Origin of the sequence: Acinetobacter sp. SK-43, from assembly GCF_015351505.1 — a bacterium.
Taxonomy (GTDB): Bacteria; Pseudomonadota; Gammaproteobacteria; order Pseudomonadales; family Moraxellaceae; genus Acinetobacter; species Acinetobacter junii.
Window position 1 is genome coordinate 1 of sequence record NZ_JADKPY010000068.1, and the last position, 56087, is coordinate 56087.

Genomic DNA, 56087 nt, shown 5'->3' on the forward strand with positions numbered 1-56087 from the left:
TATTTAACTAAAAGGTGTCTACAAAATTAGTGGCTATTCAATTTTTACCTTTAAAGTTGGCTCACTCATACTAGGTAAAATTGAAGGAATAGTTGTATTTGCATCGATTGTTTTGATCGGAGATGACATTAATACCCAGTGCGCACGATCACTTACGTACATAAATTCATACTGATCCTCTTTTTTCAAAGTTAAGGTAGCTGCAGTATTTACATGAGTATTTGCGATTTTTGCTGACCAAGTCGCTGAGGACTTAATGACTACACGATCTCGATCATTTGCAGTTGATGGTAGCGTGAAGTTTGGAACCCTATTTGCATCACCAAAACTTACTTCAGTTAATGGTGCGGTTACACTACTAAGCGAACTACCAATATTCTTCACATTTAATTTCAATGATTTAATATATTCAGGCACCCACTTTTGTAATGCTGAATTGTACTTAAACCAATATTCAGTGCCTTTATTTAAGTTAAAACTGCTCGGGAAAAGTAAATTATCTTTTGCTAACTGTGATGGATAGCCTGCAGTTAAAGTAATTTGGACCAAAGTGCCATTATTTACGTTCGAAGGTAATGCAACTGTGCCTGCCCACTTACCATCAGCAATAAGCACATGCTGAATTTTTGCTGTTGAGAGTGCAACTTGCTCATATCGTGAACCACTCACTGGGCTAACTGTGGTGAGCTGGACTAACCACTTCTTTAAGTTTGCATCGTATGCAAATTGAAAACTATCACCACTTTGGATTTCTAATACTTCAATCGGCAAATTGGTATTCGATGTATCTAAATAACTTTTATAAGCTGCACTTGATTGAATCGTCACTTTATCAAGATGGTTAGCAGTCGTCGGCAAATAAACATTTTTTACCCAATTTCCATTCGACAATACAAAAGTTAAGTCACTGTATCCGCTTGGGATATTACCTGTATTGTTAATCTGATTTGGAGATAAAATTGTTGATGCATACACGGCAGAAGCAGCTATCATCCCAGCAAAACAGATGGCTTTTAATCCAAATTTCATATAATAATCCTTTTTGTGTTTTTTCTGCACGATTAACAATATCAAAAACCAACCACATCAATTAAGTTTATTTTTCACCATATAAATATATATATCATAAACTTATTTTGAATATATTTTTTTATATTTTTTGCATATACGTTCAAATTTACTTCAAAAACCTACAATTAATGCAAGCTTAACTTGATTAATTAGGACTAAATCTAAAATCATAAAAATAATGTCTAATAGCGCACACGATGCAGTTATTTATTAAGTTTTATTTAACAATTATTAATTATAAGCAGCCATACTTTATGATTGAAAATGAGTTGTTTTCTAAGAGAAACTAGAAGCAGCTTAATGTTCTAATAATAAAAAAAGGTAGTTAAAACCACCCTTTTCTTCCTTTAATCACTGCATCTGCACAGCGTAAAGCTTCTTGGCTTAGCCCCCACAAACGATAATCTCCAGTTGCGGAGGTAATATTAAAATTATGCGTATAAGCAAAACTAAGCTCTCGATCTGAATCACACCAAGCACCAGAACCATTAAAGCCGACATGTCCAAAGCCATGTGGTGCGCGTTTACCCATCGTCAAAATACGATGATAACCTAAACGCCAGTGCATCGGAATTGGCATAACACGATCTCGTGAAGTGGTTTGAACTGAACTTAACTGCTCAAATACACCTGGGCGAATCAGTTGCTGATTTTTCCATTGTCCTTTATTTGCAAGCATTGCATAGACTCTAGCAAGGCTATTCGCTGTGAATACGCCATTTGCTGCTGGAATAACAGCTTGCAATCCTTCATCACTATAAAAACTAAAATTCCGCATACCTTTTGGAATCATGGCATCCTGAAAATCTTGCGGGCTTTGACCAGATAATTCTAATAATTTTTCAGACAATGAGACTTTACGTGGTTGCTTGTCTTTTTTGGAATGAGGTTTAGCTGATGTTGCAGGTTTCGGTCTTTCCAATAAGCGAGCCACTCGACTTAATTCACTAGTCGGAGTTCCAAAATAAGCACCATCTAATTCAAGAGGTTGGACTAGATAACGTTGCATCAACCAACTTAAAGGTTGCTTGGCTGCTTTCTCTATTACACCACCAAGAATCCATCCATAGGTTAATGGTTGATAAGCATAACTTTGTCCTGCTGCAAATCTCGGTGTCGCAGCAGCTACAACATCTAACATATGTTGCCAATCGAGCATTTCTGTTGCGGTCTCGATGAGATTACGAATATCAAATAAACCAGTTTGATGTGAAAGGACATGACGTAAGGTAATATTTTCTTTATTGTTTTGAGCAAACTCAGGCCAATATTTTGCAATTGGCTTATCATAGTCTAATAGACCTTCACTGACCAAAATATGTGCAAGAGTCGCTAGAATTCCTTTGCCCGTTGAATAACACATTGCTAAAGTATCAGCTTGCCAAGCTTCATTTTGTGATTTCTTACCAGTAAAAATATCAACAACTTTTTGACCTTGGAAATACACAACCAAAGCAGCTCCACCTTCATGGCTTCGAGCATCTTGGAATCGGCTAAATTGAGTCACTAAATCTTTGAATCGTTCATCAACAGTGCCATGGTAGTTTTCAGTATTGGCAAAAAGAAATTCTTTAATCAAAGCACACATCCTTATAATATTATTTTTAAGAAAATCTCTCCTGCGAACAGAAGAGATAGATCTCAATGAAAATTACATCTTAAATTGCTTTTACAGTCCCAGCGACATGAGGTTTTTTAGATTTCACATTACGGATCAAGAAATCAGTTTGCTTAGCATCTGTCGCAGTTAAAAATTCAACTGTAGATGGTAAGAACATAGGCAATTTAAACCATACATCAGCTTCATAAGCATCTGGAAGTTGAACGTTCGCCAAAGCTTTTGCTTTACTCCACATCCCGTGTGCAATCGCTTGTTTAAAACCAAATGCTTTTGCTGTAACAGCATGGATATGGATCAAGTTAAAATCGCCAGAAATCATCGCATAACGACGACCAGTATTCTCAGAGATATTCCATTCAGCTTGAGGTTGATATGAAGGTTCTTGAGCTTCTTTAGATTTTTCAGCAGCTTTTTTCTCAACCTTTTGACGAGATAAATAAGTCGTTAAGCTTTCCATCACCACTTCGCCACCTACTTTTGCAGTCGTGATAAAATCAAACTGCAAACCTTTATCATGTGGTTTAAGCTCACCAAATTTGCAAGAAAGCGTAATTTGCTCATTCACACCGATTTTACGAGTTTGTTTAATTTGGTTACGGATATGCACTAAACCCAAAATTGCAAATGGAAATGCTTCACTGGTCATCATATGCATTTGTAAACTTTGAGATAAAACAGCTAAGTAAATTGCTGGCACGAAACCATCATTTTTGAAACCACAAATTTCGTTATAGCTTTCTAAATGTTTCGTATCAATTTTAAGAGTATCAACCACGTATTCAACTTGTGGTAATACTTTTTCGCCTTTTGGCTTTTTAAAGATAAGACCTTGAATAACTTTTGGATAAGCTAAGTAAGGCTTTGGTAATTCACTAAAATGACGAGTATTCATAGTTAACCTTTTGATATTTTTCTATAAAAAAGGGATGCTATCGCACCCCTCTTCAAAACCCTAATGCTTAAGCACCCAGTAAGCTTTGACCACATACACGCACAACATTACCCGTTACGCCTGTTGAACCCGTTGAAGCAAACCATGCAATCGCTTCAGCTACATCGACTGGTTGACCACCTTGGTTCATTGAGTTCATACGACGACCCGCTTCACGAATCGCAAATGGAATCGCAGCTGTCATTTGAGTTTCAATGAAGCCTGGTGCTACAGCATTGATCGTAATACCGTTCTTCAAAGTTGGTGCAGTAAATTTAACCAAGCCAATTACACCTGCTTTAGAAACAGCATAGTTCGTTTGACCTAGGTTACCAGCGATACCACTGATAGATGATACACAAACGATACGACCATTAGCATTTAAACCATCATTAGATAGTAAGTAATCATTAACACGCTCGATAGCAGATAAGTTAATGTTAATCACTAAATCCCAAAGCTCAGGCTTCATATTCGCCAAAGTTTTGTCACGTGTAATACCAGCATTGTGAACAATCACGTCCAAACCGCCCTGCTTCGCAGCAGCAGTTTTGATTTTTTCACCTGCATCAGCAGCAGTAATATCGATTGCTAATACTGAACCACCAATAGAACCAGCAACACGCTCTAAGTCAGCTTGTTGTTGTGGAACATCTAAACAAATTACATGCGCGCCGTCACGTGCCAATACATTTGCAATCGCTTCACCGATACCACGGCTTGCACCAGTAACTAAAGCAGTTTTACCCGCTAAAGGTTTAGCCCAATCTAGGTCAACATTATCTGCTTTAGATACACGAATCACTTGACCAGAAACGTATGCAGAACGAGGTGAAATTAAGAAACGCAAAGTTGACTCAAGATTTGCTTCAGCGCCTTGATCAACATAAACCACTTGAGCAGTGATACCTTTTTTGAATTCTTTACCTACAGACTTGATAAAACCTTCAAGTGCACGTTGCGCAATTGCTTGTTTTACAGTCTTAGCTGTTTCAGGCGTTGTACCAATTACAATCACACGGCCAGAATTTGAGATTTGACGAGCGATTGGATTAAAGAAGTTGTACAACTCTTTTAATTGTTCTGAATTTTGGATACCAGAAGCGTCGAATACAACTGCTTTGAATTTAGACTCTTTATCATCTACATTTAAAGGGCGAAGATTTAAACCAACTTTTGCAGCAGTTTGTTGTAATTCAACATTATTACCTACATAGCTGTCTGCATGGATATTGCTAAGAATTTGAGCAATAGAAGCAGAAATCGTGCTTGAAGGTGCTGCGCCAAGCAATACTGCACCATTTACAACTGGTTGCGCACTTTCAAAACGATCTAGAGCAGCTGGCGATGGCAAACCTAAATTTTTTACAACAAATTTACCCAAAGGAGATTGTGTAAATGCTTGGTATTGATCAGTCATGATTATTATCTCTCATACAAATGAATTTTTTTCAAACATTTATGACGTGTTGACCTTAGAACACAAAATCAATGTCTGATTGACTCGTAGCAAATCATACTTGAGTTCATGTCATGATGTCTTGACCTGAATGTGGTCTAAAGCGTCATTCTAGTCAATACAGCAGTATTTGAAATATGCTAATGTTATAGTGAGAATATCGCAATTATGCTTGGAAAAGCCTTATGAGCAAAACAACTCAAGAAAATCCAGCAGTCGAAAATTCTGCTCAAGAGAATGTGTCAAATACATCAAAAGCAACTTCTACTACACGTAAAGCTGCTAACACAACTCCTAAAGCAGCTAATACGACAACTAAAACGACTCGTACTCGTTCTACCAGTCGTAGTTCTAAAAGCACTGCTTCTTCTACATCTACTAAAGCAGCTTCAGCTAAAACAACCAAACCTTCTGTTCAACAGGATAAAACCATGAGCCAAAACACCGTTCGTCGTGTAGCCATTATCGGCGGTAACCGTATTCCTTTCGCTCGCTCTAACGGCGCATATTTCACAGCTTCAAACATCGATATGTTTACAGCTGCGTTAAACGGTTTGGTTGAGCGTTTCAACCTACAAGGCCAACGCTTAGGTGAAGTTGTTGCAGGTGCAGTATTAAAGCACAGCCGTGACTTCAACATGACACGTGAGTGTGTGTTAAATACTCAACTTGCTCCTGAAACTCCAGCTTGTGATCTTCAACAAGCTTGTGGTACTGGTTTGCAAGCAGCATTCCAAGTAGCAAACAAAATTGCTTTAGGTCAAATCGAAGTAGGTATCGCTGGTGGTGTTGATACAACATCTGACGCTCCAATCGCTTTCGGTGATGGTTTACGTAAAGCATTGCTTGAACTTAACATTGCTAAAACTGGTAAAGATCGTTTAAAAGCTTTATCTAAAATCAACGTTAAAGATCTTATGGATGCGCCTAAAAATGGTGAACCACGTACTGGTTTATCTATGGGTGATCACCAAGCAATTACTGCTCTTGAGTGGGGTATTGCTCGTGAAGATCAAGATGCTTTAGCTGCAGCTTCTCACCAAAAAATGGCAAAAGCATACGAAGAAGGTTTCTTCGATGATTTAATTACTCCATTCTTAGGTTTAAGCCGTGACAACAACTTACGTGCTGACTCTACTGCTGAGAAATTAGCAAAATTAAAACCAGTATTTGGTAAAGGCGAAGCTGCAACGATGACAGCGGGTAACTCTACCCCACTTACTGATGGTGCTTCATGTGTACTTTTAGCTTCTGAAGAATGGGCTAAAGCAAATGGTCACGAAGTTCTAGCTTACTTAACTTTCTCTGAAACAGCTGCAGTTGATTTCGTTGGTAAGAAAGAAGGCTTATTGATGGCGCCTGCTTATGCAGTTCCACGTATGCTTGAGCGTGCTGGTCTTAAACTTCAAGATTTCGATTACTATGAAATTCACGAAGCATTTGCATCACAAGTTCTTTCTACTTTGAAAGCTTGGGAAGATGAGAAATTCTGTAAAGAGCGTTTAGGTTTAGATGCACCTTTAGGTTCAATTGATCGTAGCAAGTTAAACGTTAAAGGTTCTTCTTTAGCTGCTGGTCACCCATTCGCTGCTACTGGTGGTCGTATCATCGCGACTGCTGCGAAAATCTTAAACCAAAAAGGTTCAGGTCGTATCTTAGTTTCGATCTGTGCTGCTGGTGGTCAAGGTGTAACTGCTATTATTGAAAAATAATTGCTAGCCTGACACAAAAAGGGATTAAATCTTTGGATTTAATCCCTTTTTTATATTCTGAGCTACAAAAAATTCACCCATCTAAATTTAAACTTTCATTTACTATCGTGGTTGGCGGCATGGATGCCGCCTCGTTGGACTGCGGTAACAAGGATGTACCGTCAGTCCAACAAAAGATTTTTGTTACTTTTCATCTCTGAAAAGTAAAGGTAAAGACAGCCTATCTAGTTATCGTAAATATGAAAATATATTGATTAATTCAGGCTTAAAACCAAGCTATTTTGCTCTTTTAAACTTCACATAATAATCATTCAAAATTTTGATCATTTCTTTGAACTCTTTGAGATTTTCTTCTGTATTCCCCAAGCGTTCTACAAAACGTTGCGAATAAATTTCTAAATCAATTTTTTCATTTATCTGTGGACTGATTTCAAACAACTTTGCCAAATCATCAAAGTGATCTAATTTTCGATTTGAAAAATACTCCAGACGAAAACCCAATTCATTCAGTTTTATACCCTTCAATATAGCACCATGCTCCTTATCAAAGGCTAAAGCATGCTCTTTCAAAAACAATTGTTCTGGTGTCTCTTTTAAGCTTTTGAATAAACTAGATAACTGACTGAACATTAGTTGATCACATCACAATATTAACTAAAGTATTTAACCTGCAAAACAATCATGAGTGCAACAACCAAATGATAAAAAAAGCACCTTCTTGAAGGTGCTTTTTCAATATTTATTGTCCGTACTGTTTCTTTAGATACTCAACAATTTTAGCTGATTCAAACATTTTCACACCCGTGTTCGGATCAACCAAATATGGAACCTGAATATCACGCCCCATGATTTCAACAGTCTTTTCACGCTTACCATTTGGTAGTGGAATATATTTTCCTGGTTTTAAACGTAAAATCGCAGGACCCATATCTTGCCAACGCTCTTTCGGCACATTGTGCAACACATAAGGTAATTCTAACTCACATAATACTTCACGGACTAAACGCGTATACGGACTAGCCTCAAAACTCCATAGCTCTAAAAGCTCCGTTGGCGCTGGGCGATTAATAATTTTCTTATTAATCCAAACACCACGAGCTGCATTTGCAACAGTAGCCAAAGTGGATACATACGGCAATTTAGGATAATGACTATATTTTTTTGGAGTTTGTCCCGTTTTTCCATAATGCTTAAATAAATGATGAATAATGTCTTGTGATTCGTATAACTGATCACCTGTATTTTCATCAATTAAAAATGGAAACTGCTTTTTCCCACCTTTTTGCTTTACGATTTGACGGTATTTTTCACCACCTTTCGGACATGGATAGATTTCAACATCCAAATTCAGAAGCGTAATAACTTCACGAACACGTCGGCAAAATGGTGAACCTTCAAATTCATATAGCTTGATTGGTTTTTCAGGCTGATTCGGAAATGGTGTTCCTGACACACCACGTCCACCTTCGATAAGTGTTGCAGCTACTGATTGTAAAACTTTAAACTGATGGCTTACCATTTTAAGCATACTGTTATCCTTTTAGCAGTCGACTAGTTTTTCTTTGGCAATCACAATTCCGTTATTATCTGCATAGATATAATCGCCAGAATTAATGGTCACACCACCAAAATACAATGTGATGTCTACTTCACCTATGCCCTTACGATTACTTTTTTGCGGTATTGCAGCCAATGCATGCACACCCAAGTCTAATTCCGCAATTGCATCGACATCACGTACACAACCGTAAATTACCACCCCATTCCAATGGTTTTTTACAGCCGAATCAGCAATTAAGTCCCCCATCAAAGCACAACGCATTGATGCACCACCATCAACTACTAATACTTTACCTGTGCCATCAGTCGCTAAAAGCTCTTTAACACGAGAGTTATCTTCATAACATTTAACGGTAACGATCTGACCACCAAACGTCTTACGTGCACCATAGCTCTTAAAAAATTTTCCATCCATGCAAGGTGTTACAACTTGCAACTCTTTATCTGGATTATCATCTAATAGGTCACAGGTAACGAAAGGTACTGTTGTCACAAAAGTTCTCCTTTATTGGGTCTGCTGAATCGCTAAATTATCATATAGTTTAAATGCTGCTGTTTGTGTTTGAGCCGCAATCACCATAGTATGCGCCAATTGTTCTGCACTGATAGGCTTATATTTAAACGGCTTAGTCCACGTTTTTTCTACAAGCTTAAACAGTGTTTGCGCTGTATCTTCCAATAAACGAACTTCGCTGCGTTTTCCAATCAACAAAGAAGGCTGAAAGATCGATAACTTATAAATTGACAATTTTTTCAAATAATCTTCTAACTGACCTTTTACCTTATTGTAAAAAATCGGCGAATTAGCATTCGCTCCAAGCGCACTAACAATTAACAGATGAATGTTTTTATCTTGAATTAAATCTGCAAAATGCGCATTAATTTCATAATCAATTGCATAAAATTTATCTTTAGAACCAGCCTGTTTGATCGTACTTCCCAAACAGCTAAAAGCATGGGTAAAACCATTTACATCTTCGTCATTAAGTAATAAAAAATCTTCAAGAACGAACTGCGTCACTTTAGTATAAGCATCTAATTTATCAGTTTTTTTACGAACAACCACCGTGATTGATTCAAAGTCATCAGACGATTGTAATTGTTCAATCAAAGCCAAACCGACTAAACCTGTCGCACCAATAATAATTGCCTTCTTCGCACCTATTTTCATTTTTATTTCGCTCAAGTTATCACTTGGACTAATGTAACGTTTTCTTGCAAGATAATCACCTGTTAAATGTACTTAAAAGTATCACAAGGCTTGACTTCGGGGCTTAGTTTCCTCAAAATATGGCACTTGTTTACGGGCTGGTGAATGTTGCTAATATTTTATTGGTTTTAACTTCAGCCCGCCCAGACCAACTTATTTTCAAGGAGTGCACGAGTGGCAAACTCTGCTCAAGCTAAAAAACGTGCTCGTCAAAACGTTAAAGCACGTAAACACAACGCAAGCTTGCGTTCTATGGTTCGTACTTACATCAAGCGTACTGTAAATGCGATCGCTGCTGGTGATTATGCTGTAGCTTCTGAAGCTTACAAAACAGCTGTACCTGTAATCGACCGTATGGCTGACAAAGGCATCATCCACAAAAATAAAGCTGCTCGTCACAAGAGCCGCTTAAACGCTCAAATTAAAGCATTAGCTAACTAATTTGTTGCACATAAAAAAGCCCGATTTTCGGGCTTTTTTATTGTCTCTTGATTTTCAAATTTTATCAAAACAGAAAGAGGCAGATCTACCCACCCCTTTCTTTTGTATAAGCTATTCGTTTAATCCAAATACCTTAGTCGTTAATGCTAAATTCTTAGCCGTTAGACCTGAAAGAATCAAACTATTATTAGCAGTTGGAATCGTCCATTTCTGGTTAGCTCCTCCTGTGCAACGATAGCGAATTAAACGTGCGCGATTATTCGTCAGATAGCCACCTTCCAAATCGAAGCATTGATTAGCCTGCTTAATCGCTTGAGCACTCATATCAGTAGTCCAAACTTGATTAGCTTGGTTGTTACTGCAAGGCTGTAAATTAATTACATTGCCCGAAGTAGTTGCTAAGCATTGATCTATATATTTTTTGCTGTGAATTTTTCCTAATGCATCGTAAACCCATTTTTCTGAGTCATCGCCTACACAACCCGAAGCACCACTAATAAATGTATTGAATTGACCATTTTCAAGTTTTTCAGCTTTTAAACAATTTGTTCGATTCATTAAACTCATCGCAGAGCCTAAATTAAAATCACTTTTCAGTTCGAGCTTATCTAAGAAAGCATGAAAAGCGTTAACTACATCAGAATTTAGATTCACTAAATCAGAGCGATATACATTCATCCAACGATTCAAACGATACAGCGTGTTTTGCTGTTGGGTATAACGATTCATTTCGTTCTGCGCTGCAATCGAAAGCTGATCTTTGAATTTTTGATATGAATCGAACAACAATTTATTATCAGCTGACAAATTCACCACGGGTCTTGTAGCATTTTCCAAAAGAGCTTGCTCAAGTACTGGAAGTTCAATTTGTTTTAATGCTGAATACCCAACATTTTTACCAATTTCTGCATAAGGTGAAATTTGTACATTGTTTGCTGGAATCATTATTGTTGAAAGTAAAACTGCTTTTTGATTGGCTTTTCTACAATACAAATTTACTTGCTGTGGTGATTCACTTTGAGCCACATTGATATGGAACTTATTGGCATTACTATTCGTATTCATACGTTGAGGTGCTAGAGCAATATTTTGCTCATTTGAAGCAAATCGAATATTTAACCAACAACTTGCCGTAGAATCATTTGGATTGATTTGAGGCAAGTTAAACACATTACCCCAATTCCCTCTTGCTGCTGGATAAATTAAACCCACTTGATTCACAGGATCATATCCACCCAAAATCGTATAAACAGGAACACCGAATAATCTTGGCTTTAAGTAATTCCCATCAGCTGTGTTGTACCAAACATTTCCTGAGTTCGGCACTTTGGGCTGTGCAACTTCCATAGCTCGCGTTGTAGCATTCCACTTTTTATAACCAGTTGGTGAGTTTTTATCCCACACATAACGATCAAAGGCAGGTTGAATCTTGAGATACGTACTATAGCCTGTGTAATGTGTATATTTCGAAATCGAACTCGCAGTCGAACCGCCAGACATCGCATCCCAACCATAAGCATACTTATTTAAAAAGTTTAGAACGCCATTACTACCATCTCCAAGATTTGTCGATGTCCAATTGAGATTACCACGCATTTTATTTCTAAAGGAGATATATCCCCAGCCACTATCTGCATGATGTGCAGCCCAAAACATATTATTATTCACGGAACCGGGATAATGCCCCAAACCATAGTGATGTCCAATCTCATGACTAAACTCATTACCTACAGAGTCAATCAGTGTTAGCATTCCATTACCACCACTCAAACCATGCGTGACGTCACCATTACTGTATTTACCGCGAGCATGATGTGTAACTACACTTTGTGTCAGTTGAGGCTGTTCTTGACTCGCCATAGAGGCACTGGTAATTCCCCAATTTGCTAGATTAATACCTACCCCAAAAGTTGACTTTGCCGTGTTTTCTCGCATATCACCACTATAGACATCACCAGTCGTTACACTGGCAGCATCATAAATTACCCCACTAGCAACCATGACTTTATCGAGTTTTAAATCGTCATATTTGGTGACAATCATTCGAGCAGCTGGAATAGTCTGAAAATAATCTGTTCCTGCTTTTGCTGGTTCTAACAGCATATAGTGACCGTTAGACTGAGGTGGATCGGTAAGTAATCCCAAACGAATATTTTGCACAACTAACTCACCTGGAGCGGCAAAATCAATATCTATCTCTGCTAAGTCACCACTACGATTAGTTAAGGGATCAATAATTCGAATATGCAAACCAGCTTTAACTTCATTCCAATTCAAAGCAGTGCTCCAAGCACGTTTTGAATAGTTCACCTGTGGTCGTCCATCATTATTTGATTGATCAGATGCAGCCAAACGAGATGGATCATCTAAATCTACCGTTCTCAGCAATTGATTGCCCTGATAAATTTCGGCTTTTAAAGATTGAATATTCCCCATCTCGATTAATGGTGTCACCAATAAAAGAGCCTCTTTCTCAGAGGTTAAACGAGGCATGTAATCTTTTTCATTATTTTTTGGATTAACCACATGACTTTGAGCAAATTGAATCATAGCTGAAAAGCTTTCATTCAAATCATTCCTCAAAGTACGAGCTAACCCTAATTTATCATAATCATAAAAACCAAGAACCGTATCATCGATAACATCTTTTGTTGGCTCAGGGTATTTTTCAGAAAAAGATGGATGAGAATTACCCGAACTTCCTGACCCCATATTACTTTCTGTTGATGAAGTACCACCACCTCCGCCGCCACAAGCACTTAACATTGCTGCAAGAACAGATAATGACAAATATTTAAGTTTTAAATACATCACATTTCCCCCAATAAACCGTAATAAATTATCAATAAAGATAAGTTTATAATTATTAGTTAATATTAATAAAATCATGCATTTAAAAATAATATCATCTTTACTAAAAGATAAAAAATATGAATTTAGAATATCGTAAAATATCTAAAAGATTTAGTTATCGTGATCTAGTCAGCTCTAAGGGTTAGTTATTTTTCTTTAAAATCTTTAATTAATAATTCTTGTTTTTGACCACGCCAAATCCACTTTAACTTGCTATTTGCAAAATCCTCACCCTCAAACCAAACAAATAATCCCTCCATCATATCTGGCCAGTCTGATTGTTGAATTTCTGTTTGACCTGAAATGACAGCTACAATTGCAGCCAAAATAGTGTCATGACTAACAGCAATACTTAAACCATTTTGATGTGTTGGATGTGTATGATAAAGCAACTCAAGTACATCAAATACACCTGTAATAGGGTGCTTCATGCCAGGCAAAGCATTATTCACAAAACTGTTGATAAACCCCAATGCACCCTGTTTACGAAAATATGGTGCAGCTTGTTGAATGTCTAATACAAAACTACCTGGCTCAACCAATAATCGCTGTTCAACAATCTCTATCGTATGAGTGTTTTCACCCTTACGTAACTGATCAGCACCTTCAATCATTAAGGCTGCCGTATCAACACATCGTTGGATAGGACTAGAAATACAGTGATGTATAGCTCGATCTGTATTTTGTATGAGATATTGCCCCCAAGCATATGCAAGCTCTCGCCCTTGCTCAGTCAACTGCAAATCATAACCAGCAAATCCCTGTCCATTGACAAGTTCTCGTAATGAATGACGTGTAAATAAGGTGACTGGCGTTGAAGTGTCTGGCAATAAATCCACAGCTTCAAACATACTTTTAGGCAATAAATGTAGCGCCATAATATTTATGTAATATAAAAATTTAACCCACTATAACATGGGTAATATAACTCTCAATCTAAAATCCCAGAATGCTGTAATGCTTCATATGCAATTTTTTTGCAGTACTGATCTTTAAATGCGATAAAGCCACCATTAAGAATAGTATCTCGCTGATTATACAAAAATGGCTTAGCTTCTAGAGTCAGTAGACCACCACCAATGCTTTCTAATAACGATTGACCTGAACTCGTATCCCATTCCGATGTTGGATGAAACCGTGGATAAATATCAATATCACCTTCAAGCATCATACAAAACTTATAGGCACTACCAGCTTCACGTCGCTCAACAGCACGATGTTTAAGTAATGGTTGAATAAAATTTTGATATTTAGGATTTTTACTGTTGTGACTTAATCCAATTTGGAGAGGCGTACTTAAGTCATGTTCTTCTATTTTGTATTGAAACCATTCATTACGGCTAAAACTGTATTTATAAGGAAGTTGATTGCGATAACCGATATACATGACCTGTTCACAAGGCACTGCAATAATCGCAAAAGTTGTCTGATGGTCTTCGATCAAACTTAAATTAGTCGTAAATTCATCACGCTCATGTATAAACTCTTTCGTTCCATCTAGTGGATCAAGCATCCAACATTTTTTCCATGACTTACGCTCAGAATAATCACTCTCTTCAGATAAGACAGGTAATTGCGGTGTTATCGTTGCCAAATGCTTGAGTAGAAAATGATTTACCTTTAGATCAGCTTGAGTCACAGGAGAATCATCACTTTTTTCCTGAATATTAAACTCGCAACCAGCACAATAACTTTGGTATTCTTCCAACAATATTTGACTAGCCTGCGCCATAATTGGAACAAGTTGCATAATCAAGTCATCTTGTGGAGCGAGCGTTTTTATAAACATAGACCAACCTTATGTCATATTCAGATTTACAGCAAAAGCCTATTGCCATGTTTGACATGGATGGCACATTACTCGATTTAGCCTTTGATGATTTTATTTGGAATGAGTGTCTACCTGAACGCCATGCTCAAGTACATCAATGCACTCTAGAACAGAGTAAACAGACACTATTTCAATTTTACCAACAACATAAGCATACACTATCTTGGTATTCTTCTGCGTACTGGACTACAAAAGTTGGAGTCGATGTTTTGCAACTCCAATACGAGTATGGAGAAAAAATCAAAGCGCGTGCCGGTTGCTTTGAATTATTAGAACAACTCAAACAAAAAGGCTATCGTTGTTGGTTACTGACTAACGCGGATAAAGCAGGATTACAGCTAAAACTTGAAAATGTTGCACTGAGCCCTTACTTTGAACTTATGATTAGTAGTGAAGAATTAGGATACGCAAAAGAAGATGTTTCTTTTTGGCGTGAACTTCAGCAACTGCATCCATTTGATCCAACGAAAGCAATTTTTATTGATGATACAGTTGCCGTATTGAAAGGAGCAGAAAGTTTTGGAATTTCAAAACTATTTAGCATAGTACAACCATCAAGTAGCAAAGCTGCAAGGAATTCCAATGAACTTCCTTACCCCGCACTTGATGAACTCACTGATTTATTTGATTGTCTAGAAACCCATTTACAGGTAACAGATGCCAAAACAGCATGAACCAGAAAGCATGGAAGCCATGCGAATTGATAAATGGCTTTGGGCTGCTCGTTTCTTCAAAACACGCTCCATCGCAAAAGCAGCCATTGAAGGTGGTAAAGTTCATCACAATAATGAACGCGTCAAAGTATCCAAAGATGTTCGGGTTGGAATGGAACTGACCATTCAACAAGGATTTGACAAGAAAACTGTCATCGTCAAAGCCCTATCGTCTATACGTGGCGGTGCTCCTATGGCTCAGTTACTCTATGAAGAAACAACTGAAAGTATTGAGCGTAGAGAGTTGCATGCATCGCAACGAAAATTGCATAATCTAGCCCGACCTGATCATCGACCAAGCAAAAAAGATCGTCGTGATATCAATCGTTTTAAACAAGAAAATGTTCAATCATGGTCTTATCATGATGAGTAATTTTTTCTAATTTAAGGTGCGTCATCTTGTGTCGTATTGACGCAGGTCAGATGTAGAATAAACAACTAGAATCTGCCACTATACTCAAGTCCCAACAAGTTGAGATTCAATACATCCACTTGGGTTAGTCGTTAAGAATATAAAGTTTTGAGGTTTTGAGATGGATGATAATAAAAGTAAAGCGTTACAAGCTGCGTTAAGCCAGATTGAAAAACAATTTGGCAAAAACACTGTGATGCGCTTAGGTGACAATACTGTACAAGCAGTTGAAGCTGTATCTACAGGGTCATTAACACTAGATATCGCTTTAGGTATTGGTGGATTACCGAAAGGTCGTATTATTGAGATTTATGGTCCTGAATCATCTGGTAAAACAACAATGACATTGCAAGCAATTGCTCAATGTCAAAAAAATGGTGGTACTTGTGCATTCATCGATGCTGAACATGCGCTTGACCCACAATATGCACGCAAATTAGGCGTTGATATTGACAACCTGCTAGTCTCTCAACCTGACAATGGTGAACAAGCGCTTGAAATCGCAGATATGCTCGTTCGTTCAGGTGCAATTGATTTAATCGTTGTCGACTCAGTTGCAGCATTAACACCAAAAGCTGAAATTGAAGGCGAAATGGGTGACTCTCATATGGGCTTACAAGCTCGTTTGATGAGCCAAGCATTGCGTAAAATCACTGGTAACGCAAAACGCTCTAACTGTATGGTGATCTTCATCAACCAAATTCGTATGAAAATTGGTGTGATGTTTGGTAGTCCAGAAACAACCACAGGTGGTAATGCACTTAAATTCTATGCGTCAGTGCGCTTAGATATCCGTCGTATTGGACAAGTTAAAGAAGGCGATGAAATCGTTGGTTCTGAAACTAAAGTCAAAGTTGTAAAAAACAAAATGGCACCTCCTTTCCGCGAAGCAGTATTCCAAATCATGTACGGTAAAGGAACTAATCAACTAGGTGAATTAGTTGACCTCGCCGTACAACAAGATATTGTTCAAAAAGCGGGTGCATGGTACTCATACCAAGGCAACAAAATCGGACAAGGTAAAAACAACGTAATTCGTTATTTTGAAGAGAATTCGAAAATCGCTGCTGAAATTGAGAAGGTTGTTCGCGAGCAATTACTCACTAAAAACAATCCTGAAGCAGCCCCTACAGAAGATGTAGAAGAACCAGATTTTTTAGAAAGTTAAACTGAAACGCCCTTCGGGGCGTTTTTCTTTCATGAGGATATAAAACTTGTTTAATTCTGAGAAAACAGAAAAACCTAAAACACTCACAGGTCAAAGACTTCGCTCTTATGCATTTGCCTTACTGACTCGTCGCGATTATTCGCAAGCTGAACTTATAGCAAAACTAAATCAATATGCGATTAATCCTAATGAAGTTGCAAAACTCGTCGAAGAGCTAGCAGCAAATAACTATCAAAGCGATCAACGTGTTGCTGAGCAAACCTTAGCAAGTCAAATACGCAAAGGAAAAGGTCTACAACGCATAAAACAAGCTTTGAAAGCAAAACAATTAGATGAAGAGCTTATTACAGAAGAGTTAAAAGATGTTGATTGGTTAGAACAAGCATATCAACTAAAAGTCAAAAAATTTGGTACTGAGGTTTCAAAAGATCAGAAGATCAAGGCAAAACAAATTCGATTTTTGCAGTATAGAGGATTTGATATGAGTGTAATTATGAAAGCGATTGCTCGAACGAGCGATGAAGAATAATTGGTGGCAACCCTACCAGCAAGACTCCGGCACATCATAGATCTACTACCGTTGCTACCTTCCGGTCCTGGCGGAGTTCATAGAGTACAATTGCGAAGCTACCAGCAGGGCTACCATTGCCTGACAAAGTATAGAGATTTTTATTGGAGTTGCAAGGCTTGTCTCAATTTTTAATTCAGTTTTTGATTCAACTGCTTAAATCAACACCAACTATGTTTTTTGGCTCGTTGAGAACATTATAATTTGTTTAATGTTTATACAAAACAAAACGTATTTTCTCCAAAAGTGCTTGAAGATTGTAAACACGTATTGCATTTAAATGTGTTGCTGTTTTAATGGCTAAATCTAAAAATGTTTGTTTGGTGTGTCTCAAGTAAAAAACAAAGCTTATTCACCCCACAGCTTTATTTTCAACTTTATGGATGAATTTTCATGCTAAAAAAGCATTCTGCAATTTTTATTGCACTACTTAGCATTACACATTTGTATGCAAATATTCCTATTGAATCTCGTGCATTAAGCCAACAATTTAATGACAACACAACTTCAACACCCGTAAGTACAAATCTAAACTGGGATTTGATTCAGAAAAATCAGAAGCTCGAAGAAGAAGTTCGTAGATTACGTGGTCAATTGGAAGAGCATGAAAACTCTATTGAACTATTAAAGAAAGAATTAGCTAATCGATATACAGACTTAGATCAACGCTTAGAACTTTTATCACAAAAAATTGATCCACCTGAAGAAACAACGGAAGCTACAACAGAGTCAACAGCAGAAGCTGCAGCAGCACCAAAATCAGAACCTCCTTCTCCAGCCAATACAATACAACCAGAATCCCCTAAAAATACCTCTAATTCAACATCTACACCTGTGGTACAAGCAACACAAAATACTGCAACCACGAATACGACAAACGCTCAAATCGAATTAGAAAAAGCCGCATATACCGTTGCTTTAGATGCTTACAAACAAGGTGGAGCAAAAAAAGCGATCCAACCGATGCAAAACTTTATTAAAAATCATCCGAATGGTATTTATGTTGGAAATGCATATTTTTGGTTAGCTGAATTTTATCTAGCTGTAGAGCCTGTTGACTATAAAGCTGCAAAACAGAATTACAATATCGTGGCGACACGTTACCCAAACTCGGCTAAGGCACCAAGAGCGATTTACCAACTGTATAGCATTGCTAAAGAAGTGGACAAAAACACAGCTCTAGCAAATCAGTATAAAAACAAGCTGATAAGCCAATACCCTCAAACAGAAGAAGCAAAATTTATTCAGAAAAAGTAATTCAAAACTTTTACCTATAAAAAAAACCAGTTCATTTGAACTGGTTTTTTTTGCTTAAGTCTTACTTAATCTTTGCTTGTGATTTTAGATACTCAGTATAGTCCTCTAAAATCTGCTGACCACGGAACTGCTGATATAACTTGGTTAACTCATTCAACTGTTCTGGTTGTAAAGCACTTGCGGCATTTGTATTCACCGTAGAGACCGCCACAATTACCAACTCATTAGGTAGTTGAGTCGTTGTAACTGACCACATACCTTCTTTAGTTGGCGCAGGGATACTAAACGCTGCACGTTCGATAGCACGCTTTAAACCTTGTGAACGAGCAAAAGTACCTGCATCCTCAAAAATAATTTTTGACTTTGCAACAACTTGTGCAGCAGGTTGAGTCTTAAATTCAGCTAAAGTTGATGCGATTTTCGCTTGGGCAGCCTTATATGCTTTTTCCTCAATCACCTTAGCTTTGACTTCAGCAGTTGCTTGAGCAAGTGTCTTGACTCCAGCAGCACGATAATCACGCACCTTGATCCAGATCGTATCACCATTTGCTAATTGAATACTTGATGATGCATTGCGATCACCATTTTTTACATCATCATTAAACAATTTTGCTTTTACATTTAAATCGCTTAAATAAGGATTTTGAGTTGTTAAAGTAACACCTTTAGCAGATTCAACACGAACGCCTTTAACTTCTTGAGCCACGGCATCTAATGAATCATTCCCCACAACCATTTCATTTAGACTATTCACTGTATCGCTAAATAAATTGGCTTGTTTTGTTTTCTGCACTTCAGCAATTAAGCGCGGTTTTTCAGCTTCATACGATGGGATATCAATTGCAGGAGCGTTTGCAGCGATAATATGATAACCGTACTGTGTCTTAACTGGTTTAGAAATCTGACCATTCTTCAAAGAATTAACAGCGTTATCAAAGTCTGCTGAAAACACACCAGGAGCATAAGCTTCAACTAAACCACCTTGTGTTTTAGAAGAAGGGTCTTCTGAAAATTGCGCTGCAGCATCAGCAAATGACATGCCTGACTGAATTTTAGCGTATACATCATTTGCCAATTTCTGAGCTGTCGCTGCATCTCTTGAATCCGTTGTAATCAGAATATGTTTAACTTCTCGCTTCACATCTTTCTGTTGTTTATCAACGAATGCTTTATATGCCTGCTGTAACTCAGCTTCAGAAGGAGCTACATTTGCTTGTGGCAATAATGCTGGTGTTAAAACCACATAATCCACATCAACATTAGCAACCTGTTTAAATTGGTTTTTATGTTTGTTGTAATAATCTGCAATTTCTTGATTAGAAACAGTAATACCCTTTTTGTAATCATCTAACTTAATGCTAGCTAAATGCAAAGTACGCTGTTCTGTTTGTAAATTAGCAAGTTGCTGTAAATCAGATTTGCTTACCAAAGCATAATCCATCAATGTCGATGAAATCATTTTTAAAGCATGGTCTTGACGCAGACTAGCAATCAAGCCTTGATTGGTCATACCAACAGAGCGTAGATAATTTTCATAGAGCTTTTGTGAAAATTGTCCGTTTTCTTGAAAGCTAGGTTGTTGAGCCAACATTTGCTCAAGTTGCGTATCACTTAGGGAAATCCCTAGTTTTTCTGCTTGTTGTTGTAACAAGCTACGAGCAATCAGTGCATCTAATGCTTTTTCTTGAATAAGAGAGAGGTTCAAAAGAGACTCATCACCCTTTACTAAGGATAAATATTGATCTTTGTAATTTTTAGTTGCTGTTTCTAATTCTTTATTAGAAATATCTTGGCCATTTACAGATTTTGCAACATCTGCTTTATTGCCTCCACTAAAATATCCTTCAATACCTACAAGCGCTAAAGGGGTCAAAAACAAAACTAGAAGGACTTTGCCAAGCCAACCCTTAATGAGTGTACGAAAAGATTCCATGAGAATTCCAATATTTTATTTCGGGGCAATTTTAACTGAAAAATAAAAGCGAATGAATGCAGAATAAAGCTCAAATCAACTTTTTCATTCGATAAATAAAAAACGCACCCGAGATGGTGCGTTTATTGATTTAAAAAGATTACGCAACTGAATCTTTCAAACCTTTACCTGGTTTAAAACTTGGTACTTTGCTAGCTTTAATTTGTAGCTCTTCACCAGTTTTAGGATTACGACCAGTACGAGCAGCACGCTCTTTAACACTAAAAGTACCAAAACCGACTAAAGTAACCGTATCACCCTTTTTTAGTGCTTCAGTGATCGATGCAATTGTTGCGTCAAGTGCCTTACCAGCATCCGACTTAGATACTCCCCCTTTTTCAGCAATCGCATCAATTAATTCTGATTTATTCATGATAAAAAATATCCTCTTAATATCGTTTGTTAAGATCCAAGGCTATAGTTTAAAAGGCCATGCCGCCTTTATAGCAATGCTTTAGGGGAGAACGCAATACTAGAAAGGCGTTTTAACCAAAATAAATACTGAAATACGACATAAACGGACGAGCGTCAGGAGTTTTTTTTACTTTTTATTCAATTTGGCCTTTAATTGGTTATTTTCTTCAATTAAAGCATCAACTTTGATATGAAGCTGCACCAAAAGCTGTTCAATATGCTGTAGATCTTTAGGAGTAACCAAACCGATTCGATTTAAAGAGTGATTTACACCTGTGTCTAAAATTTTTTCTACTTTGTCTTTAGTGTCAGTCACAGACTCTTTTGCCTTCTCAGTGACTTTCCCAACGGTGTTATCTGCAAAATCAACAGTTTTTGACTCAAGCTCTTCACCAACTTTTACAAGCGAGTCAAATAATTTATTTCCTTCTTCTTCAGCTCGTGAAAATGCACCTAAACCTGCCAGCCAAATTTGTTGTGTATATTTTTTGAAATCCAAAGCAGATTTTTTAGAACTCTTTGATTTTAATTTGGTTTTCACCTCGGCTTCTTCACCTGAATTTTCAAGGTTAGTGTTATCCATAGACCAATGCTCCTAAGCACTTTACAAACAGTATGTCGTATTTAACCATAAAAATGTTTTTATAATATCAAAGTTAAGACTTGATCGTTTTAAAAAACTGTTCTACAAAGCTACAAAGTCATGTAAATTAATATTAATCATTGAGCAAGGATGCTCAAGTTTATATGCTTTATGGTTGTATCTATTGACTGGTAAGGAAAAAGAGACTCATGAGTGAAACGCAACAAAGACATAGACATCCTCATTTGTTGCTAAACTTTGTTATCATTGTTTTAGAAACTTTTTTCTCATTTATCCTGACTCATGATTCAGCACTTCGTCTACAGGCGAAACGATTTATTGACCAGCGTGTAACTTTACGCATCAATAGCTATATCCCTTTCTTTGATTTTTATATTCAGTTCACAGACAAAGGATTGCTATTTGATATGCAGTCTTTAGATCGAAAAATTGACCTTGAAATCAATAGTACGCTGATCGATCTTACTAAAATATTTGTGTTTAATAATCAGCGCAGCATTCACAACATGCGACTTTTAGGTGAAACCTCACTTGCCGAAGAGTTTTTAGATTTAGCACCGCATTTGACACTCCCAAGCATATTTGCTAACTGGAAACAGTGGTTTAGTGCATTCGATGATGATGCTGAAACCTTAGCTTCTCAGCAAAGAATTGCACCCTTGCTAGATAAAATTGATCAACAACGCTCTGAAATAAACTCATTACTCGTGGAAGTTAAACAATATCAAAATCGAATCCATAGACTCCAAAAGCGCCAACGCTTGATCAATATCAGCTTTGCTGTATTTAGCTTTATTTTGATTGGTTTTTTTGTATATAATATGTGGATACAATAAAAACTTTATATTTCACTTTTCACACACATATTGGCAATTAAAAAACTTGACTATTTTAGTCGGAATTCATAAAATTTAGACATCTAGTCTAACCATGTGTACCGAATCATGCGTCTTACAACTCGCGGTCGTTACGCAGTGACTGCTCTACTTGATTTAGCTTTGCAGCCAACTGAACAAACGATCACGCTTGCGGAAATAGCAGCACGCCAATCCATCTCTGTCGCTTATCTCGAACAATTATTCGCAAAGCTTAAGCGCCATGGGTTAGTTTCAAGCGTTCGTGGTGCAAATGGCGGATATCATCTTGCGCGTATTGCAAGTGAGATCACAGTGCTAGAAATCATCGAAGCTGTAAATGAAACTGTTGATGCGACTCGTTGCGACCATAAAGGAAACTGCCAAAATGGTGCAATGTGTTTAACGCATGACTTATGGCAAGAACTCTCCCACCATATTGCCGATTATCTCGCCAAAATCACACTTGCAGATTTAATTGCACGCGACAATGTACAAACTGTCGCTCTGCGCCAAAACTCTACAAGCTTTGACTCAGCTCTTTTATCGGTTACAGGTATTTGACATGAAACGTCCAATTTATCTTGATTACGCAGCAACCACTCCTGTCCTTCCTGAAGTTGCAGAACGTATGATGGAATGCTTAACCTTCGAAGGGACTTTTGGTAATCCTGCATCCCGCTCGCATGCTTATGGTTGGCAAGCCGAAGAAAAAGTTGAATACGCGCGTGAACAAGTCGCTAATCTTATCAAAGCTGATCCACGTGAAATTGTGTGGACTTCTGGTGCGACTGAATCTGATAACTTAGCACTCAAAGGTATCGCTCAGTTTTATGGTTCAAAAGGCAAGCACATTATTACAAGTAAAATTGAACATAAAGCTGTTTTAGACCCATGTCGTGAGCTTGAAGAAGAAGGCTTTGAAATCACCTATCTCGAGCCAGAACCACGTTCAGGTCTAATTACACCTGAAATGGTAAAAGCTGCTTTACGTCCAGATACGATCCTTGTTTCACTTATGATGGTGAATAATGAGATTGGTACAATTACTGACGTTGCTGCAATCGGTGAATTAACACGTGCGAATAAAACATTCTTCCACGTAGATGCCGCTCAAGCTGCTGGAAAAGTAGATATCGATCTTTCAACTATGAAAATCGATTTAATGAGTTTCTCTGGTCATAAAATTTATGGTCCTAAAGGTATCGGTGCATTATATGTTCGTCGTAATCCACGCGTTCGCTTAAAAGCGCAAATGCATGGTGGTGGTCATGAACGTGGTATGCGCTCTGGTACTTTACCAACACATCAAATCGTTGGTTTAGGTGAAGCGTTCGAAATTGCTGGTAAAACCATGCATGCTGAACAAGAACGTCTACGCCAATTACGCGACAAACTTTGGAATGGCTTACAAGACTTAGAACAAGTTTTCTTAAATGGCCACCCTACTCAAAACGTTGCAAATTATTTAAATGTCAGCTTCAACTTTGTTGAAGGTGAATCTTTAATGATGGCATTGAAAGATGCAGCCGTTTCAAGTGGTTCTGCATGTACTTCTGCAACACTTGAACCATCATATGTATTACGTGCTCTAGGTTTATCTGATGAATTGGCACATAGTTCAATTCGCTTTAGCTTTGGTAAGTACACCACTGAAGCTGATATCGATCACGTATTGACAATTACCAAAGCTGCTGTTGAGAAACTTCGTGAACTTTCTCCGCTTTGGGATATGTACAAAGAAGGTATCGACCTTTCAACAGTTGAATGGGCTGAACACTAATTCATTGAACTTGAATTGAAAAACGTGTTTTAACCCTCATATTAATATTAGGCTGACCCCGAGGTTTGGAGAAGCGAAATGGCTTATAGTGAAAAGGTAATTGATCATTACGAAAATCCTCGTAATGTGGGTGTTTTGGATAAAAATGCTGAAAACGTTGGCACAGGTATGGTCGGTGCACCAGCTTGTGGTGATGTAATGCGCTTACAAATCCAAGTCGATGATAATGGCGTAATTGAAGAAGCTCGCTTCAAAACTTATGGTTGCGGTTCTGCAATCGCATCAAGTTCCCTTGTAACTGAATGGTTAAAAGGTAAAACTCTTGATGAAGCTCAAGCAATCAAAAACATTGATATTGCAACAGAGCTTGCTCTTCCACCAGTAAAAGTACACTGCTCTGTATTGGCTGAAGATGCGATTAAAGCTGCGATTGAAGATTATCGTGGCAAAAAAGCGAAAGCTTAATAGTTTAACGACGTAACACATTGGAGTTTTCATGATCCATTTAACTGAAAATGCTGCGACTCACATCAGCAATTACCTACAGAATCGTGGTAAGGGTGAAGGCATTCGTGTTGGTGTGAAAACTTCGGGTTGCTCTGGATTAGCTTATGTACTTGAGTTTGTTGATGATGTTGACACACATGATCAAGTATTTGAGCAGTTCGGTGTTAAAGTTTTTGTGGATCCTAAAAGCTTAGTTTATCTCGAAGGTTTAGAGATGGACTATGTTAAAAATGGTCTCAATGAAGGCTTTGAGTTCAACAACCCAAATCAAAAAGGTGAATGTGGCTGTGGTGAATCATTTACAGTCTAAAACTACATCACTCTCTTTTTTATTCATTAAAACAGTGTGTTCCGCACTGTTTTAATGTATTTATCAATAGCGGAATTCATCTCCCATGAATCATTTTGAGTTGTTCCAATTACCCGAAGCACTCGATATAGATTTGGCAGCTTTAAAAAAACAGTTTTTGAATTTGCAACAGCAATATCATCCAGATAAAGCTGCTTACAAAGATCAGGCGTTAATTAAGTCAAGTGAAATCAATCAAGCGTTTAAAGTACTTTCACAAGTTGATAGTCGTGCTGCATATTTACTTGCCTTAAAAAAGCAAGATCACCATCTTGATCAATCCATCAGTGATTTTGAATTTCTACAATCAGCACTTGAGATGCGCGAGCAACTTGATGAGGCTAGATCAACAGATCAATTACGTACATTAAAAGTAGACGTTCAACAATGGCTTGATGGATTAGTTCGCGAATTCAAAATTGATTATGCTGACGAAGATTGGGCTGAAGCTCGTGATACGGTACGTAAATTACGCTTTTTCCAACGCGTAATGAACGATATTGATAAAGCCGAAGATCGCATGTTAGACGAAGAAGATAGCTTCGACTTAGATGATGATTTTTAGTCTGCCGTTACCAATTATTTTCAAGGGATACCTCACGCATGGCACTTTTGCAAATTGCTGAACCTGGTCAATCTACTGCGCCACACGAACATCGAATTGCGATCGGTATAGACTTAGGAACAACCCACTCTTTAGTGGCGACAGTGCTATCGGGAAAACCGAAAGTTCTACAAGACGATAAAGACCGAGTTTTACTCCCTTCTATCGTTCATTATGCAAAGGATACAACTACATTCGGCTATGAAGCTAAGCCGTTCATGTTGACTGATCCTAAAAATACAATTGTTTCCGTTAAGCGTTTCATGGGACGTTCTCAAGCAGATATTAAATTCCAACATCCTTATGTGCTTGTTGGTGCTGAAAATGAAATGCCAGCATTTGAAACTGCTGCAGGTCGAAAAACACCTGTTGAGATTTCCGCTGAGATTTTAAAAGAATTAAAAGAACGTGCAGAGGCAAGCTTAAAAAATCCAGTTAATGGTGCAGTTATTACCGTTCCTGCATATTTTGATGAAGCACAACGTCAAGCGACTCGTGATGCTGCTCAATTAGCTGGTTTAAATGTACTGCGCTTACTCAATGAACCAACAGCTGCTGCTGTAGCTTATGGTTTAGATCAGGATACCAATCTCAGTACAGATCGTAATTATGTAATTTATGATCTAGGTGGTGGTACGTTTGACGTATCTATCTTGCGCTTCTCACATGGTGTGTTTGAAGTATTAGCCACAGGTGGTCATACTGCATTAGGTGGTGATGACCTCGACCGCTTAATCGTGAAGTGGGCAAAAAAACAGCTTAGCATTGAAACTCTAAGTGATGAAGAGTACGCAGTTTTTGTCGTTGCTGCACGCCAAGCTAAAGAACAACTCACTGATCATGAATCTGCTGAATTAAAATTATTCGATGATCGTCTAGTTTTGGATCGTCCAACATTTGAATCAATCATTCAGGTCGCACTCGATAAAACAATCAGTGTATGTAAACGCGTATTACGCGATGCAAAACTTGAATTAGATGAAATTGAACATGTTGTTTTAGTTGGTGGTTCTACTCGTTCTTATGCAGTACAAAAAGCAGTTCGCGATATATTTAAACGTGAACCTTTATGTACAATTAATCCAGATGAAGTAGTTGCAATTGGTGCATCAATCACAGCAAATCAGCTCATCGGTAACAGCCAAGATGGCTCTTTATTGCTTGATGTTACTCCACTCTCATTAGGTTTAGAAACTATGGGCGGTCTGGTAGAGCGTTTGATTTCGCGCAATACAGCAATTCCTGTAGCTCGCCGTCAAGAATTCACGACTTATCAAGATGGACAAACTGCCATGCTGATTCATGTCGTACAAGGTGAACGAGATTTAGTTGAACATTGTCGTTCACTAGGTCGCTTTGTTTTGCATGGCATTCCACCGATGACAGCTGGTCAAGCGCGTATTGAAGTTACATTCCAAGTTGATGCTGATGGTTTACTAACAGTATCTGCAAAAGAAACAACTTCTGGTGTTCAAGCACAAATTGATATCAAACCTTCTTATGGTTTATCAGCTGCAGATACGGAACGTCTATTAATTGAAGGTTTCCAGCATGCTGAAGAAGATAAACAACTTCGCCATTTGCAAGAAACAAAAGTTGAAGCAGAACGTGAATTAGAAGCTCTAGAACAAGCTTTAAAAGCTGATAAAGATTTACTTTCTCAGCAACAAGCTCGTGATTTAATTCTTGCTGCTGAAGCACTTAAAGCTCGCTTAAAAACTAATGAGTTAGAAGCAATTGAAAATGCTGTTCAACAACTTAAAACTCACAGCGATGCGTTTGCAGCACTTCGTATGAATCGACATATTGACCATGCCTTAAAGGGTACAAAACTCGAAGATTGGTCAAACTCAAACTAAAGGTATAGGTGATCAATATGCCACGTATTAAAGTTCTCCCTCATGCTCAATTCTGTCCTGAAGGTGCAGAATTCGAAGTGGAAAAAAATGCAAATTTATGCCAAAGCTTACTGAAGCAAGGCATTAAAATTGAACATGCATGCGATATGTCATGCGCATGTACCACATGTCACGTCATTGTCCGTAAAGGTTTTGACAGCCTCGAAGAAATGAATGACGTGGAAGCCGATTTACTTGACCGTGCATGGGGTTTGGAGCCAGACTCTCGCCTTTCGTGTCAAGTTGAAATTGTTGATGAAGATTTAGAAATTGAAATTCCTAAATACACGATCAACCATGCTTCAGAAAATCACTAAATTTTTCAAAATTAGTGACATAAAAAACTCCTCTATAAATGAGGAGTTTTTTATGTGGTAGAGTTTTGCAATACAGCAGAAAAAATAATCTATTGTTTAACCTCATCATCGAGATTTAAACGTGGAATACCTTGTGCATTGGTAATTTTTTGCTGTGTTTTGATTCTCTGAATCATTTTCTCTAGAATTTCTACCAGCTCAGGGTATTCATAATTTTGTACTTCTTCAAAATTCAGCACCAAATGAAAACCCTTATATTCAAAATCAAACCATTTTTGTGTATCTGATTTTTTGCCTGTGAATTTCTCCATGACTTGCCATGTTTTCACAGGACCTTGAATCCCTTTCAAATAGATCGGCACTTTAGGAACACACAGAAATTCATTTTTAATTAACTGATGTGTATCATCTGCAATCAAAATTTCATCAACTTCAGCAGCTGATTGCAAACGGGCTGCCAGATTTACATCACGACCTACAATCGTATATGCCATACGATGTGAAGCACCATAATTTCCAACGTGACAATATCCCGTACTTATTCCCATGCGAATATGTAATGCTGGATAACCCATTTTTTTCCAGCGTTCGCGTAGCAATTTCATCTGTTGGCGCATTGCGATAGCCATTTCAACACAAGACTTCGCATCTTGTTCTACGCCTTGAGAGTTTGGATCACCAAAGAAAATCAGGATCGCATCACCCATAAACTTATCGACGGTTGCTTCATACTGTTTTGCAATTTCCGTCATATGACTCAAATAATCATTTAATAAGAAAGCTAAATCATCTGGAATTAAACTTTCAGAAAGCTCTGTAAAACCCTGGATATCAGAGAAGAAGATCGTTAATTTTTTACGTTTATATTCGATTTTCGCTTCAGCCTCGCCACGCATAATCGACTGCCACAACTGCAATGGAGCATAACGACTTAGTTGATTTGCAAAGGCAATATAACGAGTCATCTGATTATGATAATGCTGACGTTGCTGACCTAAAATATTCAAACGACGATGTTGATAGTAGTTACCAATTACAATGAACATCATCAATCCAAGTAAACTCACCACTGTAAGTTCAGGATTCGTCGGTTCAAAATATTCTTCCGCACCAAATATAAAAAATGTTGAAAAATAAAAGGTCAGCACACCAATCAAAATAATTAATGATGCTACTGGTAAAGTAATTTTATTGTTTAAACCTACATAAAGTAGTGCAAATAGGATTGTAAATGTAGGTACTAGGCTTAAATGTAATCCAGCTAAAACAATGGCAACGATAACAGCTTCTATGCCAAATAAAACGTTCTTCTCTGTATCACGATCAAATTTGTATTGAAGCCATTTTTCAAGCTTAGGAGACAGTAAAAAGAAAACTAATAAAATTGGAAGAATATAGAGTTGGTGATTAGCGCTAGAAGAAGTAAAAGTATAAATAACCAAAATTAATGACAAAATCGAATATCCCATCAAACGATGGAAATAAGCGAACTGTCTAGGTTCTTTATCGATTAACCTATCTAGTGGCACCCTCTACTCCTTCCTTATCTAAGAAGACCTACAATCCTCTTGACTAAATCAGTCCATGCGCCAATCAAATGGCATATCACCCTGACCACGTAATGCAAGCATAAGGGTTTGACGCATATGAGCAAGAACATCGCTGCTGTATGGTACAGCTGGAGTACCCCAAACTGGTTTAGGCCACGCAACATCATTTTGATAACGTACAACATGATGAAAATGAAGCTGTGGTACAACATTACCAAGTGCCGCTACATTCATCTTGTCAGCACGGAATACACGAGAAAGCTGACTAGACAACCAACTCGATTCACGTAAAAATTGTTCCTGATCGGCTTGACTGAGTTCATATAACTCAGTGATTCCAGGAACACGTGGTATAAGAATTAGCCAAGGAAATTGCATATCATTCATTAAACGACATGTTGAAAGCGGAAAGTCGCCTACAAAAAATGTATCTTGAGCAAGTTGTGGATGCAAACTAAACATATCTTTATAAATGATGCAAAATAATAATGGTCAATACTATCACATCAGTTGTGATGTGAATATTATTAGTAACCTGTTTGATTACAAATAACAATGATTTTCCTCAGTTATTGACGCATCATCCGACCAAAAAATGATTCTGTATCGAATGATACTTCTCCCCTCAAATCTGATTTTCTAATTAGCCATTCAACTCACTTAATAACTTGTTTAACAAGGTCACAATAAACTGGATACGCTCTTCGTATTCTGACAAGTGAACTGTCAATTTCAATCGCTGACCACCTTCCATACGATAGTGAGTTGGGTTCTTCTGCATCAACTGAATGATACTGATTGCTTGTACAGGTGTATCAGGAGAAAACTCGATATACCCACCGTTTGTATTCACATCGACTTTTGTAATTCCAAGTTGTTCCGCTTTAAGACGCACTTGATGAACGCTGAACAACTGTTTAACTGCTTGAGGTGGAATACCAAAACGGTCAATCAACTCCATTCGGATATTATCCAGTTTCTCTTGTGTGTCTGTATTACTAATACGCTTGTAGAACAATAAGCGTTGATGAACATCGCCCAAATAATCATCTGGAATCAATGCTGGCATATGTAAGTTAATTTCAGCAGTAAGTGAAAGCGGAGCATCGAAATTAGGAGTTTTACCTTTTTGAATCGCCTTGGTTGCCTTTTCAAGCATCTCCATATACAAGCTGTAGCCAATTGCTTGCATTGAACCACTTTGCTGCTCACCTAAGAGCTCACCAGCACCGCGAATCTCTAAATCTTCTGTCGCCAGCATAAAACCAGCACCAAGTGTTGAAGCTCTTTGAATTGCATCTAAACGTTTTTCAGCGTCACCTTTCAAATGTTTAAGTGATGGTACGAGCAAATAAGCATAGGCTTGGTGATGTGAACGCCCAACACGACCGCGAAGTTGATGCAACTGGGCCAAACCTAGTTTATCGGCACGTTCTATAATGATTGTATTGGCATTCGGTACATCAATACCCGTTTCTATAATCGTAGAGCAAACCAGTACGTTGTATTCTTTGTGGTAGAACTGCTGCATGACTTGTTCAAGTTCACGCTCACGCATTTGTCCATGAGCAACTGCTACACGAGCTTCTGGAACCAAGGTTCGAATACTTTCTGCAGCTCGTTCGATTGTATCGACTTCATTATGTAAGAAGTAGACTTGTCCACCACGCAATAATTCACGCAGAATTGCCTCTTTCACAGAGTCATCCGTATGCTCTTGAACAAAAGTTTTTACGGCTAAACGGCGTGCTGGTGGCGTCGCAATAATAGATAAATCACGCATTCCAGAGAATGCCATATTTAAGGTACGAGGAATTGGAGTTGCTGTCAGCGTAAGCATATCCACATCGGCACGAAGTGCTTTGATACGCTCTTTATCGCGCACACCAAAACGATGTTCTTCATCGACGATCATTAAACCTAAATTTTTAAACTGTACATTTTCTTGCAGAATTTTATGGGTTCCGACCACGATATCAACTTTGCCATCAGCCAAATCTTCAATGATTTTTAGATGCGTTTTGTTGCTTCCGAAACGTGATAAAACCTCGATACGAACTGCTGTATCCGCAAAGCGATCTTTGAACGACTCATAATGCTGTTGTGCAAGTAAAGTCGTCGGCACCAAAACTGCGACTTGTTTATTGTTTTGTACTGCTACAAAGGCTGCTCGCATCGCAACTTCAGTTTTTCCAAAACCAACATCACCACAAACCAAACGATCCATAGGTTTCGCAAGTTGCATATCATGAAGAGTTGATTCAATCGCATTGGCTTGGTCTAGTGTCTCCTCATAAGCGAAGCCACTTGCGAATTGCATATATGCCGTGTGATCTAGCTCAAACGCAAATCCTGGTTTTGATTGTCGACGAGCTTGTATATGCAATAACTCAGCCGCTACATCGTGAATTTGCTCTAAAGCTTTGCGCTTAGCTTTACTCCATGTATCTGTACCTAATTTGTGCAAAGGCGCAAGATCAGGATCTCCACCACTATAGCGACTGATCAAATGTAAATTGGTGACAGGAACATAGACCTTAGCCCCATCAGCATAATCAAGTTGTAAAAACTCATGATCTTGCTGATCAATCTCTAAGGTGACTAATCCAGCATAACGTCCAACACCATGATCAATATGTACGACAGGCGCACCTATACTCAGTTCGGTTAAACTCCGAATTAAAAACTCTTCGGAAACTTCTTGCTGACGTTTTCGTCTACGTTGAACAACTCTGTGTTCGTAAAGTTGATTTTCAGATATAACTGATAATTGATCTGTGAGAAGTAAACCACGGTCTAAAGGAGCACTGGTAATCGCAACTTTTAGCTTATCTTTTTGGAATTGAGCAAAGCTATCGACTGTTTGAATTTCTCCTAAAACTGAGCGCAGCGCATCTTTTAAAGTTTCGCGTCGTCCTGCACTTTCAGCGACTAAAAGCACAGGAAATTTAATTTGATCGATATAATTTTTAACAGCTTGAAAAGGCTGCTCTTTTTTAGGATCTACAGCGAGTTTTGGAGGTTGCTCTGCTGATAAATTTAGAACACCAGCTTTCTCGTCGAAAGTATCTGCCGAAGCAAGAATTCTTGGAAATTGATTTAATGCCTGTAAAACATGATTAGGCATTAAAAATAGATCTTCAGGAGGAAGGATCGGTTGATCAATATTGTGACGACGATCTTCGTAACGATGAACAACTTCCTTCCAAAAACTAATTAATTCATCTTCAACTTCACTATTTGTAATGACAACGCAATTCTTTGGTAAGTATGTCATTAACATACTTTGCGCTTCCATTAACTTTTTATCAAAAAATAAAGGAAAATAAAACTCTAACCCTGGTGTTGCTATACCTTCGAGTACATCTTGATAGATAGGATTTTTCTTGGGATTTGCGGTAGGGAAACTTTCCGCATAGCGATCTCGGAATGTTGATCTACCTTCTTTGAGAGGAAACTCTTTAGCAGGTAATACAGTAAAATTTTTTAATGATTCAGTTGTTCTTTGCGTTTCAGGATCGAAGAACTTCAGGCTTTCAATTTCATCATCAAATAAGTCGATACGAATAGGTTGATCTTGTCCTGATGCATATATGTCCATAATGCTGCCACGAACTGCAAACTCACCATGATCATAAACAGTATCAACTAAGCGATAACCTGCTTGGACTAATTGTTTTTTCTGTGCTTCTAAATCAAGTTTTTGACCAACTTTAATATCAAAATGCTCACCAACAACCCATGAGTAAGGTGCAACACGTTGAGCCAAAGTACTAGCAGAAATTAATAAAATCCCCTTTTGTGGCATATTAGATAAAATAGCCAAACGCTCGGAGACGATATCTTGGTGCGGAGATAAGCGATCATATGGCAATATTTCCCAGTCAGGAAAGATTGTTGGTTTTATGCCATAAAATTCAAGCTCACTTTCAAGCTGTGCAAGATGTTGATTATTTCGTGCAACAATTACATATAAATTAGAATTCTGAGTGGCAATTTCTTTGAATAGTAGTGCAGCAGATGACCCAAGTAGCGAACCAATCCAGCGTTTTTCGCCAGCTTTGAATTGTTGTAAGTTTAATTGAGAGATTTCTTGTTGAAACATAGAGAAAATCGTGCAATTTAAAGGACAAGTGGCTTAGTTTAGCATGATGTTTTTAGATAAATAAGAAATTCTATATTTGATAATTATCATTGAATTTTACTTAGGCTATTTTTGAAGATTAATAAAAAGATCGCATTTTGATAGTTCAATTTTAAAATCTAAATTTATAATCCAAGCTTTATGCTCACTAAATTGAATCTCTTTGCATAAAAAAAGCACTCTTCAACTCACTCAGAAAAGTGCTTTTTATAAACTCATTTACTTTTAAGATGCAAATTTTGCATTTGGAAAGAAACGGTTTTCAATCGTGTCATAGCACCATTGGAAAATGAATGTATAAACCAGAATACACATGGTCAAACCAAAATCTAGAATCAATGCTTCGATAAATGACATATTCATCATATAAGCAATAATTGGAATAGTTGCGAGCATCAAACCGCCCTCAAACCCAATAGCATGCATAATACGAACAGGTATCGTTCTTTCCCACTGATATTTAAACTCAATTTGCTCGAAATAGTGATTAAATATCATATTCCAGATCACTGAAATAACAGCCATGATCACACCTAAAACACCTGTGACTTCAAGTGGCATACTAAAAATAAAACTTAACGTGATAGCGATGATGACCAATAAAATCACTTCATAACTGATCGCATGAATGAGCCTTCTTTTGGAAATCAACATTTTTAAAACACTCTTTTGTTTGGATATGGCTCATTTTATTTTTATAATTTTGATCAATCCAATCAGATTCTTTCAGTTTTATTGACAGATGAATATAAATCAAGAACAACTACTCATGTTCCAAACCGTCATGGAAACAGGTTCATTTTCAGCAGCAGCACGAAAGTTAGGTAAAGTCCCTTCTGCGGTAAGCATGTCGATTGCAAACTTAGAAATTGATTTAAACCTCAATTTATTTGACCGTATCGGACGTGAACCTACTCCTACTGATGCGGCAAAAGTGCTGTATGAAAAAACTCAATTGCTTTTGATTGAAATGAATCAATGGAAACAGCATGCTCACGCGTTGAGTAACGGTCTGGAATCCACATTAAATATTGTCGTGGTGTCAGAACTATTGCACACCAATTGGACAGATTACATCACATTGCTCGAACAAAACTTTCCGAGTTTAGCAATCAATATCGTCTCTGCTCCTCAGGAAGACGCTTTACAAATGTTGCTCGATCAATCTGCTCAGCTGGCTTTAATGTTTGAACGTGAACAATTGGATAGCCGCGAACAATTTGTTGAGTTAAAAAGAGAAGCTTTAATACCTGTCATCTCAATAAATCATCCCATCGCACAGTTGAATAAAGTTTCATTTGAGCAAATGGTGCAAACACGCCAAATTGTTGTCGCAAGTCGGGACAATACCATCAAGCCAGAACTCCTATTTTCTAAAGAGTACTGGCGTACTGATAACCATCATTCAGCATGTATGATGATTGTGAGAAATCTGGGTTGGGGTGTATTGCCATTGGAAATGTTCAATGAGAACCCAGAACTGAAGAAAAAATTAAAGGTTTTAGAGATCTACGACTTCACACCTAAATTCGAATATTATGTTGATTTGGTATGGAGCAGAGAAAGTAATTTAGGCGCCGCTGCCCAATTTTTAATTGAGCACATACGTAAACAACGTAAAGATCAAATATAAAATAGTAATTCGGTATTTAAATCCAGTGAACGGTGCTTTGCTTTCTTTTAGTTTGTGCTATAAAGAAGTTACCTATAATTTTGTTTATTAAGAACGTTATATCAATGACTCAAAATGCATTAGTCCAATTAAAGAATCTAACAACCGTTGTAGCTGATAGTAGTGATTTAGAAGCAATTGAAAAATTCCGTCCTCTTGATGCAACAACAAATCCATCATTGATTACTGCTGCAGCAGAACAGCCTGAAAGCAAAGAACTAATCGAAGATGCTTATTATCAAGCAAAAGAAGAAGGCTATCAAAGTGATGCATTAATTGAGCGTACGATTGATATTTTGACCGTCAAATTTGGTGTTGAAATTTTAAAATTGATTGATGGTCGTGTTTCAACTGAAGTGGATGCATCTCTTTCTTATGATACTGAAGCAACGATTGCTAAGGCGCGTGAACTTTCACAACTGTATAAAGGATATGGTATTGATCAATCACGTATCTTGATCAAGATTGCATCGACATGGGAAGGTATTCAAGCTGCAAAAGTTTTAGAAGCTGAAGGTATTCCATGTAATCTCACCTTACTGTTTGGTTTGCATCAAGCTCAGGCATGCGCAGATGCGAAAATTACGCTGATCTCTCCGTTTGTTGGTCGTATCCTAGACTGGTATAAAAAAGCTGAAGGTGTAGACCAATACCCGATTGAAAAAGATCCTGGGGTATTATCAGTGAAAAAGATTTATAACTACTACAAGCAACACGGCATTCCAACTCAAGTGATGGGTGCAAGTTTCCGCAGTACAGCACAAGTACTTGGTTTAGCAGGTTGTGATTTACTAACGATTGCTCCAAATCTTTTGGCTCAACTAGAGCAAGACCAGCAAATTGTTGAACCACAATTAAGCGAAGCAACAGCAAAACTAGCTGAGAAAATCGAACGTAATACACAATCCAAAGAAAGCTTTAAGACTGAATTAGAGCAAGATTTGATGGCGTTTCAATTACTACAAGGTGGTATTGATGGCTTTATCAAAGCACGTGATCAGTTAAGTTTACTGCTACGCCAGTCTTTTGGTATTGATGCTGAAATCAAAGCCTAATTAGTCGATTTTTCACCTATAAAAACTGATTTTTGTTATATTAACGAAAGTCAGTTTTTTTATGAGTTCATTGTGTTTGGTATAACAGATTTAACCACTTATATTATTGGTACAATCTTAATTGTGTTATTACCTGGTCCGAACTCTCTATACGTAATGTCCGTTGCTTCTCGCTATGGTATTCGAACTGGCTATTTAGCCGCATGCGGCGTTTTTACAGGTGATTTCGTATTAATTCTTTGCACGGTACTTGGTGCAGCATCTTTACTTAAAGCATTTCCAATCCTATTTATTATTTTAAAATTAACAGGTGCATGTTATCTCGCATACTTAGGTTTTAAATTACTACAAGGTGCTTATCAAACTTGGAAAAAACCACCAATCAATGCTGAACTGGCTGATTTACCTCAACTTGATAAGGTACATCCCTATCGTACTGCATTGAGCATTAGCCTCCTAAATCCTAAAGCCATCCTTTTTTTCTTATCATTTTTCGTGCAATTTGTAGAACCCAATTATGCATATCCTGCATTAAGTTTTTTGATCTTAGCGATCATTTTGCAAATCATTAGTTTTAGTTATTTAACAGCACTCATTTTTTCAGGTGTAAAATTGGCAGGCTTTTTTAAAGATAATTATAAACTAGCGGCAAGCGGGATATTTATTGTCGGCATTTTATTCTTTGGTTTCGGTTTGCGTTTGGCTACTTCTACTATTTCTTAATACATATTTGAATAACTAATCAATTTATTCAATCATCTTTTAGCTACGATTTAGAGAATATTAACGCTATACTTTTCAATAAATTTTAATCAATTAAAGATGCATAGATGCAACGTGTAATCCAAGATTTTTCTATCCCAGCCATTTTTGCGGGTTTTATTACCTTTCTGATTGGTATCAGTGTATCTGCAATATTAGTTATTCAAGGCGCTCAATCTCTAGGTGCAAATACAGCACAAATTAGCTCTTGGTTCTGGGCACTTGGGCTTGCAATTGGTTTATCTGGATTAATCCTCTCTTGGAAGTATAAATATCCCGTTGCTACTGCATGGTCTACACCCGGCATTGCATTGATTATTGCCTCTACAGGACATTACGATTTATATGAGGCAATTGGTGCTTTCCTTGTCTGCGGTATTGCAATCGCACTAGTTGGATTTTCAGGTATTTTCCAAAAGTTATTAGCACATATTCCTCAAAGTCTAACTTGTGCCATGTTGGCAGGAATTTTATTAAAATTTGGAATTCAGATATTTAGTAGCTTAGAAACTCACTTTGGTTTCATTCTTAGCATGCTCATTACTTATCTGGTTTCAAAACGCTTATTTCCTCGATATAGCATCGTACTTACCGTAATCTTAGGTGCAGCAATTTGCCCACTGTTTATTGATTTTAAAATTCAAGCAATTTCTTGGTCACTCACTCAACCGATTTGGATGCAGCCGTCATTTTCTTGGTCCGCAATTCTTGGTTTAGCATTACCCTTGTTTGTGATTAATATGACTTCACAAAACTTGCCTGGGATTGCAATGATTAAAAGTTATGGTTATCACCCTCATGTCAATCAACTTGTAGGTTGGACAGGTGTTGCCCATACAATTTTTGCACCATTTGGCTGCTTTTCAGTAAATCTTGCTGCGATCAGCGCTGCTGTAAGTTTAGATGACCAAGTTCATCCTGATCCGAGTAAACGTTATATTGCAGGGATCAGTTGCGGTATTTTTTATATTTTAATGGGACTTTTTGCTGCAACTCTCGTCAGTTTGCTGATATCATTTCCGCAGATCTTTATTGTCGCACTCGCAGGTATCGCACTGTTTGCAACAATTAGCCATAATATTGCAGTTGCATTCTCAAATGTAGAAGAACGTGAAGCTGCTTTATTAACTTTTTTGTGCAGTGCTTCAGGTATTCAATTTTGGGGTATAGGTTCAGCATTTTGGGGATTAATTTTAGGTATTTTCATTTTAATTTTGTTCAAATTTAAGTTAAAAAATAAGCCTTAGAATGACTAAGGCTTTATTTCTAGCTAATAAAATAATGAAAACTTACTTTTCATCTAAATCCTTTAAAGCCTCTTCGTCATTTAAAAATCGAGCAGCTTTTTTAGGTTGAATCAATGGAGCTGTTGGTCTCGGATGGCGATGTGAATATTGCAATCCTACGCCTGCATACACATCATCTGCCGCGATTTCAGTTTCAAAACGCTCTTCATCACGCTCACGTATTTCATGCGTAATGCGTTTTACTTCTTCCTGTTCAACGCCCAACTGCTGCAAAATAACGCCACCAAATTTGATTGCAGATTCAAAAGTTTCACGAATCATATAATCAACATTATGTTTCACCAAATGTAATGAATGCTCTCGGTCATAAGAACGGACTAAAAGCTTAGCAAGAGGAAACTGGTGCTTCACCAGTTCTACAATTTTGTTGGTGGTTTCTTTACTATCTACACAGACCACAACCGCTTGCGCTGTTGCGGCACCAGATGCATGTAAAATATCGAGTCGTGATCCATCACCATAATAGATTTTGAAGCCAAACTTTTCTGCATTTTGAATCATGTCAATATCAGTATCGATAATCGTGACATCAACACCTCTGGCTAATAACAATTGACTGGTAACCTGACCGAATCGACCGAATCCAATCATCAAAACACTTCCTGTTAATCCATCAGCAATACTTACATTTTCAAGAGATCGCTTTTGTTTCGATACGGTGTAGCGTTTAAAAATAATCCCAAGAATTGGCGTTAGCACCATAGATAAAACGACGATAGCAGTAAGATTTGATTTAACAGTATTATCGATGACTTGCGCACTCACTGCGGCTGCGAATAACACAAATGCAAACTCGCCACCTTGAGCCATGAGTAAAGCCCGATCTAAAGCTTCGGTGTGCGAACTTTTAGTTATGCGAGCAACAATATAAATCATCAATGCCTTTGCAAACATCATTGCAATCACACCACTGACGATCAATTGCCAATTCTGTTTCACTACGGATAAGTCTAGAGACATCCCTACACCTAAGAAAAACAGCCCAAGTAAAATTCCTCTAAATGGTTCGATATCTGCTTCAATTTGATGTCTAAATGTGGATTCAGATAATAAGACCCCTGCGAGAAAAGCTCCCATTGCCATCGATAAACCACTAACTTGCATTAACAGTGCTGCACCTAACACAACGAGTAATGCAGCAGCCGTCATCACTTCTCTAGCCTTAGCTGCCGCTAATAATCTAAACAATGGATTCAGTAACCAATATCCCGCTGCAATCAAACCTGCAATTGCAATTAATCCAAGACCAATACTTTCTAAACGAGTTGAGGTACTTTCCACGACGTGGTTCGGCGCCATGAAGGCTACAATGGCAAGTAAAGGTACGATCAGCAAATCTTCAAACAATAAAATTGAGACAATTTTTTGCCCATGAGGTTGAGTAATGTCTCCACGATCACCAAGCAGTTGCATTACGATGGCTGTTGAAGTCAATACAAACCCGGCTGCACCAATAAAAGCAACTTGCCATGTGAATCCAAATAACAGCCCAACACCTGTTAACGCCAAAGCACAGACGATTATTTGTAAGGTGCCTAATCCAAAGATTTCCCGTCTTAAACTCCATAGATGTGATGGTTGCATTTCTAAACCGATCACAAATAAATACATGACGATTCCAAGTTCGGCTACATGCAGAATTGCGGCAGAATCATGAAAAAAGGCAAACCCAAATGGACCAATTACCAAGCCAGCAATCAAATATCCTAAGACCGAACCTAATCCTATACGTTTAAAGATTGGTACCGCGATTACGGCTGCTGCCAGTAAAACTACTGGTGCAATTAAACTCATCGAATGTGCCTCTGAACTCATATCGTTCTCATTTTTATCAATTCTTGATTATTCTATGTGAATCTATTCGAGACTTATACAACATTGGTGGGATGATCTTTCCTAATGTTTTGAAATTTGATACTTAAATATAAAAAAATCGCCATATACGGCGATTTTTACGAAGATAATATTGGCAACAGTTAACCTTATTTTTACAGCTCTCTCACAACAACTGTTTTTGCCATTTTATCATGCCAACCTTGCTTTTTTGAATCAAATGCAACCCAAATAAGTCCAATAAACAAAACAAGCGTCGCAGGTATGTAGCCGATATAACGGATAATCCCCTGACCAACAGTGACATGATTTCCAGTTTTTTCATCTAAAACCTTTAAGCGTAATAGACGTTTACCCGGTGTACCTGCAAATTTAACCCAACAAAAAATATAGAACACTGCCATCAAAATTTGCCAAAACCAATCTGATGCTGTAGTCATTTGAAATGAATAGCTCGTTGCTTCTCTACCAAATAAAAGCGTAATTGGTAACAACGCAACAACGACAATGATTGAGTCAATAATGGAAGCAACTAAACGAATCCAAAAACCAGCATATTCGTATTTATAAGACATTTACCCCTCTCCTTTTTCTTTGTAAATATTCATAAACATTGAAGAATAATAAACTTCTCTTGATTTTATTTATATTGAATTTTGTTTTAGTTCTCTTTCAAAAAAATCTAAGGTTCGCTGCCAAACGACTTTCGCCTCGGGTAAACCTCGACTCACACTGCGGAAACCATGTGGCATATTATAAGTATAAGCCTCTACACGATCACCTAACTGATTGATGAGTTTATTACGTTTCGTTGCTGGGCAAAATGGGTCTACAGTTGACCAATGACCTTGTAGAATTCGGATATCATCCAAGGATTCTTTTTTCGGTACACCTGCACCCTGAATACCCAAAGAATGATGATAAACCACAGGTGCAAGCATATCCTCACGTTTTGCCATTTGGATAACGTAACCACCTGTTAAGCATTGACCAAGCATACCAAGTCGACCATTTGAGCGTGGGTCAGCCTTTAATGCATCAAGTAATACATGAATCTCTTGATTAACATCACTATCAGCGGCATTGATCCTCCCAGCCTTACTAACCATTGCACGAATACAGTATTTAACTGCACCTCCACTAAATAAATTGGGTACATAAACCAAATAGCCACGGTCTGCTAAATCTTGAGCATCTTCACGATAGACATCAAGTACGCCAAACAACTCATGTAGCAATAAAATAGCAGGTACTTTTTCTGATTTTTCAGCAGGTGCATAAACTTCTACTTCTATGTCACGTGTGGGTAATGTGATTGTTTTTATTTCCATCTTAATGATCCATCTTGTATTAAAATTAATCACATACTATTTATGACAATATTAATTGTCAAATAAAAAGGATGCTATAAACATCCTTTCTATGAGATTTCCAATTTCTGTTTTTCAATCATTTAAATGATGCTTAACACTCTATCGAATTTACAGCTAAACCACCTTTCGAGGTTTCTTTATATTTATCGGACATGTCTTTGCCTGTCTCTTTCATGGTTTGAATGACTTTATCCAAAGAAACATAATGTTCACCATCACCATTGAGCGCCATCTGTGCTGCGTTAATGGCTTTTACAGCAGCAATAGCATTGCGCTCAATACATGGAATTTGTACTAAGCCACCCACAGGATCACAAGTTAGTCCTAGATTATGTTCCAATCCAATTTCGGCAGCATGTTCAACTTGTTCAGGTGTTCCATTTAGAATTTCAGCTAAACCCGCAGAGGCCATTGCACATGCTGAACCGACCTCACCCTGACAGCCAACCTCAGCACCAGAAATAGAAGCATTCAATTTACATAAAATCCCAACGGCTGCGGCACTTAAAAAGAATTTTATAATCGTATCCTCAGATTCATCTTCGGAAAAATTCACGTAATAAGATAAAACTGCGGGGATAATGCCAGCCGCACCATTGGTCGGTGCAGTCACGACTCGACCACCTGCTGCATTTTCCTCATTTACTGCAAGTGCAAATAAATTCACCCATTCCATTGCATTAAAAGTGGTCGCGATCAGATTGCTATGTTCTTTTCTTAATAAACGTTGGTGAATACTTTTCGCGCGACGTTTTACATTTAATCCACCTGCCAAAATGCCATCATGCTGTAAACCACTTTGAATACAAGATTGCATCACATGCCAAATTGCCATGATTTTTTCACGTATCTCAGTTTCAGTTCGCCAGCTTTTTTCATTTTCTAGCATCAAATAACTAATGCTGCACTGATACTTTTTGCAAAGTGCTAAAAGTTCCTTTGCGCTTTGAAATGGATAAGGAATCCGAGTTTTATCTTCAATAAAACTTCCTTGGTCTATATGACTCTCATCTAAGATAAAACCGCCCCCTATCGAATAATAAGTATTGGCATAGACTTCATTGTTTTGCTGATCAAATGCAATAATTTTCATTGCATTCGGGTGATAAGGCAAAGCTTCATCTATAAAGAGGATATCTTGATTCGCATCAAATGGAATGGAGTGAGTCCCTGCAATTTTTAAAATTTTAGAGTTTAAATCGTGTTCTAGAGTTAAATGACTTTCTAAAATATTGATTGTTTCAGGATCATTACCCATTAGCCCCAGTAAAGTTGCTTTGTCTGTAGCATGACCAATTCCTGTTGAAGATAATGAACCGTATAAGTAAATTTTAATCTGTTTGACCTTTTCTAAATCACGGCGTTGTTGCAATACGTCGACAAAACGATATGCTGCTCGCATCGGTGCGACAGTATGTGAACTTGAAGGACCTACACCGATTTTAAAAAGATCAAATACACTCAAAGCCATGTGTGATTATTCCTATAATGCTCCCATTTCTATTTTTTATAATTTTTTAATTGAGGGAAATTCTATAAATGATAAAAACAATAACCACAACCGTAAACGATTGTGGTTAAAGGTAAAACTTACTTTAGATTAAATACTGAGTAAAGAATTTAGTGTTTCAGAAACATTCTTAGATTTAACTTTCGGCTGCATCGCTTTAAGTGCTTGCTGTACCTGAGAACGCTGAGGTTCGGCTAAGGTGTACCAACGTGACAACACTTGTAATAAACGAGAACCTAAAATTGGATTTTTCTCATCTAGATAAGTCGCAAGATTAATGAAATGTTCAACGCCAAAACTCCATGTATTCACGGGACTATTAGATAATCCACCACTCACAGAGCGAATACGATTCGGTGTACCTAGATCATAATCAGGATGCTTAGTGAGGTATTCAATGGTTTCAGCTGTCGCATTAGGGTTAGATGACTGAATCGTAAACCATTGATCTAAAGATAAAGCTTCATCTTTAAAACGATTATAGAAATCATCCAATACCGACTGGGCTTGAGGTGCATCATTCCAAACAAGAACCCGCAAAGCACCTAAACGCTCAGTCATATTTCCTGTTTGCTGATACTGCTGATAAGCCAAATCGAAAGCAGATTCATCACCTTGACGCGCCAACATATTTAACATGATGTTTTTCAATGCACGCACACCCATTGCCAAAGAAAATTCTTTCTGCAAGTCAGGATCAAGCGCTAAATAGGTTTCCTTCCAGAACGAGCCAAGTTCACGTGCCAAACGATTTATAACTGCTTCACGTTTTTCACGTACTAATCCTGGTTCATAATCTTGATCGATACGGCTACCTAAGTAACTTTCACTTGGAACATCAAACAAACGTGATGCAAGTAAAGGATCTTTATTAACCAAATCAGGCAAAGTATTTTTAATTGCTTGGATGTAGGTATCTGCTTGATGATCTTCTAATAAAATACGTTCTAGCAACGTTTGTGTCGCTTGCCATTGGTTAAAACCATTGGTTTCATGTTGAATCAAGAAAGCTAGATCATCATTTGAATAATCAAAGCTTAAATTCACTGGTGCAGAGAAATTGCGTAGTAATGAAGCGACTGGTTGTTCGGTCACATCTGTAAATTCAATAGTGGCTTCATCTTGATCAAATAAGTAAACGCCATCTTTCACATCATTTACAAATAGATCAGCACTGTGCAAAGTGTACTGTTCACCTGTTTTTGCATTGAACAATGCTAAAGCAACTGGGATTGGCACAGCTTTCAAGTTTGGATATTTAGGATGTGCTTTTAGACTTTGTTTCAAGCTTAAACGATAGGTCTTTGCAGCCGCATCGTATTCACCTTTTGCTTCTAGCTTAGGTGTACCAGGTTGGTTATACCACGTAAGGAAATTTGATAAATCCACACCTGAGCCTGCACTGAGTGCAGCAACCCAATCTTCAACAGTAACCGCTTGACCATCATGACGAAGGAAATATTCATCTGTGCCTTTACGGTATTTTTCTTTACCTAAAAGTGTTGCCATCATGCGGTTAATTTCCGCACCTTTTTCATAAACTGTCGCTGTGTAGAAATTATTGATTTCCACAAAATGATCTGGACGAGGAGGATGAGATAAAGGACCTGCATCTTCAGGGAATTGATGTGCTTTTAATACGGCAACATCATCGATACGCTGTACTGCTGCCGACTGTAAATCCTCAGAGAAAGACTGATCTCGGAATACAGTTAAGCCTTCTTTTAAACAAAGCTGGAACCAATCACGACAAGTAATACGGTTACCAGTCCAGTTATGGAAATATTCATGTGCAATCACCGATTGAACACGCATGATTGCTGCATCAGTCGTAAATTCTTCATCAGCGAGTACACAAGAGGTATTAAAGATATTTAAGCCTTTATTCTCCATCGCACCCATGTTGAATTGGCTGACAGCCACAATCATATAGTTGTCGAGATCATAAGGACGACCATAATGTTCCTCATCCCAACGCATCGAATGCTTTAATGCTTCTATCGCAATATGACATTTTGGAATATCTTTCTCGATCGCGTAAATTTCTAAGGCAACATCACGACCTTCAGAAGTTGTATAACGATCTCTCAATACCGCTAAATCACCAATCACACAGGCGAATAAGTAACTTGGTTTCTTGGTTGGATCTTGCCAAATTGCAAAATGACGATCTTCACCTGCCTCACCCGTTTCCAGTAGGTTACCGTTTGCCAATAAAACAGGATATTTTTTGTCTGCTTCTACACGCGTTGTGAAGACAGACAATACATCAGGGCGATCTGGATAAAAGGTAATTTTGCGGAAACCTTCAGGTTCATTTTGGGTAACAAATAAATCACCCGCCTTATATAAACCTTCCAGTTGGGTATTAGACTCTGGGTGAATGATCACCTGAGTTTGAATAATGACCTCATCTGGTGCATCGGTGATCTTTAATTGCTCTGTATCTAACTCATATTGATCGGCAGTTAATAATTCACCGTTGAGTTGAATAGATTTAAGTTCTAAATCACGTCCTAATAAGATTAAAGCACCTGTCGCTTGTCTCTTCATCACTAATGTTGAATCAACAATCGTATGATCATCATAGACTTGTATATCTAAGTTGATTGATTCAACTAAAAAAGATGGTTTTTGATAGTCTTTCAAATAAATGGTTTGATCTGCTTGTACAGGAGGTTGCGCCGCAATATTCATCAGTAATCCTTAATCTTTCATCATGTCGTTAGATGGTCTTGTTGGCAAGACTTCTTGATTTGCAAATCATACGCCAACTTATAAATCCTGTCTTTAGAACCACAGTATCACTTTGATTAGTTTTATTGGGTTTGTATAAACGAATTTCAAATTTAAACGTTGAATCAACTTATCGTTTAGACAAAATTACAACACTGTTTTCCATTCTTAAATCAAAAATACAAAAGCAAATGTCACTCATCGACTAACTTACATTTTTTTGCTGTGTTTAACATTTTGTGCACGGTTATTGCTTAATCATATATGCCAAAGTAGGTATGTAAAAATAACAAGTGAGGGTTTTATTATGGAATTAAAAGCGCATCTACATCGTTTAGAAAACATTAAAGCAATTCACGATCTCGCAACGGCTGGAATTGATCATCAAGTTATTTCAGTCTTTTTATCAGCAGAAGGCATTTGTATTACACCAATTGAAGTAACAAATATTGTGAATACTTACGATGCCTTAGGTAAAGAAAAAGTCCCAACCAAAAAGGTACAAGCCTTACTCACTGCTAAAAAAATCTGTCAGGAGGACGAAAATTTACCATGCCCTGTTTAATCAAATTCAACCCAACAAAAAACCTCGAATTAATCGAGGTTTTTTTATTCATTTAGAAGTTATGGATTAGCACTATCCGTTCTTAGCCAAACAACCGTTCGCCCGAGAGCAGAAACACCCATATAACCACGCATACGAAGACGCTTTCCTTCGCCAGTCACAACACCCTTGCCTTTGTAGATGCGACCCGAAGTCGGTTCCAACACACGACCATCAATATATGAGTCAGGTTTATTTGGATCTTCTCTAAATCCTGAAAGAATTTGCAGTCCCAATATCGGCTTATTGGTAAAAGGTGCAGGACATTTTGAACAGTTTGTTAAGGCAATACCATGTGAATTTGGATAACGATAGACAATTTTCCCGTGATAACGCCCATCATTTCCTTTACGGATCTCAACAATTGAAAGCTGCTCACCTGTACGCTCTTCTATACTTTTCCAGTAACCTTCGATAGACGCAGAAAAACCTAACGCACTCACAAACGATAAACTAAGCCCCATGATTCCTTTCATGAGCATTTGATTCAACATATTAACCCCGTCATTTTAAAAACTAAATTATTCATCTTTATAGATTTAATGCGCGAAAACTAACATAGTTTTAAACAATTTACACTGTACGCATGAGTTCTTTTGACTATAAAAGCAACATGATTAATCGTTATTGTTCACATAATTTCAATATTTTATTCAAATAAAAAAGCCTGATATTTTTGTTCGGGCTTTCCTAATAAGTATAAATTATGGATTTGCGCTATCAGTACGAATCCATACCTGCGTACGACCTAGTGCAGAGATGCCCATATAGCCTCTCATACGCATACGCTTACCATCTGCACTTAACTGAGCTTTACCTTTGTAAATATTACCAGTTTTAGGCTCTAAGACCCGACCATCAATATACTGATTCGGTTTCTTAGGATCTTCTTTCAAACCCCAAGCGATTTGCAGTCCTAAAATTGGTTTATTTTTAAAAGGTTCAGGACATTTAACACAGTTCGTCAATACTGCTCCACCTGGCACTGGATAGCGATACACAATCGTTCCAGTATATGTATTATCAGGTTTCTTTTTTATTTCGATAATTGAAAGTTGTTCACCAGTTCGATCATCAATACTTTTCCAAAAACCTTCAGGTGTAGCTGCAAAAGTCATCAAACTGCATAAAGCTAATGACATGCCCATGAGTCCTTTCATGAGTGAGTTTTTTTGCATAAATCGCTCCGTAATGCAAAATAGATCCATCTGAGATACATATTTATTATAATGCTGAGTAACAGTCAATCAGACTTAAGCATATTTAATTGCTTAAAATTAGAAGATTTTTCAATAAAATCACATATTGATAAACTAATAAGAACCGATTCACACTTTAATATTGTTCAACAACAGCATTTGAGATTTTATCCAATCGGAATATCTTCAATTTCACCTCAATATAATTGCCAAATATCCAACTCATCTCATCGTTGTAAATCTATTTTAATCTTTACATCATAGATTATGCTCTACATGTATAATTACCGTTTTGAGGTTCAGAGGTAATAATTCAATGGAATTACAGATTCTACAAAAACAGTTAGATGAAAGTAGCCATTGCCCTTTATGCCACGCTTCAATGTATTGGGTTGAGGCTGAACAATATTCACAAGAAATTCAATTTCACGAATGTAGCCATTGCCAACATCGAGTATTTACAAGTAGCAGTAAGTTAAATTGCCATTGTGATCAATGTACAGCTCAGCGTAAGAAACAAACACAACAAACAAAAATTCAAGAACTGCGTAAATACAAAGCTAAAGACGAAGTCATCTACAGCTTGAATCAGCTCAGCTTTATTCATAAGTTGTTCTTATTAAGTCTACTTGATGGATATGCCCGTGAAGATGTTCAACATGATGAACTCATTCATTGGAAAAATATTAAGTATCATGAGATTACTCCAAACTATTTATTTCAAAATCAAATTGTTAAAGAGCTATTAAATAGTGGAATCTTAAAATCTCCAGATTCAAGTATCGAGACAGAAAGTTTTTACTTAAATATAAGACTTGATGGCTATTCTGATCCGAGTTTATTCAGTGTTGCTCAGCAACTTCGATATTGGTTTTACGAAAATTTAAGTTTAGGCCTTCCATTTAAAACAGTAGATGAAGTAAAAGATGCACTTTATCTTGTTTTATATCAAGAAATTGTCCAGTTTATGCAATTTTACTGTCGTACGTGGGGTATCCAAATTGCAGGTAATCGCTCTTTTCAAGGCTTTTGCTATCGATTAATGGAAAATCTAGCTGTTGGTCAACTCTTTTATTTGATTCAAACTGCATTGGAATATTTGTATAAGCAAAAAGCGCTACAAGTTAAAAATGAAAAGTTTATTAACACTAATCTCTTGAAAAAAACCTTAGAGCAGTATCGAGAACGAGCAACAACTGAGCGTTGGGAAACAAGCACTTTACCAAGGCCTCATAACATTCCGTTGAGTAAAATGAGTGAAGTCTTGTTATTTAAATTTCTTGGTTATGATGAAAGTATTTTTTTCCAACCAATTTGGAAGTCATGGCGCAAGATTGAACCACGTTTAAATTTTTATTCAGTAAAGCGTTGTATGTATTGTGGTTCGAATGATCTTGCTGTTGATTATGATGCAAAAGATTATGTTTCGTTGATTTGTCGCCAATGTAAACATCAAGACCACTATTTTACACGCTAAAATTTAGCAACTAGTTTCATAAAGTAAGGATTCGATATGTCTTTAAAACAACAGCTTATTGATCAAGTGATTGAGGCTTGGCATTCCTTACAAGACAAAGCCCCTCTTGTTCAATGTATCACCAATAGCGTTGCAACGAATTACACTGCGAATATCTTGCTTGCTGCTGGTGCTTCTCCAGCCATGATCGACAATCCTTTTGAAACTGAAGCATTCACTAAAATTAGTTCCGCGCTTAGTATCAATACTGGGACCCCCACGACGGAACAAACGCAAGCGATGCTCATTTCTGCACGGACAGCACAGCAGCAGCAAACGCCTTGGGTACTTGATCCAGTAGGTTATGGAGCAGTTTTGCGATGGCGGAGCGAGACAGTAGACCAGTTATTAAACTTTAAACCCAATATTATTCGGGCAAATGCTTCTGAAATTAGCACCCTAGCTGGTAATCAAACAGAATCGAAAGGTGTAGACAGCACATTAAACAGCCAAGATGTTTATGAACAAGCAAAAAGCTTATTGCAATATTCAGAGTGTATTGCGATTTCTGGTGAATCCGATTTCATCATTTCAAAACAACTAAATACAGTGATTCAGGTGAATGGTGGTTGCTATCTTCAACCTAAAATAACGGCAACTGGCTGTGCATTAGGTGCATTGACTGCTGCGTATCACGCTGTAAGCACGCCTACAATTGCTGCACTTGCATCCCATATACATTTTGCTATAGCTGGAAAATTGGCGTATGAACATGCTCAGACTGTGGGTAGTTTCAATGTCGCATTTTTAGATTATGTACATATGTTGGATGATAATTTGATTCGGCAATATGTCGATATTGAACTTCTAAATTAGAATAACGTTATCTATGATGTCATTTGAAAACCAGTTTCAAATGACATCTTTAAAATAGTTATCTTTATCTATATCAATAACTTCAACACAAATTTGTGTTTTAAAATCTGAATCAGATTGTAAATATTTTTTTATTTTAAGTGCCTGTAAAAGTGCTTCACCAAGTTGCTTTTTCTGTTCTGCAGTTCGACCACTTAACAGATATAACTTGAGATGAATATATGCTTCTAAATGCAGATCTATACCAATTAAAAAACTCTGATCTTTGAAAATTCGTGACTTAATGTCCTGTTCGACAAATTGCTTCGAATCAAGCAATGTTGAATTAATTTGCTCTAATAATTGAAGTTCATCTAAATCAATCAAGTTAGCTGAATAGTTCACTATGATATGAGGCATATGGCCGTCCTATTCTATAAATAACAATGCTAAACGCACCTGATCATAAGCCATTCTCGGACTAGTTGCTTCAACAATCGGGCGTAATTTAATAGAGCCATCATCCGTAAAATGTTCTGGATTTTTACGCTTGCTCAATCGTTTATAGATTTTTCGAACTTCCTCAACAACTTCATCACCAGGATGTGCAACTGAAATATCCAAACCTTGCTCTTTGTGAAGGCGCGATAAATGATTGATGATGGTAGCTGGAGTCAAACCTCTCTCGTGAGCAATATCTTCAATTTCATAACCACCCTCAAACAATGCCTTCGTTTCATCCAAAGTAGCAGCCGCATAATTTTGCTTAGCTCCTTTGCTTAATTTTTTCTCATTTCGACTAATTTCGGTCGGGTTCAAAGTTCCCCCACAGTGTCGAATAAAGGCATTATGTTGAGTTGTCAAATCCATCTGTTCAAAGTTGATTTCCGCCTCACTCGAAAGCTCTTGAAAACGGCGATCAGCTTTTATTGCTAAACTATCCAACTCTAAAGCTTGCTCATTAAATCCAAGAAGTTTTAGACCTGTTAGTGATTTTAAACGCGAAAGCGCGACATACCCCTGACCTTTTTCAAAAGTATGGGTAAGATTGATTTCGGCAGCTTCTAAAGTCATTCCTTGGCTTTTATGAATCGTAATCGCCCATGCTAGACGCAATGGAATTTGTTGAAAACTTGCAATCACTTTGCCTGCTTCATTTTCAATTGACCATGTTTCTGGCTCAACCAATAATGTTGTTCCATCCGTCAATTTAACTTTTGGCAAGATCCCTTGTGTATCATCTTCCTCGAAGCCAATCACCTCTCCCAAGCTTCCATTGATATATCCCATATCAAAATTGTTTTTTACAAACATAACTTTGGCATGCTTTTTCAAGGTAAGTTCTTCTGGAGCGCGAACAGATGATTTCAAGGTTTCAATCAGTTTTTCATTTCCATCAACAACCGCATTGAATTGATGGCTCTCGTTATCAATTTCATTCAAATGCTGATAATTAATGTTATCAACATCCATATTATGTGTATAAAGTCGTGTAAACGTCTCACCTATATCGTGATGTTTAGACTGCTGCAATGCTGAGATATGGTGATTTTGAATACTTTGAGCACGAATAGCGTTTAAAATTTGGTTAAGAATTTCATCGTCTTGACGATGTTGTTCGGTTAAATAGCAAACTCGAAATTTAGCTTCAACCCATGCATCAGACATAAAGGAAAATTTATCACGGTTGGCTTCACCGTTTCGACCTACGGGTGGTAACTGGAAAAAATCTCCCGCAACAATCACTTGTATGCCACCAAAAGCCTCATCGCTTTCTTTAAAATATTTTAAGACTTGATTAACAAGATTTAGCTGCTTAGCGTGCAGCATTGAAATTTCATCTATGATAAGAACCTGAGCATTTTCTAAATGTTCTTTTAAATACTTACGCTCTTTCATACGCTTAAGATCATCATCACTCAAGCTATCTTTAATTCCAATCCCTGCCCAAGTATGAATAGTCATACCATTCATATGCGTCGCGGCAATTCCAGTAGATGCAGTGATCGCTACTGGAACTTTACGCGCCTTGAGGTACATGATGTATTGATTGAGCGTATAGGTTTTACCTGCACCAGCTGAACCTGTTAGGAAAACATTTTCCCCAGCTTTGAGTATATTCAGTGCAGTTTCTTGTTTCATAATTTCGTCAGTCAAAAACAACAGCACATAGCTTAACGATTTTTTAATAAAAATAAAAATCTAGCTGTTTAGAGAACTGCCAATGTCGCAGATTTGGATTGACAACTTATAGTTTTCATTTAATGTGTTTGCTAATGAATTTTGACTCGATCTATAACAATGAATACTTCAAACCTTCATACATATCAAACAGATATATTAGGTGAGGATTATCAGCAACTGACTTTAAATTTTGCTGATGATTACGATGGCAAAGTCGTGGCAACATTAATTCGAAAAAAAGCCCACAACCCAACAAAAAAAGCTGTTTTGTATATTCATGGTTTTGCTGATTATTTTTTTCAAACCGAAATGGCTGAAAAATTTAATCAACAAGGTTATGACTTTTATGCGCTCGACCTAAGAAAATATGGTCGTTCGAAGCTTCCGCATCAGAAATTGTATTATGTACTTGATTTAAGAGAATATGATGCTGAAATCAGTAAAGCACTCGAGATGATCGCTAAAGAAAATCATAATCAAGTTCTATTGGCAGGACATTCAACGGGTGGACTCATCTCAACCTTATATGCTGCGCATTATCCTGATCATCGTTTAATTAAAGCATTATGGGCAAATAGCCCATTTTATGACTTTTATAAAAGTGTGATTGAGAAAAAAGTCGGTATTCCTCTATTAAGTGAAGCAGGTAAACATTTACCCAATGCCAAATTTCCAAGTGGGCTAAACCCTTGGTATACCCCAAGTTTGCATAAAGACTTTTATGGAGAGTGGGATTTCAATTTAGATTGGAAACCTAAATCTATGCCATTTGTACATTTGTGTTTCGTTCACGCGATTCATGAAGCGCAAAAAGAAATTCATCGTGGTGTAAGTTTGAAAATTCCAACGCTGATCATGCATTCCCATCAATCTAAATATCCTAAAAAATGGGGTATAGATGCGCAGCAAAGCGATGTGATTCTTGATGTGAAAGATATGATTCACAATGCTAAGAAAATGAAAGGTGATGTACAAACTTTAGCAATTCATAATGGTTTACATGATCTTGTTCTGTCGGCGCCACCTGTTCGTGAAAACGTTTACCAACAATTGTTCCAATGGTTAGAACAAAAAATTCAATAATCATATTTATATTTGGCTGATTGAATCAGAGCAGTTATGAACTAGTTCTGATTTGGTCAGCTTCAATTTAAAAATGCACCAAATTTTAGCATTTTCTAAAAAAAGCCAAGCCATCAGCGCTAAAAACAAACAAATTCAGTGTATAAAAAATAGCCATAAATTTATAAAAACCCCAAATATTTTACCAAATGGAATAAAAAACACTCTTCTAACCCATCTAACGACATTTTAGGCATCAGTTTTGCAGTTCATAAGATGAATAAATCTTCTTGGAGTGTTTTATGAATCACTCAAAATCTCCCTCATTTACTGCAAATGATACGTCTATTAACTCAGATGAATACTTTTCACAACGCCAACTTAAACAAGGATCTGTTGGTTGGGTGTTATTGATTGGGCTCGGTGTAGCTTATGTTATTTCAGGGGATTTCGCTGCTTGGAATTTTGGACTAGCTCAAGGTGGTTGGGGCGGAATGTTTATTGCCACCATTTTAGTTGCGATTATGTATTTGTGCTTATGCCTATCAATGTCAGAAATGTCGACTATGATGCCAACTGCAGGTGGCGGATATAGTTTTGCACGTTTAGCATTTTGACCTTTCAGCGGATACCTGACAGGCACAGCGATATTGATTGAATATGCAATCGCTCCTGATGCAATTGCTGTGTTTATTGGCGCTTATTGTGAATCATTATTTGGTATCAATGGGTGGATGATTTATCTAGCCTGTTATCTCATTTTTATGGGGATTCATTTAAAGGGTGCTGGTGAAGCGCTAAGTATTATTTTTGCAATCACTTCGATTGCAGTTCTAGCATTGATTGTTTTTATTGCAGCAATGCTGCCACATTTCCAATTTTCTAATCTTTTTAATATATCTACCACTTCAGCAGCAGGTGCAAACGCCTTCTTACCGAATGGCTATATAGGCATATGGGCAGCAGTACCTTTTGCCATCTGGTTTTTTCTCGCCGTTGAAGGTGTCCCTCTAGCAGCTGAAGAAGCAAAAGAACCTCAGAAATCTCTCCCTCGTGGACTAATTGGTGCAATGTTGATCCTGACGACTTTCGCATTACTGATTTTGATCTTAGGTGTTGGTGCCGCAGGTGCAGATACATTAAAAAATTCTGGAGCCCCTTTAGTTGATGCACTCATTACTGTGTATGGTAAGGATTCTTGGTTAGCAACTTTTGTTAATTTCGTTGGTTTAGCTGGACTGATTGCAAGCTTCTTTTCCATTATTTATGCTTATTCTCGCCAATTTTTTGCATTATCACGCGCTGGTTATCTTCCTACATCCTTATCATTGACCAATAAAAACAAAGCGCCTTATTTGGCAATTATTATCCCAGGTATCATCGGTTTCTTCCTGTCATTGACCAAACAAGGTGATGCACTGATTTTAAAGGTTGTCTTAGAGAAGGTGGTTATTGGTCACATCAGTTTCATGATTTGCTACAATACAGCTTACTGCTTTCCGATTGGTGTACCAGTTAATATCACAAGGTCAGCTTGTTGAATAAAAAATTCAATCAAAATTAATAAAAGAGTTTAATCAAATTTATGAATCTCCGAACTTCATTTCCAAAGACAATTTATGCAATTCAACATCTTGCGTTTGAAGACCTCGGCTCTCTTGAAGATGTATTCTATCAATTAGGTTTTAGAGTAAGGTATTTTGAGGCTGGTGTAGATGATCTAACTCAAGCACTAAACTATGAAGGATTAACGATTATCCTTGGTGGTCCAATTGGCGTATATGAATCAGAAGATTACCCATTTTTAATTCATGAAATAGAAGGACTAAAACAACGCTTAAAAGACAACAAACCTACTATAGGGATTTGTTTAGGCGCGCAATTGATTGCTTATGCTCTAGGTGCAAAAGTTTATGCTGGTCATACAAAAGAGATCGGTTGGGATAAATTAAAAATAAATCAGAAAGAGAATAATCTTTTAAGTCCTCTTGAAAATATTCATGTTTTACACTGGCATGGAGATACTTTTGATTTGCCAGACGAAGCTACGCTACTCGCAAGCTCTGAACTTTACCCAAATCAAGCATTCCAAATTGGCAAGAATATTTTGGGATTACAATTTCATATCGAAATTAATAAAGATAATTTCGAACGATGGTTAATCGGTCATACTTGTGAAATAAGACAAACAGGCGTTTCGATTTCACAACTAAGAACAGATAATCAATTATATGCTGATAAGTTAGAACAAAGTTGCTCTATGGTTATTCAGCAATATTTATGTCAAATTTGCTAAATCATGATTACGTTGTGTATTGATTAGATATTAATTTTATCTAACAAATAAGAACTATTATTAATATTAACAATTTAATACACGTAATTATTTAATTCTCATGACAACGATTATTGAAAAATAATTGGTTAGAGTTACAATAATAATCGAAATGTATATTAAAAATTACATTTTTGTCTTATTTTTGTTGTGGTATAGAAATGAACATCCTAAAATTTATTAAAAGCTTTCATACAGTTAACACCTACCTAGCACTTGCTGTGTTTTTATTAGTAACTTTAATAGTTTACTTTTACCACATAAATCCAGGAAATTAAGATTGATTGATATTTTAAGATAGGCAACTATCTAGGATATAAAAAAGGGGGATATTCCCCACT

General features: G+C 37.3%; 50 protein-coding genes, 1 other RNA gene and 2 pseudogenes. 25 read left to right on the plus strand and 28 right to left on the minus strand.

Translation table 11 applies throughout. From position 1 onward, the window contains the following. Nucleotides 1–39: 39 nt before the first annotated feature. The 4 genes and pseudogenes from IRT38_RS12630 to IRT38_RS12645 form a co-directional block, all read right to left on the minus strand. A pseudogene (locus tag IRT38_RS12630) lies at nucleotides 40–1029 on the minus strand (metallopeptidase); the annotation flags it as partial. A 367-nt stretch (nucleotides 1030–1396) separates the two neighbouring features. Then, nucleotides 1397–2650 carry a serine hydrolase domain-containing protein gene (locus IRT38_RS12635; RefSeq protein ID WP_194597907.1) on the minus strand — a complete coding sequence of 418 codons (1254 nt, stop codon included), beginning with the start codon at nucleotides 2648–2650 and terminating at the stop codon, nucleotides 1397–1399. A 79-nt stretch (nucleotides 2651–2729) separates the two neighbouring features. After that, a complete protein-coding gene (locus IRT38_RS12640) occupies nucleotides 2730–3584 on the minus strand; it encodes a MaoC family dehydratase (protein ID WP_194597908.1) in 855 nt (284 codons plus the stop codon). A gap of 67 nt (nucleotides 3585–3651) precedes the next feature. Next, the gene (locus IRT38_RS12645) at nucleotides 3652–5043 is read right to left on the minus strand and encodes a 3-oxoacyl-ACP reductase (RefSeq protein WP_194597909.1); all 1392 of its coding nucleotides are present in this window, start codon (nucleotides 5041–5043) and stop codon (nucleotides 3652–3654) included. Nucleotides 5044–5267: 224 nt separating this feature from the next. Here IRT38_RS12645 and IRT38_RS12650 point away from each other — a divergent pair, with 224 nt between their 5' ends. Beyond that, complete coding sequence (locus IRT38_RS12650) at nucleotides 5268–6794, plus strand: acetyl-CoA C-acetyltransferase (protein ID WP_004954925.1); 1527 nt, start codon at nucleotides 5268–5270, stop codon at nucleotides 6792–6794. Nucleotides 6795–7070: 276 nt separating this feature from the next. On the opposite strand, the gene IRT38_RS12655 is transcribed toward IRT38_RS12650, so the two are convergent. The 4 genes from IRT38_RS12655 to IRT38_RS12670 form a co-directional block, all read right to left on the minus strand. Continuing rightward, nucleotides 7071–7424: a hypothetical protein gene (locus IRT38_RS12655; protein WP_194597910.1), complete on the minus strand. Its 354-nt coding sequence runs from the start codon at nucleotides 7422–7424 to the stop codon at nucleotides 7071–7073. A 109-nt stretch (nucleotides 7425–7533) separates the two neighbouring features. Then, complete coding sequence (locus IRT38_RS12660; protein WP_004911986.1) at nucleotides 7534–8322, minus strand: glutathione S-transferase N-terminal domain-containing protein; 789 nt, start codon at nucleotides 8320–8322, stop codon at nucleotides 7534–7536. 12 nt (nucleotides 8323–8334) lie between these two features. Further along, nucleotides 8335–8847, minus strand: coding sequence for a ribonuclease E activity regulator RraA (gene rraA, locus IRT38_RS12665; RefSeq protein ID WP_004911989.1), 513 nt, complete (start codon nucleotides 8845–8847; stop codon nucleotides 8335–8337). Between the two features lie 12 nt (nucleotides 8848–8859). Next, a complete protein-coding gene (locus IRT38_RS12670) occupies nucleotides 8860–9525 on the minus strand; it encodes an NAD(P)H-binding protein (RefSeq protein ID WP_004911991.1) in 666 nt (221 codons plus the stop codon). A 213-nt stretch (nucleotides 9526–9738) separates the two neighbouring features. Between IRT38_RS12670 and rpsT the strand changes: the two genes are divergently transcribed. Beyond that, entirely contained in the window at nucleotides 9739–10005 is a 267-nt protein-coding gene (gene rpsT, locus IRT38_RS12675; protein ID WP_004639414.1) for a 30S ribosomal protein S20, read from the plus strand. Nucleotides 10006–10116: 111 nt separating this feature from the next. Here the strand turns inward: rpsT and IRT38_RS12680 are convergent, their stop codons facing one another. The 3 genes from IRT38_RS12680 to IRT38_RS12690 form a co-directional block, all read right to left on the minus strand. Next, a complete protein-coding gene (locus tag IRT38_RS12680) occupies nucleotides 10117–12816 on the minus strand; it encodes a M66 family metalloprotease (RefSeq protein WP_194597911.1) in 2700 nt (899 codons plus the stop codon). A gap of 188 nt (nucleotides 12817–13004) precedes the next feature. After that, entirely contained in the window at nucleotides 13005–13736 is a 732-nt protein-coding gene (locus tag IRT38_RS12685; RefSeq protein ID WP_004912000.1) for a histidine phosphatase family protein, read from the minus strand. 53 nt (nucleotides 13737–13789) lie between these two features. Continuing rightward, complete coding sequence (locus IRT38_RS12690; protein ID WP_194597912.1) at nucleotides 13790–14647, minus strand: 3'(2'),5'-bisphosphate nucleotidase CysQ; 858 nt, start codon at nucleotides 14645–14647, stop codon at nucleotides 13790–13792. Nucleotides 14648–14658: 11 nt separating this feature from the next. Between IRT38_RS12690 and IRT38_RS12695 the strand changes: the two genes are divergently transcribed. From IRT38_RS12695 to IRT38_RS12710, 4 genes are all read left to right on the plus strand, one after another. Then, a complete protein-coding gene (locus IRT38_RS12695; RefSeq protein WP_194597913.1) occupies nucleotides 14659–15363 on the plus strand; it encodes an HAD-IA family hydrolase in 705 nt (234 codons plus the stop codon). Continuing rightward, nucleotides 15347–15775, plus strand: coding sequence for an RNA-binding S4 domain-containing protein (locus IRT38_RS12700; protein WP_004912009.1), 429 nt, complete (start codon nucleotides 15347–15349; stop codon nucleotides 15773–15775). The genes IRT38_RS12695 and IRT38_RS12700 overlap by 17 nt, the downstream gene beginning before the upstream one ends. A 160-nt stretch (nucleotides 15776–15935) precedes the next feature. Beyond that, nucleotides 15936–16982, plus strand: coding sequence for a recombinase RecA (recA, locus tag IRT38_RS12705; protein ID WP_004912011.1), 1047 nt, complete (start codon nucleotides 15936–15938; stop codon nucleotides 16980–16982). A 46-nt stretch (nucleotides 16983–17028) separates the two neighbouring features. After that, complete coding sequence (locus IRT38_RS12710) at nucleotides 17029–17511, plus strand: regulatory protein RecX (protein WP_194597914.1); 483 nt, start codon at nucleotides 17029–17031, stop codon at nucleotides 17509–17511. Nucleotides 17512–17521: 10 nt separating this feature from the next. On the opposite strand, the gene ffs is transcribed toward IRT38_RS12710, so the two are convergent. Then, nucleotides 17522–17618, minus strand: an RNA gene (ffs, locus tag IRT38_RS12715) — signal recognition particle sRNA small type. A 325-nt stretch (nucleotides 17619–17943) separates the two neighbouring features. On the opposite strand from ffs, the gene IRT38_RS12720 reads away from it, so the two are divergent. Beyond that, nucleotides 17944–18807 carry a YbgF trimerization domain-containing protein gene (locus tag IRT38_RS12720; RefSeq protein ID WP_194597915.1) on the plus strand — a complete coding sequence of 288 codons (864 nt, stop codon included), beginning with the start codon at nucleotides 17944–17946 and terminating at the stop codon, nucleotides 18805–18807. Between the two features lie 61 nt (nucleotides 18808–18868). On the opposite strand, the gene IRT38_RS12725 is transcribed toward IRT38_RS12720, so the two are convergent. The 3 genes from IRT38_RS12725 to IRT38_RS12735 all read right to left on the minus strand — a co-directional run bounded on the left by IRT38_RS12725 (nucleotide 18869) and on the right by IRT38_RS12735 (nucleotide 21776). Then, on the minus strand, nucleotides 18869–20740 hold the full coding sequence (locus IRT38_RS12725) for a SurA N-terminal domain-containing protein (protein ID WP_194597916.1): 1872 nt from the start codon (nucleotides 20738–20740) through the stop codon (nucleotides 18869–18871). A gap of 139 nt (nucleotides 20741–20879) precedes the next feature. Beyond that, nucleotides 20880–21152 (minus strand): HU family DNA-binding protein, encoded by a 273-nt coding sequence (locus IRT38_RS12730; protein ID WP_004878739.1) that lies wholly within the window; start codon nucleotides 21150–21152, stop codon nucleotides 20880–20882. Nucleotides 21153–21320: 168 nt separating this feature from the next. Further along, nucleotides 21321–21776: a phasin family protein gene (locus tag IRT38_RS12735; protein ID WP_004912022.1), complete on the minus strand. Its 456-nt coding sequence runs from the start codon at nucleotides 21774–21776 to the stop codon at nucleotides 21321–21323. Nucleotides 21777–21985: 209 nt separating this feature from the next. Here IRT38_RS12735 and IRT38_RS12740 point away from each other — a divergent pair, with 209 nt between their 5' ends. From IRT38_RS12740 to fdx, 8 genes are all read left to right on the plus strand, one after another. Further along, on the plus strand, nucleotides 21986–22633 hold the full coding sequence (locus IRT38_RS12740; protein ID WP_004954957.1) for a hypothetical protein: 648 nt from the start codon (nucleotides 21986–21988) through the stop codon (nucleotides 22631–22633). Nucleotides 22634–22741: 108 nt separating this feature from the next. Then, nucleotides 22742–23215, plus strand: coding sequence for an Rrf2 family transcriptional regulator (locus IRT38_RS12745; RefSeq protein WP_004912027.1), 474 nt, complete (start codon nucleotides 22742–22744; stop codon nucleotides 23213–23215). Between the two features lies 1 nt (nucleotide 23216). After that, on the plus strand, nucleotides 23217–24434 hold the full coding sequence (locus tag IRT38_RS12750; RefSeq protein WP_194597917.1) for an IscS subfamily cysteine desulfurase: 1218 nt from the start codon (nucleotides 23217–23219) through the stop codon (nucleotides 24432–24434). A gap of 78 nt (nucleotides 24435–24512) precedes the next feature. Beyond that, on the plus strand, nucleotides 24513–24899 hold the full coding sequence (iscU, locus tag IRT38_RS12755; protein WP_004639432.1) for a Fe-S cluster assembly scaffold IscU: 387 nt from the start codon (nucleotides 24513–24515) through the stop codon (nucleotides 24897–24899). A gap of 31 nt (nucleotides 24900–24930) precedes the next feature. Next, complete coding sequence (iscA, locus tag IRT38_RS12760; RefSeq protein WP_004912036.1) at nucleotides 24931–25251, plus strand: iron-sulfur cluster assembly protein IscA; 321 nt, start codon at nucleotides 24931–24933, stop codon at nucleotides 25249–25251. An 85-nt stretch (nucleotides 25252–25336) separates the two neighbouring features. Next, nucleotides 25337–25855, plus strand: a complete 519-nt coding sequence (hscB, locus tag IRT38_RS12765; protein ID WP_194597918.1) for a Fe-S protein assembly co-chaperone HscB — start codon at nucleotides 25337–25339, stop codon at nucleotides 25853–25855. A 38-nt stretch (nucleotides 25856–25893) separates the two neighbouring features. Next, a complete protein-coding gene (gene hscA / locus IRT38_RS12770; protein ID WP_194597919.1) occupies nucleotides 25894–27753 on the plus strand; it encodes a Fe-S protein assembly chaperone HscA in 1860 nt (619 codons plus the stop codon). 17 nt (nucleotides 27754–27770) lie between these two features. After that, nucleotides 27771–28109: an ISC system 2Fe-2S type ferredoxin gene (fdx, locus tag IRT38_RS12775; protein ID WP_004912046.1), complete on the plus strand. Its 339-nt coding sequence runs from the start codon at nucleotides 27771–27773 to the stop codon at nucleotides 28107–28109. An 89-nt stretch (nucleotides 28110–28198) separates the two neighbouring features. Here the strand turns inward: fdx and IRT38_RS12780 are convergent, their stop codons facing one another. From IRT38_RS12780 to aceI, 4 genes are all read right to left on the minus strand, one after another. Then, on the minus strand, nucleotides 28199–29638 hold the full coding sequence (locus IRT38_RS12780) for an adenylate/guanylate cyclase domain-containing protein (RefSeq protein ID WP_004954970.1): 1440 nt from the start codon (nucleotides 29636–29638) through the stop codon (nucleotides 28199–28201). A gap of 48 nt (nucleotides 29639–29686) precedes the next feature. Continuing rightward, nucleotides 29687–30121 carry an HIT domain-containing protein gene (locus IRT38_RS12785; RefSeq protein ID WP_004912054.1) on the minus strand — a complete coding sequence of 145 codons (435 nt, stop codon included), beginning with the start codon at nucleotides 30119–30121 and terminating at the stop codon, nucleotides 29687–29689. A 181-nt stretch (nucleotides 30122–30302) separates the two neighbouring features. Then, nucleotides 30303–33764 carry a transcription-repair coupling factor gene (gene mfd / locus IRT38_RS12790; RefSeq protein WP_194597920.1) on the minus strand — a complete coding sequence of 1154 codons (3462 nt, stop codon included), beginning with the start codon at nucleotides 33762–33764 and terminating at the stop codon, nucleotides 30303–30305. Between the two features lie 264 nt (nucleotides 33765–34028). Then, entirely contained in the window at nucleotides 34029–34457 is a 429-nt protein-coding gene (aceI, locus tag IRT38_RS12795; RefSeq protein WP_194597921.1) for a chlorhexidine efflux PACE transporter AceI, read from the minus strand. 88 nt (nucleotides 34458–34545) lie between these two features. Here aceI and IRT38_RS12800 point away from each other — a divergent pair, with 88 nt between their 5' ends. The 4 genes from IRT38_RS12800 (at nucleotide 34546) to IRT38_RS12815 (ending at nucleotide 38539) form a co-directional block, all read left to right on the plus strand. Then, nucleotides 34546–35436, plus strand: coding sequence for a LysR family transcriptional regulator (locus IRT38_RS12800; RefSeq protein WP_194597922.1), 891 nt, complete (start codon nucleotides 34546–34548; stop codon nucleotides 35434–35436). A gap of 104 nt (nucleotides 35437–35540) precedes the next feature. After that, complete coding sequence (tal, locus tag IRT38_RS12805; protein WP_194597923.1) at nucleotides 35541–36530, plus strand: transaldolase; 990 nt, start codon at nucleotides 35541–35543, stop codon at nucleotides 36528–36530. Nucleotides 36531–36602: 72 nt separating this feature from the next. Next, nucleotides 36603–37253 carry a leucine efflux protein LeuE gene (gene leuE / locus IRT38_RS12810; protein ID WP_005402397.1) on the plus strand — a complete coding sequence of 217 codons (651 nt, stop codon included), beginning with the start codon at nucleotides 36603–36605 and terminating at the stop codon, nucleotides 37251–37253. A gap of 107 nt (nucleotides 37254–37360) precedes the next feature. Further along, entirely contained in the window at nucleotides 37361–38539 is a 1179-nt protein-coding gene (locus IRT38_RS12815; protein ID WP_194597924.1) for a benzoate/H(+) symporter BenE family transporter, read from the plus strand. 42 nt (nucleotides 38540–38581) lie between these two features. On the opposite strand, the gene IRT38_RS12820 is transcribed toward IRT38_RS12815, so the two are convergent. The 5 genes from IRT38_RS12820 to pepN all read right to left on the minus strand — a co-directional run bounded on the left by IRT38_RS12820 (nucleotide 38582) and on the right by pepN (nucleotide 46012). After that, complete coding sequence (locus tag IRT38_RS12820; protein WP_194597925.1) at nucleotides 38582–40414, minus strand: monovalent cation:proton antiporter-2 (CPA2) family protein; 1833 nt, start codon at nucleotides 40412–40414, stop codon at nucleotides 38582–38584. A gap of 173 nt (nucleotides 40415–40587) precedes the next feature. After that, nucleotides 40588–41007 (minus strand): RDD family protein, encoded by a 420-nt coding sequence (locus tag IRT38_RS12825; RefSeq protein WP_004954991.1) that lies wholly within the window; start codon nucleotides 41005–41007, stop codon nucleotides 40588–40590. Between the two features lie 69 nt (nucleotides 41008–41076). Further along, the gene (locus IRT38_RS12830) at nucleotides 41077–41763 is read right to left on the minus strand and encodes a dienelactone hydrolase family protein (RefSeq protein WP_004912073.1); all 687 of its coding nucleotides are present in this window, start codon (nucleotides 41761–41763) and stop codon (nucleotides 41077–41079) included. A 133-nt stretch (nucleotides 41764–41896) separates the two neighbouring features. Next, entirely contained in the window at nucleotides 41897–43276 is a 1380-nt protein-coding gene (locus tag IRT38_RS12835) for an L-serine ammonia-lyase (protein WP_194597926.1), read from the minus strand. A 129-nt stretch (nucleotides 43277–43405) separates the two neighbouring features. Beyond that, nucleotides 43406–46012 (minus strand): aminopeptidase N, encoded by a 2607-nt coding sequence (gene pepN, locus IRT38_RS12840; protein WP_194597927.1) that lies wholly within the window; start codon nucleotides 46010–46012, stop codon nucleotides 43406–43408. A 346-nt stretch (nucleotides 46013–46358) separates the two neighbouring features. Here pepN and IRT38_RS12845 point away from each other — a divergent pair, with 346 nt between their 5' ends. Beyond that, nucleotides 46359–46616: a hypothetical protein gene (locus IRT38_RS12845; RefSeq protein ID WP_194597928.1), complete on the plus strand. Its 258-nt coding sequence runs from the start codon at nucleotides 46359–46361 to the stop codon at nucleotides 46614–46616. A gap of 59 nt (nucleotides 46617–46675) precedes the next feature. Here the strand turns inward: IRT38_RS12845 and IRT38_RS12850 are convergent, their stop codons facing one another. Beyond that, complete coding sequence (locus IRT38_RS12850) at nucleotides 46676–47149, minus strand: DUF2147 domain-containing protein (protein ID WP_004955003.1); 474 nt, start codon at nucleotides 47147–47149, stop codon at nucleotides 46676–46678. A 210-nt stretch (nucleotides 47150–47359) separates the two neighbouring features. Then, nucleotides 47360–47833 (minus strand): DUF2147 domain-containing protein, encoded by a 474-nt coding sequence (locus IRT38_RS12855; RefSeq protein WP_039907817.1) that lies wholly within the window; start codon nucleotides 47831–47833, stop codon nucleotides 47360–47362. A gap of 337 nt (nucleotides 47834–48170) precedes the next feature. Between IRT38_RS12855 and IRT38_RS12860 the strand changes: the two genes are divergently transcribed. Both IRT38_RS12860 and thiM read left to right on the plus strand, forming a co-directional pair. Further along, nucleotides 48171–49331: a hypothetical protein gene (locus tag IRT38_RS12860; protein WP_194597929.1), complete on the plus strand. Its 1161-nt coding sequence runs from the start codon at nucleotides 48171–48173 to the stop codon at nucleotides 49329–49331. A 36-nt stretch (nucleotides 49332–49367) separates the two neighbouring features. Beyond that, nucleotides 49368–50186, plus strand: a complete 819-nt coding sequence (gene thiM / locus IRT38_RS12865; RefSeq protein WP_194597930.1) for a hydroxyethylthiazole kinase — start codon at nucleotides 49368–49370, stop codon at nucleotides 50184–50186. Nucleotides 50187–50222: 36 nt separating this feature from the next. Here thiM and IRT38_RS12870 read toward each other — a convergent pair whose 3' ends face one another. Then, complete coding sequence (locus IRT38_RS12870) at nucleotides 50223–50585, minus strand: 5-carboxymethyl-2-hydroxymuconate Delta-isomerase (RefSeq protein ID WP_194597931.1); 363 nt, start codon at nucleotides 50583–50585, stop codon at nucleotides 50223–50225. Nucleotides 50586–50594: 9 nt separating this feature from the next. Continuing rightward, nucleotides 50595–52307, minus strand: a complete 1713-nt coding sequence (locus IRT38_RS12875; protein ID WP_194597932.1) for an AAA family ATPase — start codon at nucleotides 52305–52307, stop codon at nucleotides 50595–50597. A gap of 159 nt (nucleotides 52308–52466) precedes the next feature. Here IRT38_RS12875 and IRT38_RS12880 point away from each other — a divergent pair, with 159 nt between their 5' ends. The 3 genes and pseudogenes from IRT38_RS12880 to IRT38_RS12895 all read left to right on the plus strand — a co-directional run bounded on the left by IRT38_RS12880 (nucleotide 52467) and on the right by IRT38_RS12895 (nucleotide 55707). Then, entirely contained in the window at nucleotides 52467–53432 is a 966-nt protein-coding gene (locus IRT38_RS12880) for an alpha/beta hydrolase (RefSeq protein ID WP_194597933.1), read from the plus strand. A gap of 281 nt (nucleotides 53433–53713) precedes the next feature. After that, nucleotides 53714–54847: pseudogene (eat, locus tag IRT38_RS12890) on the plus strand (ethanolamine permease); the annotation flags it as partial. A 149-nt stretch (nucleotides 54848–54996) separates the two neighbouring features. Then, on the plus strand, nucleotides 54997–55707 hold the full coding sequence (locus tag IRT38_RS12895; RefSeq protein WP_194597935.1) for a glutamine amidotransferase: 711 nt from the start codon (nucleotides 54997–54999) through the stop codon (nucleotides 55705–55707). The last annotated feature ends 380 nt before the right edge of the window (nucleotides 55708–56087 follow it).

Bases quoted from the DNA above. Each gene is read 5' to 3' on its own strand.
- IRT38_RS12640 (WP_194597908.1), bottom strand. From the start codon at position 3,584: ATGAATACTCGTCATTTTAGTGAATTACCAAAGCCTTACTTAGCTTAT.
- IRT38_RS12645 (WP_194597909.1), bottom strand. From the start codon at position 5,043: ATGACTGATCAATACCAAGCATTTACACAATCTCCTTTGGGTAAATTT.
- IRT38_RS12650 (WP_004954925.1), top strand. From the start codon at position 5,268: ATGAGCAAAACAACTCAAGAAAATCCAGCAGTCGAAAATTCTGCTCAA.
- IRT38_RS12655 (WP_194597910.1), bottom strand. From the start codon at position 7,424: ATGTTCAGTCAGTTATCTAGTTTATTCAAAAGCTTAAAAGAGACACCA.
- IRT38_RS12660 (WP_004911986.1), bottom strand. From the start codon at position 8,322: ATGCTTAAAATGGTAAGCCATCAGTTTAAAGTTTTACAATCAGTAGCT.
- IRT38_RS12670 (WP_004911991.1), bottom strand. From the start codon at position 9,525: ATGAAAATAGGTGCGAAGAAGGCAATTATTATTGGTGCGACAGGTTTA.
- IRT38_RS12680 (WP_194597911.1), bottom strand. From the start codon at position 12,816: ATGTATTTAAAACTTAAATATTTGTCATTATCTGTTCTTGCAGCAATG.
- IRT38_RS12685 (WP_004912000.1), bottom strand. From the start codon at position 13,736: ATGGCGCTACATTTATTGCCTAAAAGTATGTTTGAAGCTGTGGATTTA.
- IRT38_RS12690 (WP_194597912.1), bottom strand. From the start codon at position 14,647: ATGTTTATAAAAACGCTCGCTCCACAAGATGACTTGATTATGCAACTT.
- IRT38_RS12695 (WP_194597913.1), top strand. From the start codon at position 14,659: ATGTCATATTCAGATTTACAGCAAAAGCCTATTGCCATGTTTGACATG.
- IRT38_RS12700 (WP_004912009.1), top strand. From the start codon at position 15,347: ATGCCAAAACAGCATGAACCAGAAAGCATGGAAGCCATGCGAATTGAT.
- recA (WP_004912011.1), top strand. From the start codon at position 15,936: ATGGATGATAATAAAAGTAAAGCGTTACAAGCTGCGTTAAGCCAGATT.
- IRT38_RS12720 (WP_194597915.1), top strand. From the start codon at position 17,944: ATGCTAAAAAAGCATTCTGCAATTTTTATTGCACTACTTAGCATTACA.
- IRT38_RS12725 (WP_194597916.1), bottom strand. From the start codon at position 20,740: ATGGAATCTTTTCGTACACTCATTAAGGGTTGGCTTGGCAAAGTCCTT.
- IRT38_RS12730 (WP_004878739.1), bottom strand. From the start codon at position 21,152: ATGAATAAATCAGAATTAATTGATGCGATTGCTGAAAAAGGGGGAGTA.
- IRT38_RS12735 (WP_004912022.1), bottom strand. From the start codon at position 21,776: ATGGATAACACTAACCTTGAAAATTCAGGTGAAGAAGCCGAGGTGAAA.
- IRT38_RS12740 (WP_004954957.1), top strand. From the start codon at position 21,986: ATGAGTGAAACGCAACAAAGACATAGACATCCTCATTTGTTGCTAAAC.
- IRT38_RS12745 (WP_004912027.1), top strand. From the start codon at position 22,742: ATGCGTCTTACAACTCGCGGTCGTTACGCAGTGACTGCTCTACTTGAT.
- IRT38_RS12750 (WP_194597917.1), top strand. From the start codon at position 23,217: ATGAAACGTCCAATTTATCTTGATTACGCAGCAACCACTCCTGTCCTT.
- iscU (WP_004639432.1), top strand. From the start codon at position 24,513: ATGGCTTATAGTGAAAAGGTAATTGATCATTACGAAAATCCTCGTAAT.
- iscA (WP_004912036.1), top strand. From the start codon at position 24,931: ATGATCCATTTAACTGAAAATGCTGCGACTCACATCAGCAATTACCTA.
- hscB (WP_194597918.1), top strand. From the start codon at position 25,337: ATGAATCATTTTGAGTTGTTCCAATTACCCGAAGCACTCGATATAGAT.
- hscA (WP_194597919.1), top strand. From the start codon at position 25,894: ATGGCACTTTTGCAAATTGCTGAACCTGGTCAATCTACTGCGCCACAC.
- fdx (WP_004912046.1), top strand. From the start codon at position 27,771: ATGCCACGTATTAAAGTTCTCCCTCATGCTCAATTCTGTCCTGAAGGT.
- IRT38_RS12785 (WP_004912054.1), bottom strand. From the start codon at position 30,121: ATGTTTAGTTTGCATCCACAACTTGCTCAAGATACATTTTTTGTAGGC.
- mfd (WP_194597920.1), bottom strand. From the start codon at position 33,764: ATGTTTCAACAAGAAATCTCTCAATTAAACTTACAACAATTCAAAGCT.
- aceI (WP_194597921.1), bottom strand. From the start codon at position 34,457: ATGTTGATTTCCAAAAGAAGGCTCATTCATGCGATCAGTTATGAAGTG.
- IRT38_RS12800 (WP_194597922.1), top strand. From the start codon at position 34,546: ATGAATATAAATCAAGAACAACTACTCATGTTCCAAACCGTCATGGAA.
- tal (WP_194597923.1), top strand. From the start codon at position 35,541: ATGACTCAAAATGCATTAGTCCAATTAAAGAATCTAACAACCGTTGTA.
- IRT38_RS12815 (WP_194597924.1), top strand. From the start codon at position 37,361: ATGCAACGTGTAATCCAAGATTTTTCTATCCCAGCCATTTTTGCGGGT.
- IRT38_RS12820 (WP_194597925.1), bottom strand. From the start codon at position 40,414: ATGAGTTCAGAGGCACATTCGATGAGTTTAATTGCACCAGTAGTTTTA.
- IRT38_RS12825 (WP_004954991.1), bottom strand. From the start codon at position 41,007: ATGTCTTATAAATACGAATATGCTGGTTTTTGGATTCGTTTAGTTGCT.
- IRT38_RS12830 (WP_004912073.1), bottom strand. From the start codon at position 41,763: ATGGAAATAAAAACAATCACATTACCCACACGTGACATAGAAGTAGAA.
- IRT38_RS12835 (WP_194597926.1), bottom strand. From the start codon at position 43,276: ATGGCTTTGAGTGTATTTGATCTTTTTAAAATCGGTGTAGGTCCTTCA.
- pepN (WP_194597927.1), bottom strand. From the start codon at position 46,012: ATGAATATTGCGGCGCAACCTCCTGTACAAGCAGATCAAACCATTTAT.
- IRT38_RS12845 (WP_194597928.1), top strand. From the start codon at position 46,359: ATGGAATTAAAAGCGCATCTACATCGTTTAGAAAACATTAAAGCAATT.
- IRT38_RS12850 (WP_004955003.1), bottom strand. From the start codon at position 47,149: ATGTTGAATCAAATGCTCATGAAAGGAATCATGGGGCTTAGTTTATCG.
- IRT38_RS12855 (WP_039907817.1), bottom strand. From the start codon at position 47,833: ATGCAAAAAAACTCACTCATGAAAGGACTCATGGGCATGTCATTAGCT.
- IRT38_RS12860 (WP_194597929.1), top strand. From the start codon at position 48,171: ATGGAATTACAGATTCTACAAAAACAGTTAGATGAAAGTAGCCATTGC.
- thiM (WP_194597930.1), top strand. From the start codon at position 49,368: ATGTCTTTAAAACAACAGCTTATTGATCAAGTGATTGAGGCTTGGCAT.
- IRT38_RS12870 (WP_194597931.1), bottom strand. From the start codon at position 50,585: ATGCCTCATATCATAGTGAACTATTCAGCTAACTTGATTGATTTAGAT.
- IRT38_RS12875 (WP_194597932.1), bottom strand. From the start codon at position 52,307: ATGAAACAAGAAACTGCACTGAATATACTCAAAGCTGGGGAAAATGTT.
- IRT38_RS12880 (WP_194597933.1), top strand. From the start codon at position 52,467: ATGAATACTTCAAACCTTCATACATATCAAACAGATATATTAGGTGAG.
- IRT38_RS12895 (WP_194597935.1), top strand. From the start codon at position 54,997: ATGAATCTCCGAACTTCATTTCCAAAGACAATTTATGCAATTCAACAT.